The organism is Microcoleus sp. CZ3-B2, assembly GCF_036705055.1.
GTDB lineage: Bacteria > Cyanobacteriota > Cyanobacteriia > Cyanobacteriales > Microcoleaceae > Microcoleus.
In genome coordinates, this window is sequence record NZ_JAUBTN010000039.1 from 7,190 (window position 1) to 59,624 (window position 52,435).

The 52,435-nt window shown below is 46.0% G+C and carries 47 protein-coding genes and 1 pseudogene; 28 read left to right on the plus strand and 20 right to left on the minus strand.

Annotated features, from left to right (window positions below):
• The 3 genes from QUA97_RS17700 to QUA97_RS17710 form a co-directional block, all read left to right on the plus strand.
• On the plus strand, positions 1-194 hold a 194-nt coding region (locus tag QUA97_RS17700; protein ID WP_333195384.1), incomplete at its 5' end, for a hypothetical protein.
• Between the two features lie 9 nt (positions 195-203).
• Positions 204-1,025, plus strand: coding sequence for a SirB1 family protein (locus tag QUA97_RS17705; RefSeq protein WP_333195385.1), 822 nt, complete (start codon positions 204-206; stop codon positions 1,023-1,025).
• 253 nt (positions 1,026-1,278) lie between these two features.
• Entirely contained in the window at positions 1,279-1,956 is a 678-nt protein-coding gene (locus QUA97_RS17710; RefSeq protein ID WP_194067846.1) for an alpha/beta hydrolase, read from the plus strand.
• Between the two features lie 98 nt (positions 1,957-2,054).
• Here QUA97_RS17710 and QUA97_RS17715 read toward each other — a convergent pair whose 3' ends face one another.
• Positions 2,055-2,519 (minus strand): SRPBCC family protein, encoded by a 465-nt coding sequence (locus tag QUA97_RS17715; RefSeq protein WP_194067847.1) that lies wholly within the window; start codon positions 2,517-2,519, stop codon positions 2,055-2,057.
• A gap of 77 nt (positions 2,520-2,596) precedes the next feature.
• Between QUA97_RS17715 and QUA97_RS17720 the strand changes: the two genes are divergently transcribed.
• Positions 2,597-4,294, plus strand: coding sequence for a mechanosensitive ion channel (locus QUA97_RS17720; protein WP_194067848.1), 1,698 nt, complete (start codon positions 2,597-2,599; stop codon positions 4,292-4,294).
• Between the two features lie 557 nt (positions 4,295-4,851).
• On the opposite strand, the gene QUA97_RS17725 is transcribed toward QUA97_RS17720, so the two are convergent.
• From QUA97_RS17725 to QUA97_RS17740, 4 genes are all read right to left on the minus strand, one after another.
• Positions 4,852-7,461 carry a polynucleotide kinase-phosphatase gene (locus QUA97_RS17725; RefSeq protein ID WP_333195388.1) on the minus strand — a complete coding sequence of 870 codons (2,610 nt, stop codon included), beginning with the start codon at positions 7,459-7,461 and terminating at the stop codon, positions 4,852-4,854.
• A 178-nt stretch (positions 7,462-7,639) separates the two neighbouring features.
• Positions 7,640-7,897: an AbrB/MazE/SpoVT family DNA-binding domain-containing protein gene (locus tag QUA97_RS17730; protein WP_333195389.1), complete on the minus strand. Its 258-nt coding sequence runs from the start codon at positions 7,895-7,897 to the stop codon at positions 7,640-7,642.
• Between the two features lie 60 nt (positions 7,898-7,957).
• A complete protein-coding gene (locus tag QUA97_RS17735) occupies positions 7,958-9,442 on the minus strand; it encodes a 3' terminal RNA ribose 2'-O-methyltransferase Hen1 (RefSeq protein WP_333195391.1) in 1,485 nt (494 codons plus the stop codon).
• A 414-nt stretch (positions 9,443-9,856) separates the two neighbouring features.
• Positions 9,857-11,326, minus strand: a complete 1,470-nt coding sequence (locus tag QUA97_RS17740; protein ID WP_333195393.1) for a GTP-binding protein — start codon at positions 11,324-11,326, stop codon at positions 9,857-9,859.
• Positions 11,327-11,798: 472 nt separating this feature from the next.
• Between QUA97_RS17740 and QUA97_RS17745 the strand changes: the two genes are divergently transcribed.
• Together QUA97_RS17745 and QUA97_RS17750 are read left to right on the plus strand one after the other, a co-directional pair.
• On the plus strand, positions 11,799-12,611 hold the full coding sequence (locus QUA97_RS17745; RefSeq protein ID WP_333195395.1) for a CPBP family intramembrane glutamic endopeptidase: 813 nt from the start codon (positions 11,799-11,801) through the stop codon (positions 12,609-12,611).
• Positions 12,612-12,678: 67 nt separating this feature from the next.
• Positions 12,679-12,987, plus strand: coding sequence for an S-layer protein (locus QUA97_RS17750; RefSeq protein ID WP_194067855.1), 309 nt, complete (start codon positions 12,679-12,681; stop codon positions 12,985-12,987).
• 355 nt (positions 12,988-13,342) lie between these two features.
• Here QUA97_RS17750 and QUA97_RS17755 read toward each other — a convergent pair whose 3' ends face one another.
• The 4 genes from QUA97_RS17755 to psbH all read right to left on the minus strand — a co-directional run bounded on the left by QUA97_RS17755 (position 13,343) and on the right by psbH (position 14,877).
• On the minus strand, positions 13,343-13,609 hold the full coding sequence (locus tag QUA97_RS17755; protein ID WP_194010069.1) for a DUF3146 family protein: 267 nt from the start codon (positions 13,607-13,609) through the stop codon (positions 13,343-13,345).
• Positions 13,606-14,268: an aminoacyl-tRNA hydrolase gene (gene pth / locus QUA97_RS17760; protein WP_194010070.1), complete on the minus strand. Its 663-nt coding sequence runs from the start codon at positions 14,266-14,268 to the stop codon at positions 13,606-13,608. The genes QUA97_RS17755 and pth overlap by 4 nt, the downstream gene beginning before the upstream one ends.
• Positions 14,269-14,523 (minus strand): TatA/E family twin arginine-targeting protein translocase, encoded by a 255-nt coding sequence (locus tag QUA97_RS17765; protein WP_194010071.1) that lies wholly within the window; start codon positions 14,521-14,523, stop codon positions 14,269-14,271.
• 150 nt (positions 14,524-14,673) lie between these two features.
• The gene (gene psbH, locus QUA97_RS17770) at positions 14,674-14,877 is read right to left on the minus strand and encodes a photosystem II reaction center phosphoprotein PsbH (protein WP_006633692.1); all 204 of its coding nucleotides are present in this window, start codon (positions 14,875-14,877) and stop codon (positions 14,674-14,676) included.
• Between the two features lie 233 nt (positions 14,878-15,110).
• On the opposite strand from psbH, the gene psbN reads away from it, so the two are divergent.
• The 9 genes from psbN to QUA97_RS17815 all read left to right on the plus strand — a co-directional run bounded on the left by psbN (position 15,111) and on the right by QUA97_RS17815 (position 21,865).
• A complete protein-coding gene (gene psbN, locus QUA97_RS17775) occupies positions 15,111-15,242 on the plus strand; it encodes a photosystem II reaction center protein PsbN (protein WP_194067856.1) in 132 nt (43 codons plus the stop codon).
• Between the two features lie 2 nt (positions 15,243-15,244).
• On the plus strand, positions 15,245-15,484 hold the full coding sequence (locus QUA97_RS17780) for a hypothetical protein (RefSeq protein WP_333195396.1): 240 nt from the start codon (positions 15,245-15,247) through the stop codon (positions 15,482-15,484).
• 85 nt (positions 15,485-15,569) lie between these two features.
• A complete protein-coding gene (gene aroC, locus QUA97_RS17785) occupies positions 15,570-16,670 on the plus strand; it encodes a chorismate synthase (RefSeq protein ID WP_333195397.1) in 1,101 nt (366 codons plus the stop codon).
• Position 16,671: 1 nt separating this feature from the next.
• Positions 16,672-17,583 (plus strand): MBL fold metallo-hydrolase, encoded by a 912-nt coding sequence (locus QUA97_RS17790; protein WP_194010074.1) that lies wholly within the window; start codon positions 16,672-16,674, stop codon positions 17,581-17,583.
• Between the two features lie 171 nt (positions 17,584-17,754).
• On the plus strand, positions 17,755-17,988 hold the full coding sequence (locus tag QUA97_RS17795) for a hypothetical protein (RefSeq protein WP_194067859.1): 234 nt from the start codon (positions 17,755-17,757) through the stop codon (positions 17,986-17,988).
• Positions 17,989-18,356: 368 nt separating this feature from the next.
• Positions 18,357-19,352 carry a hypothetical protein gene (locus tag QUA97_RS17800; protein ID WP_194010076.1) on the plus strand — a complete coding sequence of 332 codons (996 nt, stop codon included), beginning with the start codon at positions 18,357-18,359 and terminating at the stop codon, positions 19,350-19,352.
• Positions 19,353-19,923: 571 nt separating this feature from the next.
• The gene (locus tag QUA97_RS17805) at positions 19,924-20,538 is read left to right on the plus strand and encodes a class II aldolase/adducin family protein (RefSeq protein ID WP_194067860.1); all 615 of its coding nucleotides are present in this window, start codon (positions 19,924-19,926) and stop codon (positions 20,536-20,538) included.
• Between the two features lie 135 nt (positions 20,539-20,673).
• The gene (locus QUA97_RS17810; protein WP_194010078.1) at positions 20,674-21,228 is read left to right on the plus strand and encodes an Npun_F5560 family protein; all 555 of its coding nucleotides are present in this window, start codon (positions 20,674-20,676) and stop codon (positions 21,226-21,228) included.
• Positions 21,221-21,865, plus strand: a complete 645-nt coding sequence (locus tag QUA97_RS17815) for a hypothetical protein (RefSeq protein WP_333195400.1) — start codon at positions 21,221-21,223, stop codon at positions 21,863-21,865. The genes QUA97_RS17810 and QUA97_RS17815 overlap by 8 nt, the downstream gene beginning before the upstream one ends.
• A gap of 42 nt (positions 21,866-21,907) precedes the next feature.
• Here QUA97_RS17815 and QUA97_RS17820 read toward each other — a convergent pair.
• Positions 21,908-22,344, minus strand: a pseudogene (locus tag QUA97_RS17820) (transposase); the annotation flags it as partial.
• 82 nt (positions 22,345-22,426) lie between these two features.
• On the opposite strand from QUA97_RS17820, the gene QUA97_RS17825 reads away from it, so the two are divergent.
• The 3 genes from QUA97_RS17825 (at position 22,427) to QUA97_RS17835 (ending at position 27,085) form a co-directional block, all read left to right on the plus strand.
• A complete protein-coding gene (locus tag QUA97_RS17825) occupies positions 22,427-22,594 on the plus strand; it encodes a transposase (protein WP_194067863.1) in 168 nt (55 codons plus the stop codon).
• A gap of 311 nt (positions 22,595-22,905) precedes the next feature.
• Positions 22,906-25,083, plus strand: coding sequence for a hybrid sensor histidine kinase/response regulator (locus QUA97_RS17830; RefSeq protein ID WP_333195403.1), 2,178 nt, complete (start codon positions 22,906-22,908; stop codon positions 25,081-25,083).
• A gap of 535 nt (positions 25,084-25,618) precedes the next feature.
• Entirely contained in the window at positions 25,619-27,085 is a 1,467-nt protein-coding gene (locus tag QUA97_RS17835) for a response regulator (protein WP_194010082.1), read from the plus strand.
• Positions 27,086-27,184: 99 nt separating this feature from the next.
• Here the strand turns inward: QUA97_RS17835 and hisG are convergent, their stop codons facing one another.
• Entirely contained in the window at positions 27,185-27,829 is a 645-nt protein-coding gene (gene hisG, locus QUA97_RS17840) for an ATP phosphoribosyltransferase (RefSeq protein WP_194010083.1), read from the minus strand.
• A 197-nt stretch (positions 27,830-28,026) separates the two neighbouring features.
• Between hisG and QUA97_RS17845 the strand changes: the two genes are divergently transcribed.
• From QUA97_RS17845 to rppA, 3 genes are all read left to right on the plus strand, one after another.
• Positions 28,027-28,296: a hypothetical protein gene (locus tag QUA97_RS17845; protein ID WP_194010084.1), complete on the plus strand. Its 270-nt coding sequence runs from the start codon at positions 28,027-28,029 to the stop codon at positions 28,294-28,296.
• Positions 28,297-28,403: 107 nt separating this feature from the next.
• Complete coding sequence (locus tag QUA97_RS17850; RefSeq protein WP_194010085.1) at positions 28,404-29,054, plus strand: glutathione S-transferase family protein; 651 nt, start codon at positions 28,404-28,406, stop codon at positions 29,052-29,054.
• 180 nt (positions 29,055-29,234) lie between these two features.
• Positions 29,235-29,921, plus strand: a complete 687-nt coding sequence (gene rppA / locus QUA97_RS17855; RefSeq protein WP_333195410.1) for a two-component system response regulator RppA — start codon at positions 29,235-29,237, stop codon at positions 29,919-29,921.
• A gap of 115 nt (positions 29,922-30,036) precedes the next feature.
• On the opposite strand, the gene QUA97_RS17860 is transcribed toward rppA, so the two are convergent.
• The gene (locus QUA97_RS17860; RefSeq protein WP_194010087.1) at positions 30,037-30,924 is read right to left on the minus strand and encodes a metallophosphoesterase; all 888 of its coding nucleotides are present in this window, start codon (positions 30,922-30,924) and stop codon (positions 30,037-30,039) included.
• Between the two features lie 1,018 nt (positions 30,925-31,942).
• Between QUA97_RS17860 and QUA97_RS17865 the strand changes: the two genes are divergently transcribed.
• Positions 31,943-32,173 carry a type II toxin-antitoxin system Phd/YefM family antitoxin gene (locus QUA97_RS17865; protein WP_194067868.1) on the plus strand — a complete coding sequence of 77 codons (231 nt, stop codon included), beginning with the start codon at positions 31,943-31,945 and terminating at the stop codon, positions 32,171-32,173.
• Entirely contained in the window at positions 32,158-32,562 is a 405-nt protein-coding gene (locus QUA97_RS17870) for a type II toxin-antitoxin system VapC family toxin (RefSeq protein WP_333195413.1), read from the plus strand. Before QUA97_RS17865 ends, QUA97_RS17870 begins: the two co-directional genes overlap by 16 nt.
• A 96-nt stretch (positions 32,563-32,658) precedes the next feature.
• Here QUA97_RS17870 and QUA97_RS17875 read toward each other — a convergent pair whose 3' ends face one another.
• Entirely contained in the window at positions 32,659-34,020 is a 1,362-nt protein-coding gene (locus tag QUA97_RS17875) for a serine/threonine-protein kinase (protein WP_333195415.1), read from the minus strand.
• A gap of 294 nt (positions 34,021-34,314) precedes the next feature.
• Here QUA97_RS17875 and ispG point away from each other — a divergent pair, with 294 nt between their 5' ends.
• Positions 34,315-35,538 carry a (E)-4-hydroxy-3-methylbut-2-enyl-diphosphate synthase gene (gene ispG, locus QUA97_RS17880; RefSeq protein WP_194067871.1) on the plus strand — a complete coding sequence of 408 codons (1,224 nt, stop codon included), beginning with the start codon at positions 34,315-34,317 and terminating at the stop codon, positions 35,536-35,538.
• 432 nt (positions 35,539-35,970) lie between these two features.
• A complete protein-coding gene (ctpC, locus tag QUA97_RS17885) occupies positions 35,971-37,326 on the plus strand; it encodes a carboxyl-terminal processing protease CtpC (RefSeq protein WP_333195417.1) in 1,356 nt (451 codons plus the stop codon).
• 93 nt (positions 37,327-37,419) lie between these two features.
• On the opposite strand, the gene QUA97_RS17890 is transcribed toward ctpC, so the two are convergent.
• Positions 37,420-37,626 (minus strand): DDE transposase family protein, encoded by a 207-nt coding sequence (locus QUA97_RS17890; protein WP_333195418.1) that lies wholly within the window; start codon positions 37,624-37,626, stop codon positions 37,420-37,422.
• A gap of 221 nt (positions 37,627-37,847) precedes the next feature.
• Between QUA97_RS17890 and QUA97_RS17895 the strand changes: the two genes are divergently transcribed.
• Positions 37,848-40,379, plus strand: a complete 2,532-nt coding sequence (locus tag QUA97_RS17895) for a heavy metal translocating P-type ATPase (protein WP_333195419.1) — start codon at positions 37,848-37,850, stop codon at positions 40,377-40,379.
• Positions 40,380-40,478: 99 nt separating this feature from the next.
• Here QUA97_RS17895 and QUA97_RS17900 read toward each other — a convergent pair whose 3' ends face one another.
• Positions 40,479-40,826, minus strand: coding sequence for a hypothetical protein (locus QUA97_RS17900; RefSeq protein WP_194012637.1), 348 nt, complete (start codon positions 40,824-40,826; stop codon positions 40,479-40,481).
• A gap of 105 nt (positions 40,827-40,931) precedes the next feature.
• Between QUA97_RS17900 and tmk the strand changes: the two genes are divergently transcribed.
• Together tmk and QUA97_RS17910 are read left to right on the plus strand one after the other, a co-directional pair.
• Complete coding sequence (gene tmk / locus QUA97_RS17905; RefSeq protein ID WP_333195420.1) at positions 40,932-41,600, plus strand: dTMP kinase; 669 nt, start codon at positions 40,932-40,934, stop codon at positions 41,598-41,600.
• 240 nt (positions 41,601-41,840) lie between these two features.
• Positions 41,841-42,806: a DNA polymerase III subunit delta' gene (locus QUA97_RS17910; RefSeq protein ID WP_194070959.1), complete on the plus strand. Its 966-nt coding sequence runs from the start codon at positions 41,841-41,843 to the stop codon at positions 42,804-42,806.
• A 542-nt stretch (positions 42,807-43,348) separates the two neighbouring features.
• Here QUA97_RS17910 and QUA97_RS17915 read toward each other — a convergent pair.
• From QUA97_RS17915 to treZ, 5 genes are all read right to left on the minus strand, one after another.
• Positions 43,349-43,861 (minus strand): DUF4112 domain-containing protein, encoded by a 513-nt coding sequence (locus QUA97_RS17915; protein WP_194012690.1) that lies wholly within the window; start codon positions 43,859-43,861, stop codon positions 43,349-43,351.
• A 438-nt stretch (positions 43,862-44,299) separates the two neighbouring features.
• On the minus strand, positions 44,300-46,198 hold the full coding sequence (dnaK, locus tag QUA97_RS17920; protein WP_194070961.1) for a molecular chaperone DnaK: 1,899 nt from the start codon (positions 46,196-46,198) through the stop codon (positions 44,300-44,302).
• Positions 46,199-46,532: 334 nt separating this feature from the next.
• Positions 46,533-46,775 (minus strand): hypothetical protein, encoded by a 243-nt coding sequence (locus QUA97_RS17925; protein ID WP_228050370.1) that lies wholly within the window; start codon positions 46,773-46,775, stop codon positions 46,533-46,535.
• A 342-nt stretch (positions 46,776-47,117) separates the two neighbouring features.
• A complete protein-coding gene (gene treY, locus QUA97_RS17930; protein ID WP_333195421.1) occupies positions 47,118-49,910 on the minus strand; it encodes a malto-oligosyltrehalose synthase in 2,793 nt (930 codons plus the stop codon).
• Positions 49,911-50,334: 424 nt separating this feature from the next.
• Positions 50,335-52,161, minus strand: a complete 1,827-nt coding sequence (gene treZ, locus QUA97_RS17935) for a malto-oligosyltrehalose trehalohydrolase (protein ID WP_333195422.1) — start codon at positions 52,159-52,161, stop codon at positions 50,335-50,337.
• Positions 52,162-52,435 lie beyond the last annotated feature (274 nt).

The following is a 52,435-nucleotide window of genomic DNA, read 5'->3' on the forward strand; positions in this document are numbered from 1 at the left end:
ACCGCAGAGGGCGCAGAGAACGCAGAGAGGAGGAAAAGAGAGGTTTTGTTGAGGGTTTTTTGGGTGACAGGATATGCTGTTTTTTTTTTACCGCAGAGGGCGCAGAGAACGCAGAGAGGAGGAAAAGAGAGGTTTTGTTGAGGGTTTTTTGGGTGACAGGATATGCGGATAAAATGTTAATTAATGTTGAGTAAATTATTATTATGGATTTGACGATCGCCCGACAACTTTTTTACCAAGAAATTAATCAGCCAGACAACTCGATCGACCTGGCGAAAGCTGCTTTGTATGTGGCTTTGGAGGAATACCCGAATTTAGAGCTTCAAGCGTATTTAAATGTTCTCGATTCGATCGCCGATCGAGTGCGTTTGCGCCTCCCGCCACAGAATTATCCGCTGCGGATCATTCAAACTATTAACGGCTATTTGTATGAGGATTTGGAATTTTCGGGCAATGATGCTGATTATTATGACCCCCGCAATAGCTTTTTGAATCAAGTGCTCGATCGCCGTACTGGGATTCCGATTTCTTTATCTCTGGTTTATTTGGAGGTTGCTAAGCGCATTGATTTTCCGATGGTGGGGATTGGGATGCCGGGACATTTTTTGATTAAGCCGGATTTTGAAGATGCTGGGATTTTTGTGGATGCGTTTAATGGTGGCGAGATACTATTTCCTGAAGATTGTCAAGGGAGACTTTCTCAAATTTACGGTCAACCGATGGAGTTGCAACTGGCTTTTCTCGCCCCGGTAAGTACGCGGCAGTTGTTGGGGCGAATGCTGGGAAATTTGAAGGCGATTTATTTGCAGCAGCGTGATGCTTTGAGGGTGTTGGGAGCGATCGAACGGATTTTGCTGTTGTTTCCCGATGCGCTGTTGGAAAGGCGCGATCGCGGAATTCTTTTCTATCAAATGGGGCGTTTTTCTGAGGCGCGGCACGACTTGGAACTATACCTGACAAATGCTCCGAATGCTGAGGATGCTGCTGCAATTCGCCAATTGCTCGCAAGGCTCGATCGGAACTAAGTTAAATGGGCGATCGCACAACATCGCACCCCAAGCTACACTCGATAAGTTTTACAAAGTTCGATCGAATTTTTGCAAATCTGGACATAACATATAACCGAGAAATTAACACCTATCTTTTGATAGGTTACATTTGCTCGACCTGACTGTAAAATATTATGTCATTTACGGAACTCCTGACTCCACTTTCTCGACTGATACCCGCAGAGGCGATCGATCGAAACTGTATTTTGACGTAAAGAGGCACAAACCCATGAACTTTAAGTTTCAACAAAATTATCTCAACGGAATGCAACCACAGTCAGCCCATTTTACTAAAAAAATGTCAAAGTCTTTATCATTAGGTTTGGCACTTTTAATCTCGACAAGTGCAGTATTTCTGAACAGCAGCAAAGCCTTTGCACTAGACAATGTTACAGTAAAATACGGTGCTGTTGACGTAACTTTACCGATGAGCGATTTGCAAAGCTTTGCACAAACCGGCCAAGCATCACCTCAATTGCAAAGCGTTCTGAATCTGGCGAAACAAAAACCCGAAGCGGTGCGCGAAATATTAACGCGAGAAGTGGCTTTAGATTCCCAATTAGTAATGCGGCTGGCAAATACTTATTTTGGGGAAATTGTTTTCAAAGAATTGGGCGAGGTTGCTTATACGCCGACAACTCGGCTGCAAAGCGCGCCGGCACTGCGCGATGCTTTAGTCGCAGCTTCTAAAGATGGCAAAATATCGCTGATCGAAGTGATTCAAAATTACGGGCCTACCGCTTTAGAAGTGAATGGAGATCAAGCGATGGTAATCTATCAGCGAGTCATCAAAGATTTGCAAGATATGCAGGATATCTATAAGAATTCCCCAGCTTTGCAAAATACTGCTGGTCAAGCAAGGCAAATGATTTGTCAGCCAAATTCATCGCCGGGGGCTGGGAAGTAAATAATATCTATTACGGTTGCACTCATACATAATTGTTGACAGTCAACAGTCAACAGTCAACAATCATGTATAAGTGCAACTGGAATTGGTATTACCTATTAGCTATTACTAATTTTTTGAGATAATTGCTCCGCTACTCGTTTGAGTCGGCGGAGTTGGTCTTTCATATCTTTTTTTGTCAAAGAAGCTGCAAAGCTATTGAAACCAAATTTAATTAAAGGATTGGGGATTTGAAATTCAAAGCGGTTAATCAAAAGAGTTCCTTGGATGTGGGGCTGGCATTCCCAACGATCGCACCCTTGGAAAAATCCGTCAAACCCCCAAACAATTAAACCGGGTTGTCGCTCTAACACGACGCTGTTTAAAGTGGGTTGCAAAACCGGAATTTTTATGATGAACAAGCTGCGGCTTCCCACAGCAGTATCCCACTCGCCCTCTGGTTCGCAGCGCAGCATGGGATTGAGCCACTTGTGCATCAAAGTGCGATCGACTATACAGCGCTCCACCAAGGTGGCTGCAGCGCCAATTTCAATTGATTGCTCGAAAACTTGACGAATTGACATGAAAACCTGCAAGCTAGAAGCGTATTCTGACAGTTTTTTATCTGCCTTGTCAAATGTGACGTCAACCTGAGAAAAAAATGAATCAAACTTGGCAAGAAATAACTCAACAGATATCTAGTCCAATAGCGGTTATGTCCGATGGCTTACGCCCCGCTACGCTACGCCTTTTGGCGCAAGTCCAACCCACCCCGAATCCCCTGACAGATGCTGAACGCGGATTTAACGATTTTGTGGTGAGTTCAAACCTGGAAAATCTCCTCTGGGCGATCGGTATCCTGCTAATTGGCTTGATCGTATCAGCCCTTGTCTCATCTTTAGTCGGGGGATTGCTCAAGAAGACTACCATAGACAACCGACTGGCTGGTTGGATTACTGGCCGTCCGGCAGGAGAAGGCTCCCCGCAAGTGGAAAAATGGATTTCCGCTGCGGTATTCTGGATCATTTTTATCTTTTTCCTAGTTGCCTTTTTCAACCGGCTGAATCTAACGGCTGTCTCGCAACCCCTCAATACTTTTCTCAATCAAATTGCTGGTGCTTTGCCGAAGTTAGCTAAAGCCCTAATTTTTCTGGGGATTGCTTGGGTGTTGGCGACAATTGCCAGATTGGCTCTATCGCGGGCGATGCGGACTTTTGGCGTAGACGAGCGCTTGAATCAGCAGGTGGGGAATGCACCAAGCGAGAATCCTTTGCTGCTGAGCGAGACTCTGGCGAATGCGCTGTACTGGTTCATTTTTCTGCTGTTTTTGCCGTTGGTGCTCGAATCACTGGATTTGCAGCAGGCTTTGCTACCAGTTAATAATTTGCTCAACCAAATTTTGGCGGCAATTCCGAAAATCCTGGAAGCTTTGCTGATCGGGTTTGTGGGCTGGCTGCTGGCTCAAGTGGTGCAGCGGATTGTTACGAATCTGCTGGCTGCTGCTGGGGCGGACAGTTTGGGCGCTCGGTTTGGCATTTCCCGGAGTTCGGGCGGACAATCGCTGTCGTGGATTATCGGTACGATCGTCTACGTGTTGATTTTGATTCCCACGGCGATCGCAGCTTTGAACGCTTTGGACATCCAGGCGATTTCGCTGCCGGCCATCGCGATGCTCAACACGATTCTGGGCGCGCTTCCCAACATTTTCACAGCAGCCATAATTCTGGCAGTTGCTTACATTTTGGGGCGCTGGATCGGCGATTTGGTGACTAATATTTTCACCGGAATTGGGTTTAACAATATCTTTTCTTGGTTGGGAGTGCAGCCGAAACAGCCGCTGCGACTACCGCCGAGTTCGATCGATCCTGAAGCAACGATTCTGCAAGAACCGGATCTGCCGGCCCGCACGCCTTCGCAATTTGTCGGCATTGTGGTGCAGGTAGGCATCATGCTGTTTGCTGTGGTTGCTGCTACCGACGTGCTGGGGATTCCGGCGCTGACGGCGATTGTCAGCGGTATTGTGCTGGTTGCAGGTAGGGTGCTGGCCGGTTTGGTGGTATTTGCGATCGGCTTGTATTTGGCGAACCTAGCGTTTAGTTTGATTGCTAGTTCTGGAACTCGCCAAGCGCGGTTGTTGGGCCAAACGGCTCGCATCGCGATTATTGCTTTTGTTTCGGCCTTGGCGCTGCAACAAATGGGCATTGGCAGCGATATTGTGAATTTGGCTTTCGGGCTACTGCTAGGGGCGATCGCAGTTGGAATTGCTCTAGCCTTTGGTTTGGGTGGGCGCGAGATTGCGGCCAACGAACTTCGCCAATGGTTAGCGTCGTTTAAACAAGATAAAACGCCGCGTTTGTAACTCTATAAAATGGCGTTTGTAGTTGACAAACGCCATTTTATTGTTAGTTGTTAGTTGTTAGTTTTTATTTGTTATTTGTTAGTTGTTATTTGTTAGTTGTTAGTTGTTGGTTGTTATTTGTTATTTGTTATTTGTTATTTGTTATTTGTTATTTGTTATTTGTTATTTGTTATTTGTTAGTTGTTATTTGTTAGTTGTTAGTTGTTAGTTGTTAGTTGGTAGGGGCGGTGGATGGTGCGTGCCCGCCCTCAGTTGTTAGTTGTTATACAATTATGAAAATTAGTGCGACATAAAAATTATCAGCTATCGTCTGTTGGGAAACGGCACTGCCGTGTCCGGCCAGGGGTGAGAGCGCATGAACGATAATTTATATAAGATCGATCGCGCTCAGCAAGACTTTTTAAAATTGGCATTAGTTGTTGGTTATTGATTATTACTTAAGTGCTAAAATAAAATTAGCGATAACTGAAGAGGCTTAAACTGTGACAGTTTTCACTTCTATCGAACAATCAGAAATAGAATATCCCAGCAGCGATCGCCTGCTTTCTACCTTCAGATTACAGCCTCGGATCTACAGGTTCGCTCTCCATCGCTAAAACTCCGAAAACGCACTCGTGAACTTGTCTCAAAGGAGCGCCCGCCACAAATCTCTCCAATGATTCTACACCGAGAGCAAACTCTCGCAACGCTAAAGAACGCTTCCCGGAAAGCCCGCGCGATCGCAATTTTTCCAAATGCTCCGGCAAAGAATATTCCAAGCCGTAAATAATTCGCAAATACTCTTTACCGCGACATTTGATCGCAGGCTGTACCAGTCCTTTGCTATTGTTCACAATAAATTCCATCGGTTTAACCACCATCCCTTCGCCCCCAGCATCAGTCATTTTTTCCCACCATTGAATCCCTGCCAATTGACTGTCAAGATCGGCAATTCTAACTACTTTGTATTGAGTAGCTAACAGCAATTCTAGGTCAAAATTACAGATTTCTGCTATCTGTTCCATGTGCCAGCAGTGATTTTCGTCAGTGTGAACTTTTCCCTCGGTTGCCAAGATGTGGAAAGGCGCTAACTTGAGGTCAGATATGGATTTTACGGGCCAGCAGTAGCGCTGGTAGGCATTGACATAGCGATCGGCTAAATCGGCTCGTTCCCGGTAGCTAGCCAAGACAGAATCAACTGCAACTCCCCGCTGTTTTGCCTTTTCTAGCTGCTGAATCGCCTCTGCAAACCCGTGACGGGATGCGGTTCCCACGGCAGCATATTGTTCTTGCAATAAACCTTGAGCTTTGGCAGACCAAGGCATTAATTCGCAGTCCAAACAAACCCAATCAGTTTTAAATTTATCCCAAAAATTGCTGGCAGAAAGAGCGCGATTTACCCGCGTTAAAAACTCTGTTTCTAAGGTATAATTATCGAAGAAATGCCGACCTGTACGGGTGTAACAAATGCCAATGCTGTTGTTGAGAATCCCGAAGCGCCGTTTAGCCGCCGATTCATCTTGACAAACAATGACAACTGCACGGGAACCCATGTGCTTTTCTTCGCACACAACTGTCGATACGCCCTGCTGTTGGTAGTAGTTAAAGGCTTCGGCTGGATGTTCTAAAAGTCCCGGTTCTTTGGATGTCGCAGCGGGAGACATGGTGGGCGGCAAATAAATCAGCCATTTGGGATTGGCGGCAAATCTGCTCATTACTTCCAGGGCTGCGATCGCATTTTCTTCGCGAATTGCAATGTTACGTTGCAGCCTTGTTGAAATCATGCGTTTTCCGAGCACGTCGGAAATATCCAGCACATCGTCAAACTGCTGTTGGGCGGTCAGATTTGTGGCGAGAAAACTGTTGTCTGGAGTTGCAATGGATGGAAATGCGATCGGTTTGGCTGGTTCGCAGTAAATCATCGCAGCAGGAACGCTGACAAATTCTCTTTCAGGATACCGCAAAGCTGTTAGTTTGCCGCCGAAAACGCAGCCCGTATCAATATCAACAGTATTGTTCAACCATTCTGTTTCGGGAATCGGGGTATGTCCGTAAACAACAGCAGCTTGACCTCGATATTCGGCGGCCCAATTGTAGCGGACTGGTAAGCCGAATTCATCGATTTCGCCTGTGGTTTCTCCGTACAATGCGAAATCTCGAACGCGGGCCGATGCGCGTCCCTGAAGTTCTGCTTTCATTCCGGCGTGGGCGACGACTAATTTGCCACCGTCGAGGACGTAATGCCCGATTAAACTATCGAGAAATTGCCTAATTTCGCTAACTGCTAATTCGCGCAATTCATCGGGTAAATCTGCAATTTCTGCTAAGGTTTGTTCGAGTCCGTGGTTGATTTTGACATTTTTGCCGCTGAGTTTTCGCAGTAATTTGATGTCGTGATTTCCGGGGACACACAATGCTGTTGATGCGGCTACCATGTTGCGGACGAGTTTGAGGGTGTCGAGAATGCGGGGGCCTCGATCGACCAAATCGCCCAAAAACACGGCTTTACGCCCTTCTGGATGGGCGTAGGTGGGAAAATCCCAAAAGCCGGATGCGCTGGATTGTCCGACAATTTGATAGCCCAACTGTTGCAGCAATTGTGACAATTCGCCGCAGCATCCGTGAACGTCGCCGATGATGTCAAAGGGGCCTGTGTCCTGTTTGCGGTTGTTCCACAGCGGTTGTCTCTCGATTTGGGCTGCTGCGATGTCCTCTGGGGTGCGGAGGATGTGAACGTAGCGGAAGCCTTCGCGATCGAGATTTCGGAGCGATCGTCTTAAATTCTGAACGTGGCGGCGAATGACATGATTCCCAAAATTGCGGTTTGGACGCTGTTGATTGCGATCGGCACACAATTTCTCTGGCAAATCTAGCACAATTGCTACTAAAAAGCAATGATATTTTCGGGCTAATTCCAACAAAGGTTTGCGGCTTTCCTGCTGAACGTTCGTAGCATCAATCACAGTTAATTTTCCCGCAGCCAGACGTTTAGCAGCGATTAAATGCAGCACTTCAAAAGCATCAGCGGTGGCCGCTTGATTGTTTTCATCATCGGAAACCAGGCCGCGGCAGTAATCCGATGAAATGATTTCTGTCGGTTGGAAATGCTGGCGCGCAAAGGTGGATTTGCCGGAACCGGATGCACCGATCAGCAGGACTAAAGATAGTTCGGGAATCGTAATTTTCATTGTTTAATAATTGTGATTTATCTCGTTTTTGCTTGCATCAAGATTATTTAACCGCAGAGAGCGCAGAGAACACAGAGAGAGAGAATAGAGATAAATAATTCTAATGAAGAGCTGAATTGATATTACTCGTTGGCCGGCTTGTCAAGGTTAACTACAAAAATATCAAAAGGTTTGACTACTATTGCCACTCAAGCTCCTCCCACTCTGTAGCGGTGACATCATCAAGCAGGACATCATCATGTTGCTCTGCCATTTTTGCGAACGCTTCATCCCAACCTGCTCGCGGTTTTATAGCTGCACGAATGACGATCGGATCGCCCTGAACTTCGATTTCTACTGCTCCGCTAATACCAATTTGCTCTAACCAAGATTTGGGAATGTGAATGCCCTGAGAATTGTCAATTTCAACGATCCGGGTTTGAATAGATTTACTCATAGCTGAAGCCTGCATTTTTTCAACTTTAACTATATTGTAAGCACAAACAGACTGTCGAGATTATTTTGACTGGGTGAATATTGCCATTTGCGTAGGCGAACCCACTTCTAAATCCTCGGTTCCAACGGATCGAAACTCTACCCCAAAACCAAACCGTTCAGCAACTCCATTCGCCCAAGCCTGAAACTCCCCGCGCGTCCACTCAAAACGGTGATCGCGGTGGCGAAATTTACCCGCAGGCAAGTTTTCAAACCGAACATTGTACTCAATATTGGGAGTTGTGACGATCGCAATTTTCGGCCGCACAAACTCAAACAAAACCCGTTCAAAAGCAGCCAACCGTTCTAAATCCAGATGTTCGATCACTTCAATCACCGTTGCTGCGTCAAAATCCGTCAAGCGGCTGTCCCGATAAATCAGGGAACTTTGGATCAATTGTAAGCGAGATTGCTGTGCGGGAGAAAAGCGATCGACCTGCAATCGTTCCTTGGCGATTTCCAAAGCCCGAAAAGACACATCGACTCCGGTAATTTGGGCGATCGCACTTTCTTTCAAAAGCAATCGCAGCAGTTTTCCCTCACCGCAGCCCAAATCTACCACTCGCTGAGCACCGCTGGCTTTTAAAACAGTCATCACAGCTTCTAAACGCTGTTCGTTGAGGCTAATTCGCTGTTCTAAAACTTCCTCTTCTAAAGCACGAGAAACTTCGAGTTTTTCGGGATCTGTATTATCTTCTTCTGCTAATTGTGCAACAGCAAGGCGAGTCAAACGGCGCTGGCGTTTCAAATAGCGATCGGCAATTTGTTCGCGGGCGGGATGCGCGTTCAACCAACCTTCGCCGTGACGCAATAACTTCTCGATTTCATCATCGCCCACCCAATAATGTTTATCGTCGTCTAAGACAGGAATTAGTACATAAAGATGGCTCAACAAATCCGCCAACCGCACTGTATTTTGCAATTCCACAGCAAAGTAAGGACTCGCGCCCCACTCGGGAAATTGCTCGTCAAGAATCAGCGGTTTTGCTGTGACTTGATAGCCAAGCGGCTCAAACATTTGGCGCAGGAACTTCTCGCCGCCACGACAGGGTAAAACCGACAGCTTAACTGTCAACGGAAGGGCAGTTTCTGCGAGTTCCGGGCGGTCTTTGCAGCGCCCAGATAGGGCGGTACTAAAGACCTGGGCGAGGGCGACACTGAGAAAGGATGAGGCAACGTAGGGGCGATCGTTAACGTATTGTTCGAGCGGGCGATCGCCCGATTTCGACTTTCCCCGCACCAAAGCAACCGGATCGACATCTAACAGCAAAGCCGCCGTACACTTGTCTGCATTTGCTTCAGGATAAAACACGCTGGCTTGTCCGAAAGTCATCGGGAAGCATTGAAGGCGATCGGGATGTTTGTGCAGCAAATAGCCCAAATCTGTAGCAGGGACGCGAGTTGTGGAGATAGTTAATAACATAATATTAGGAATTGGGCATCGGGCATCGGGCATCGGGCCTAAAAGCATCGGGCCTAAAAGCATCGGGCATCGGGCATCGGGCATTGGGCATTGGGCATCGGGAATTGGTGTTTGTTATTGCATAATTGCTTCTTCTGACTAATGACTAATGACTACTGACTACTGACTACTGACTACTGACTACTAACTAATGACTACTGACTAATGACTACTGACTACTGACTACTGACTACTGACTACTGACTACTGACTAATGACTACTGACTACTGACTAATGACTAATGACTACTGACTACTGACTACTGACTACTGACTACTGACTACTAACTAATGACTACTGACTACTGACTACTGACTACTGACTACTGACTACTAACTAATGACTACTGACTACTAACTAATGACTACTGACTACTGACTACTGACTACTAACTAATGACTACTGACTAATGACTACTGACTACTGACTACTGACTACTGACTACTGACTACTGACTATTAAGATTGCGGTTTTTCCCCACTCCCCAAATTCAACTTAGCCCGCAACTCATCCTTAATCCGATTTAAAATAGAATCCTCATCCAAAGAAGACAAAATCTTGCTCACAACAGCCTTCGGCCCATCATCTCCCCAAGAAGCACCATTAGCCAAATAAGCCTTAGTAACTTGACCGATTCCGTAGCAAGAAACCCCAGCAATTGCAGCTTGAGTCACAGCCACAGAAAGATAAGGCCCCAAGGCCAAACCTCCCGTCGCCGGTGTCGCCAAACCCAACAATCCTTTCAAAGAACTTAAACCCAAATTAGCCAACAATTCCCCCGCAGTAATTCCCCCCATACTAATCGCAATCTTTTGCAGCAATTCCACCGCCCCCGCTTCCGTCATCGCAATGCCGTAAACTTTAGATAAAGTTAAGATCATCACCACATCAATTACCGCACCGCTGAGAATATCAACTACAGTAACTGGATTTAGGGCGATCGCCACAGCTTTAGTCATTACCCCATTCCAGATAATCCGGTTAGCCGCGTCTTCTCTAATCTCCATTTTTCGCTGCACCAACTGCTCGTTAATATCCCCCGCACAAAGCATCGTATTCAGCGCCACCAAAGATTTTCCTTCCCGGTCTAAAATCTCCAAAATCTTTAATTTTAAATCCTCAACTTGTGGTAAAGTACGAGTCATTTGCACGCTCATACTTCCGTCGGGACGGCGCACCGCCCGCGCCGTTAAAGGTGAAGCTGCAGCCATCACAATTTCATCGGGAGATAACAATTCTCTCACGCGATCGTCCCGAATTTTGTGATAAATTGCCAGCCTATCTGCATCGGGATACTGGTCAATTTTATTGAAAACTAATAACATCGGTTTTCCGGCTTCCCGCAACTGCGAAAGTGCTTGATATTCCACTTTCGTAATGTCGCCAGCAACTACAAACAATATCAAATCGGCTTGTTTTGCGACGCGGCGGGCTAAAAGTTCGCGAGTTTCGCCGTCAACTTCATCTATTCCCGGAGTGTCGATTAATTCTACTTGCGATAAACGGTAAATAACAGGCGAAAGTCGTAGCGTAGCGGGGCCTAAGCCATCGGGTAAATCGTCATCAATACCATCTCCGACATCCCACTGGCCAATAGTTGTGGTGCGAGTCACCCCGTGAGTCGGGCCAGTTTCAAACACATTTTGACCGAGTAGCGCGTTTAAAACCGAAGATTTCCCCCTTCCCACCATCCCAAACACAGCGATTTGCACGCAAGCGCGCTCTAGCTTGTCCAGCATGGTTTCCAAGCCGCCAATTTCCGGCTCCAGTCCAGTTCGCTCTTGTGGTGTCAAGTCGAGATTTTCTACTATATCTCGCAGAGCATCTTTAGCGCGGCGCAGGTTGAGTTCTGCTTGAATGTCTGCGAAACTTAATATTGTGTCGTCTAATTCGCGATCGACATTTGAGAAATCCGATACTTCAGTCATTGTTACCTGATGTTATAGCTTTGCTTTACTTAAAGTTTTAACCGATATGATGCCATTCTAGCTTTTTCCGTCTGCTTTGTACATTAGGGTACGGCAATGGCGTGTTTATAATCCGGGTAGGGAGACAGAAATGCTGTGTCCTAATCATGGTAAGGACACAGCATTTCTGTCTCCCTACAGAGGTTATGTCAAATCTATGTATATCTGGTAGAAAAACGGCATTGCCGTGTCCCTAATTTTGGTAAAAAAACGGCATTCTCCTGTCCCTAATCTTGGTAAAAAAATGGCATCGCCTTGTCCCTAATCCTGGGAAAAAAACGGCATTGCCCTGTCCCTAATCCTGGGAAAAAAATTGCATTGCCCTGTCCCTAATCCTGGTAGGGAAACGGCAATGCCGTTTCCTGACGCGGATTAGGACACAGCAATGCTGTGTCCCTACAGATATCATGTAAAACCTGTTTAATTTACAACAATGATTAACCTCATCAAAATAGCCAGTTATCCATTTCCTTTACGTGTGATAATTTTCCTATTAATCTTGCTAGCAATTTGGCTGCCCGTCGCAGCACCAATTTATCTCTTAGTTAAAGATAGTAACCTAGCAACTATTCTGACAATGGGATTGTTGTTTGTCGAATTTTTGTTCCTAGTGTGGCGCTGGGGAAAACAGGTTTACGGACAAACGCAATTGCTCAAAAGTTACGGTTTAGTCAATACGCGACAAAACGGTTTTGAGCTTTTGACTGGATTGGCGATCGGCATTTCGATAACTTTCACCCTATTTTTAGCGCAAGGACTGCTTGGCTTTGTCGCATGGCAAAATTCTGATAATTTGCCGAGAATCATCGCAGAAGGGCTGTTAAGCGCCCTTGGAGTCGGTTTTGCCGAGGAGTTGGTATTCCGGGGTTGGTTGCTGGACGAATTGCAGCGGGATTACAGTTATCAAATTTCTGTGCGGGCGAATAGCCTGGTATTTGCCCTATCTCATTTTATCAAATCTGTGGAGGGAATGCTGCGGACTTGGCCTCAGTTTCCGGGGTTGTTGCTGCTGGGTTTGATTCTGGTTTTGGCAAAGCGAAGCCGTCAAAATCGATTGGGTTTGTCGATCGGGCTTCATGCAGGTTTAGTCTGGGGATACTATATAATTAACGTCGCAGAGTTAGTGCGATATTCTGGCTCTGTTCCCGATTGGGTGACAGGAATTAACGGCAATCCGTTGGCTGGGGCAGTGGGGCTTTTGTTTTTGAGCGTATTGGCTGTGGGAATGCGAAAAATTAGTCAGTAGTCAGTTGGCAGTTGTTGGTTGTCGGTTGACTGTTGTCATTTTATCAATTCCCAATGACCAATTACCTATGAAACTCACGATTTTTGCCGCAGCTATACTGCTAATTAGTGCCAACTTTTCTGCTTCTGTAAAAGCACAAACTACCGCACAAGTCAAGCTAAATAATTCTTTAGTTCAAGTGCAGCCAACCCGCGAACAAATCCTCAATGCTTGCGTGCTCAATCAGGCTGAAACTCTGCCCAATCCTTTTACCGATGTGCCTTCCAATCACTGGGCTTACAAAGCGGTTTTGACGATGTATTATTGCGGCGCTTACCGAGAAGCAACCCCGCCTGCTTTAATTCAAGAATTGCTGCAATCACCACAAATCAACTGATGATCCCGCATTTCATCAGAGGCCAGAAACCGGGTTTTTTACGAAAATACTTGTTGAAAACCATAAATCTCGGAAAAACCCGGTTTCTTAGTTCGTAGCGTCAAGGCCAAAGAAACCGGGTTTTTGAGAGTTTTAGGGTGTGGTAACGAAGTATTTCTTAAAAAGTTTGGTTTCTGACTCAAGGTGTTTCCAGGCCAAAGAAACCGGGTTTTTGAGAGTTTTAGGGTGTGGTAACGAAGTATTTCTTAAAAAATTTGGTTTCTGACTCAAGGTGTTTCCAGGCCAAAGAAACTGGGTTTTTGAGAGGTTTAGGGTGTGGTAACGAAGTATTTCGTAAAAACCCGGTTTCTGAGTATTAAAACTGAGCCCTAACAGTAAACGAATAATCGCCGCCCGGTTCAAGCTGATAATCCCATTTTTCCAGAAAACGGTGCAGCGGTTCTTGAATCAATGCCCTACCCCGAGATGGTTCCAGTATCAGTGTTTTTTCTGCGGTGAAACGCCACTGAAACTGCCACTCAAAATTGCCGGCACTTACTTCACCCTCAATGGTGCCTTTTAGCCAAGATTGGCCAGTCACTCGGACATATGCAGTTGTTTCGGGCAAACGTCTCGAACTCACCTTTTTGTTTCCGCGTTTGTTTCTGCAATGGTACGATTGTTGTAAAGACTCATGGCTTTTTCTACTCCCTGGTGGAGGCTAAGCTCCACAGCTTCTACAACTAATTTAAGCACTTTCTCTACTAATTGACTTTCCTCTGAGGAAAATTTTCCTAATACGAAGGAAATCGTATCTTTGTCATTTTTAGCAGGATCGTTTTGAGGTTTGCCGATGCCAATCCGCAAGCGGGGAAATTTGTCTGTGCCCAAATGAGAAATTGTCGATTTCATGCCGTTGTGGCCGCCGGCTGAACCTGCTAGCCGCATTCTGAGTTTGCCGATCGGCAAATCCATATCGTCATATACTACTAATACGGACTCTGGAGGTATTTTGTACCAATCTGTGGCCGCCCGAATCGATTGGCCGGACAGGTTCATGTACGTCAACGGTTTCAGCAAGCGGATTTTCTGTCCCCGCGGCCGATTTCCCTCGCCAAATATGCCTTGAAATTTGCGGTTTTCTGACAGGGAAATTTGCCAAGATTTAGCCAAGGTATCCACTGCATTAAAGCCGATATTGTGTCGCGTGCGATCGTACTTTGGTTCTGGATTTCCCAAGCCAACTATTAGCTGGGGAATTATTAACTCCGCTGGTGTTTCCGACTTCTGAGTGTTATTCATCTAACTGTTTGCGGTATCTTCCTTGGCTGCCGCGATTTTTTCGGGTTCGGGCTTTTTGGTAGTTGCGACTGCTTCTTCTAACTGCTTGGCTTCCCGCGTAAACTCCGACTCAAAATCCCGCGAAGCGTCTTGAAATCCCCGCAGTGCTTTTCCGAAACTCCGACCGATTTCAGGTAATTTTTTCGGACCGAATACCAACAGGGCGATGGTAAAAATTACGGCCATTTCCGGCAAGCCAATTCCAAAAATATTCATGTTTTTTCTCCGGTATTTTGTTTAATTAATTAGCATTAAATTACGAGCCACTAACGGGAAAGGGCAAGGGGAAATGGGAAAATTTAGCTTTCACCCTTTCTCCTCTACCCTCAGCTTTTACTGTTAGCCTGACTGTTTCGCGCTCAAATTTTAGCGGCCGAGACTCGACCAATCGACATCCACATTCTCCAGAATCAGTGAAGAGTTGTAGATTTGCAAAATAATCAACAAGAACACGAAAAACAGTCCGATGAAAACGCTCATCAACAGGGTGGTTCCCCAACCAGGGGCTACCTTGCCGTATTCTGAGTTAAGGGGTTTGAGTATATCTCCTAACCAAGTCCGCTGTGCCATAAGTCACCTACAATGAATCTCTACAGAAAAGTTTGACATACTTCCACCGCTAATTGCGATCGCAATTTTTTAGACCCCCACTCCCCGACTCTGCCGCAGTCTCCGACTCTCCCCGTCTCCCCGTCTCCCCCGGATGCTGCCATACCCTACCCAGCCTAAAATCACTAGACTTTGAGACGGATTGTTATTTTTTGTAATATTATAGAGTGGATAACTCATAATTGCTCCCCAATATGGAACCAGCAGCATTTCTAGGTATTTCTCTCGGTATGTGTCTGGTGGCAATCACCGGCTTCACGATTTACACGGCTTTCGGCCCTCCCGCCAAGCAATTGAGAGATCCTTTTGAAGAACACGAAGATTAGAGATGAAGGAAGAAGGAAGAAGGAAGAGGGAAGAAGGAAGAAGGAAGTTCGGCAACGGATTATGTAACGGATGTAACGGATGTAACGGATGTAAGTCCGTCGGAAGAAGGAAGAAGGAAGAAGGAAGGTTTGCCCAATTTTCCCCCTCTCGCCCTCTCGCCCTCTCTCCCTCTCCCCTTCTCCGAAGCGATCGAACTTCTGCTTTGGCCCGATCGACCTTTCGCCTCCCCAGTCAATGCTAGATTCTGCAAAAATACAGTAAATCTCTATTGGAAAAATATATCTTCCAGTTAAAGTAAAAATTATCAGGTTTTAGGCGAAAGCACTATGGGCAACAGCTTCGGGCATTTATTTCGGATATCGACATTTGGGGAATCTCACGGCGGCGGTGTGGGAGTAGTAATAGACGGTTGTCCGCCCCTGGTGTCGCTAGACGCATCGGAAATTCAAGCGGAACTCGATCGCCGCCGCCCGGGCCAAAGCAAAATTACGACGCCCCGCAAAGAAGCAGATACCTGCGAAATTCTGTCGGGGGTGTTTGAAGGCAAAACTCTGGGAACTCCGATCGCAATTTTAGTCCGCAATCAAGACACTCGTCCTCAAGATTACGGCGAAATGGCGACAACTTACCGCCCTTCCCACGCCGACGCTACCTACGATGCTAAGTACGGAATTCGGAACTGGCAAGGCGGAGGTCGAAGTTCGGCGAGGGAAACTATTGGTAGAGTAGCAGCAGGGGCGATCGCCAAAAAAATTCTCTCTCAATCCGCTGGAGTCGAAATCGTCGGCTACGTCAAACGCATCAAACACTTAGAATGCGTCGCCGACCCGGACACTGTTACCTTAGAACAAGTAGAAAGCAACATCGTCCGCTGTCCCGATGCCGACTGCGCCGAAAGAATGATTGAACTAATCGAAAAAGTTCGCGACAACGGAGATTCGATCGGCGGTGTAGTCGAATGCGTCGCCCGCAACGTACCCAAAGGTCTGGGAATGCCCGTATTCGACAAACTCGAAGCCGACTTGGCCAAAGCGATCGTGTCCTTGCCCGCCTGCAAAGGCTTTGAAATTGGTTCTGGCTTTGCCGGGACTATGCTTTTGGGCAGCGAACACAATGATGAATACTATACTGATGAACAAGGGGCAATTCGTACAGTGACGAATCGTTCCGGCGGAATTCAGGGTGGCATTGCTAACGGTGAAAATATCATTCTGCGGGCGGCCTTCAAACCAACTGCGACAATTCGCCAGCAGCAGCGCACAGTTACCCGAGAGGGTGAAGCAACGCTGCTAGCGGCCAAAGGACGGCACGACCCTTGCGTTTTGCCAAGAGCTGTGCCAATGGTGGAAGCAATGGTAGCTTTAGTGTTGTGCGACCATCTGCTGCGCCATCACGGACAATGTGGAACCTTAAAGTCTGAATTTTAAAATGGAAATCAGCTTGTCCTCTGTAGCGGCAACTCCCGTTGATTGCCCTCAACCCTCGGAATCAATAAAAGGTATGGATGATTTTGTCGTACAGTTCTGGGGCGTGCGGGGCAGTGTTCCGACACCAGGATCGGAAACTGTTCGCTACGGCGGAAATACTTCTTGTTTGGAAATGCGAGTAGCTGGCAAACGCTTGATTTTTGACGGCGGAACAGGCTTGCGGATGCTGGGAGACCAGTTGATGCAAGAAATGCCGGTGCAAGCTTATATGTTTTTTACTCACTATCACTGGGATCACATTCAAGGTTTCCCGCTGTTCGCCCCAGCTTTTATCCGCGGCAATAGGTTTGATATTTATGGGGCGATTCCGCCGGATGGAGATTGTCTCAAAAGGCATTTTGTGGAACGGATTCTGCACTCGAATTCGCCGGTGCCGCTGATGGGTTTGCCTGCAGATTTGAATTTCTACGAACTCAATCACAACCAGACGATGATGCTGGACGATATTGAGATTAGGACTGGTTCTCTGAATCACCCGAATACTGCTATGGGATATCGGGTGAGTTGGCAGGGACGTTCGGTGGTTTACTGTTCTGATACGGAGCATTTTCCCGATCGACTAGATGAGAATGTCTACAATTTGGCCCTCGACGCTGATGTGCTGATCTACGATGCGATGTACACCGACGAGGAATATCACAATCCCAAGTCTCCGAAGGTGGGTTGGGGACACTCGACTTGGCAGGAAGCGGTGAGAATGGCTAAGGAAGCAAGGGTGAAACGAGTGGTGATTTTTCACCACGATCCGGCTCATACTGACGATTTTCTCGATCGCATCGCCGAAGATGTGCAAATCGCTTTCCCCAAGGCTGTCATGGCCCGCGAGGGTCTTATTTTGCCGATCGGCTTCTGAACTTTCGTCGGTACGGTCGATCGCTCATAACTTTATCCTACGATCGTTTTTTGATGTGGAGCAGGTCTTGTGGCCCGCTCCACAACTTTTTTATTTTTAGCAAATACTGTTAGTGCGTGGTATAATTCTGGGCTAGTAACTTTTTAGGAAGAATATTTAAGTTTTTTTTGATTGTTTTACTCGCTCTTATTTGAGAAGCTCGGCAAAATTAGCAGTTTGTTAATCGCGATCGCGCGGGTGGATCGTAATTGCGATCGCTGTGAATGTGCCGTGACAAGAAGTATCGAGTTTGAGGGCATCTCAGATGAGAACGAAGTGCCGTACAACCTGCGGGCGATCGCAGGATCGAGCCACAACCCACCCGCGCGATCGCTTCCGCAAAACGCACACCAAGAAGTAAAATAATTGGAGGATTGCAGCAGGCGAAAAAGTGAAAGTTTTAAGTGTCAACAAACACGGCGAGGCTCCGCAAGATTTCACTCTCGCACGAGGCTCCCCAATTGGCAACAAACTTGACTTTATCATCGTCATACCTGCAATTTTTTGAGTAATTCCTAAACAAAAAAGCTGAGGTTATAGTTAGGAAAAAACACAGGTACGTTGCTTTTTTGGAAACATGAATATTTGCAACTCTGAAAAGCCGATCTGAGAGCTTTTCGCTACAATCTGAGTGATTTTTCCGCAGTCAATTTCATTCAAAAGAAAGAGACGATCGCTCTTTGGTTTGGGACTAGCTGCAACAGCAAAGTGAATGTTATGACTTGACTATCAAAATGGGAAATTTACGTTTTAGATCTTCAGCAAATCAGTACAGATGGATTGCCCTAGGCAGTTTTGCTGTAATTATGGGTATTTCAGGGGCATTAGCCTACCGCCTAGCTCCGCTGCCGGGATTCCTGGCTCAAGGCACTCTGGCTTCTAATAATCCGCCAGTCAAATTTTCGAGCACGGGCGCGACAATTCTCAAGCAGGGAGAGCAACTGACTCCCGATGTTCTGCTGGCAGATAATGTTGTCAAAGCAGTCGCAGATGCAGTTAAGCTGTCGCCTCAGCAAGTTCGACAAAATGCTAGCGTCAAGATTTCTAAGCCGGAAGAACCTCTACAGATTGCTGTTGGGTATCGCTCGCTCGATCGGGATCAAGCAGTGCAAACGGCGGATATGTTGATGAAAGGCATGGTTGAAAAAAGCCGCCTGATTAACAGATATCGGTGGCAATCAGTCAATCAGTCGCTCAACCAACGCTTGGCAAAAGTCACTCAAGACCTCAAACAAGCTCAACAACAACTCGACCAATACGAAAGAGAGCGCGCTCGCCTGTTGCAGCAAATGAAGCTTCAGCAAGACTTTTACAACAAAACTCAGCTCGCGATGGCGGATACGCAAGCGTCGGAAAAAGAAATGGTGAGCAGTTTGGCTGCCGCGACAGCGCCGCAAATTGTGGCCACACCCACGAGCGATCCGACTGTGCCTCTGATTTTGGGAGTTGGGCTGCTGTTGGCGATTTTGGTAAGTCGCGGTTTGATTCCTTCGGTGGCAGATTGGCAGCACAAAACAGCTTTTCAGCGAGAAGAGAGCGAAAGGCTCCAAAGTGCTTTGTACCGACTGATCAAAGAAAACCGCGGCGAAATCACTTTGGTGCGGTTTGCGATGGAGACGCGGCTGTCGCCGGATGTCGCCCAGCGTTTTTTGAACGAACAAGCTGAAATCTTTAATGCCAATTGCGAAATTAAAGACGACGGCAGTATCTTGTATCACTTCCACATTTAAAAGGTGGCAGGCGCGCTCGCTCCACAGAAAACCCAGAGCCGATCGGGCATTCACTGCTCGATCGGTTTGCCTTTTGGGTAATTAGTTAAAAAATCTTTAAGATATGTAATTTGGTTGTTCCGTTTGCTTCCCTGTATGTATAATGAAAAAAAATACGTAAATATACGGTTGCTTTTTACTTGAGTTACCTATAAAGGCATAGTTTCTCGTTAAATGTTTCTTAGGGAGTAACTCAGCTCAGTATAAATGCTGTAGTCTAAAGCTATAAGTTGTTCGGGGTGTTACATAGTTTCACAGAAGAAATTAGCTCTGGCCAGAGCCTGCAATCAAGCTCCCAGCCTGAAAACGTACTTTTTACATTTAACTTTTGCAATCACCAGTTGAGGCTAAACCTATGATATTTGGAATAATTGGCTCTTCTTTCGTAGCTTACTTTTTGTTGATGTCGATCGCCAACTACGGCGACACTGGAATGTAGACTAGACCCAGCCGGCAAAAAAGCAGTTTGACAAATTCGGTAAAGTATTTGAGCCAGCCGTGTCTGTCGTGTCCGCAATTTGCAGGAAAATCAATGGATGAAGGAGTCGTTAAGTACCGCTGTGACTGGAAAGAGGCAGACCCTGTAGCTGCCGGGGACATAGCAGATTTGATGGACTGGCGCGATCGACTCCACTCTTGGGGACTAATTGCCGTCTACGAAAATGGCATCGGGTTTGGGAACGTCAGCGTCAGGATTGGCAATTCTTGCCAGTTCGTGATTTCCGGCACCCAGACAGCACACTTGCCGCAGCTAGGGCCAGAATCCTACTGTACTGTTTCCGAATTTAACTTAGAACAAAATTTCCTCTGCTGCCGGGGCCCAGTACCAGCTTCGTCGGAGTCCCTGACTCACGCAGCACTTTACCTTCACGCTAGCGATGTGGGGGCGATTATTCACATCCACAATCCTCAACTCTGGCAACAACTGCTGTTTAAAATTCCTACTACTAGAAAAGAAATACCTTACGGCACTCCTCAAATGGCCTTAGAAATGTTTAGACTTTTTGAGGAGGAGAATCTCGCCGATCGCAAAATTCTGGCGATGGCCGGTCACGAGGACGGAATTATCTGTTTTGGCAGCACTTTGGACGAAGCTGGGAAAGTGCTCTCGACTGCGATCGGTGAGACCAGATCTGCGTTAAACTGAGCTTGATCCTTGGCTGATGCTCGATCGCTCCAACGCGCCGACACAGCTTAAAAACTTTGACCGTGCGTCTTGCCTGTTCGGTAAGGGAAAGATATTTTAAAGAAACACATTTTATAGCAAAAGCTGAGAGTCATCGTGAATCTAACTAAACTTGTAAGCTCAAAAGAACTGCAATCCGAGGTATCTCGTCTCACCGAAGAGCTGCAAATGCGCGACCAATTGGTGCAGCAGTTGTCTCAAGAACTTTTCAGACTGGTGAAGGGAAATACGAGTTTTGTTCCTGCGCCGGAAGTTTCCGATCGCCACCAAGCTCAAATGCAGGCGATGCGCGAACAACTGCAAGCTGTTGAAGAACAGGTGGGTTTTTATCAAGAACAAATCGCCGATCGGGATGCTGAGGTTTACCAACTGCGGCAGTCAGTGCAAGAATTGACCGATCGCTCTCGGATGCTCGAACAAGTTGTTCAGGAATTGCCAGGGGTTTACCGCCAGAAGTTTGCCGAACGGATCGAGCCGATTAAGGAAAAGCTGGATCAACTGCAAAAGGAAAACCGCCAATTGCATACAGAGTTGCAAAGCGTGACTTACCGTCTGGCGGTTCGCAATCGCAAGGCTAAGGGCTTGGATCTGCCTAGTGTCGATCCTGATGACGATCGCGGGATTCAAATGCCGAGCTTTGGCAATGTCTGAGGTTTTGATTGTGACGGGTGACGGGCAAAAAGTAGCAGCAAGTCTCCTTGAGGCGATCGCTCGATCTCATCCTTTAACCGAAGTCAATATCTGTGGAATTTCTGCACTCAATTCTGGAGCGATCGCCTCCGCTGGGGCGATCGTTTGTCCTATGACGCTGGATGTGCCGTCCGATCTGGTTTTTCCGGGTCAAGATGTGTTTAAATTTTGCCGCAATGTTGCGGTGGCGCGCGATCGAGTGGCTGAGGAACTGCTTTTTCCCGTCGGCGAGGGCAGTTTTTGGCTCCCTGTGGTGCACACAGCAAAGGGGCCGCTTTATGCTGAGGCGATCGCAGCAGAATCCGATAAATTGTCGGGCGAGTTGAGTTACCGTCAACCGCTGCATTTGTCGGATGTTTGGCGGCAGCAGTTGTACCAGTTAGCTTACCGCTTGTTGGTGGATATTTTAAATGCGCCTCCGGCGACTTATTTGATGCAGTTTGGGTTTGTAGGGGAGAGGATTTTGTTCGATCGACTTTGGCCTTTTCCGGCTGCACCTGCGATCGCCTCTGTGGGCCTTCAAGTGCCAGATTTATTTATCTGCCACTGGAATTGCTTGACAAATCAACCGATTTATGATATAAAAATTACTTCTTGATGTTCCTAATGAGGACTTTAGTCCAATTGCACTGCTCAAGTCTTAATTAGGGATTGCTGAAAAAGTCAGAAAACAGCATATACTAAAATATAGTTTTTTCCTAATTATCCGAGACCGAAAACCGGAAAAAAGGTTTGTGTTGTGAAATAGACATAAACAAAGCCAAAAAGCCGGCCGTACCCAGGCGGAAATATTCATCACCAGAAAAATTATGGCGATGGTTGTTTCAGAAGTATTAGAAAATTTAGCCATGACTCTACCAAGGCTAAATCTTCTTTTACCTGCTCCAAATTTTTCCTCAATCAAATTACGAATTATTTCGTCAGACTTAGCTTGCTTCTTCTTTGACTTGCTGATATTTTTAGGTAGTCTTCTAGAGGAACGCCACTCATCCTAATCCCGATTTCTTTGCACCAAGCTCGATTTGACTGCGTTCGATATATGCAATATACATGAATTGATTCGGGATAGTAAGCTGTTGCTCATATAGATTGTCTATAGCGATTGAGGGGGGAGAGAGGGAGAGGATTTGACTATTTTTAATAGTCATCAAAATATACAATGCTTCGCAATCATATCGATGAAATTTGTAACTATTTCTTGAACCGAACAACGAGTGGTTGTAGGTCAGAAATCAACAATCGTCTCAAAGTGATTAAGCGTCAAGCCTATGGATTTGTTAATTTTGACAATTTTCGAGTTCGACTATTAGCTGGCTTTTCTAATTAGTTTTTATGAGCACCGCAAACCCCGAAGACCCCAAAAATTAATTTTTATTCACAATAATCAGGGATTTAAAAGCGATTTTTGCTGAATATAATGATTTAATTGTACGGTCGATCGCACTTTTAGACACTCCAAGTCGATCGCGCGATCGCCCTCCACAACCAGCAAGTGCCTCAGATCTCAAAGCCCGCAGATCGCCCTCACCCCCAACAAACGTAAAATTATGTCAAATTAAGTAAAGAGTTATAAAATAACTATTGGCAGACCAGCAGACAGTTATGACCGCAAAACTAAGAGCTACAGACACAAAAAAAATGGACACAGACTTGCAGCAGTTGAGCGCAGACCAAGAACTGATTCTCAACCAAGTAGACAATGCCATCGCTCTGTTCGACTCGTCTGAGTGCTTAGTTTTGTTTAACAAAAAATTGGCAGACACTTGGGAACTGTCCCCAGAATGGCTGGCCACAAAGCCCAAGTGCGAGTTGCTATTTGCCGAAATTGTCGATCGCGGTTACTTGTCGCTTCAGCAGTGGGAACAGTTTCAGGAAGCACTGAAAACATCTCAGGAACAAAATTTATCATTTTATTTCGAGCAATCCAACGGCATTTGTTTGGAAGTCTTCGCCACAATTACCAACAGCGGCGGGAGACTGTTTACCTTTCGAGACGTTACTGTATACCGAACATCCCAAGCTAGCTTGAACGCAGAAGTCAGAAGGCTGAGCTTTCTTTTAGGTTTAACAGAACGCCTGCAAAACTCTCACAGTTTGCAAGAAATAGGTAGGTTTGCCCTTAGCTATTTGGTAGAGGCGACGAATGCTGCTTTCGGAGACGTGAAAGTAATTAGCGGTTCGGGAAAAGACAGACAAGCGGCGGCAATTTCCAACCAAGTTTCTGGTCAATTTTTGGCTAGTTACGGGGAACCAGTCGCCGCCGGAATGCAAGAATTGCTAGACAAAGGTATTCCCTACGGCATCGGTTTGCTGTGGAAAGTGGTGGAAACCGGTCAACCTTTGTTTGTCGATGACTATGCCCAACATCCCAATGCTGTGCCACAATTTCGACATCCGGGAATCGGACAATTGGGCATTTTTCCGATCGCCTCTACCGACGGCACCATCATCGGAGTGTTGACGCTGGAGTCCCGCAACGTCAAAAAATTGCAAGCCTCCCTCCACCAAGAAGTGCTCACAGCGGCTTGTCGGACGCTGGGTACGGCGATCGAGCGGGCTCAGACACAAGAAAACCTCCGCCAAGTTAACGAACAATTAGAGTATTCTTCTCAATTGAAATCTGAGTTTTTAGCTTCGATGTCCCACGAATTGCGGACGCCTCTCAACAGCATTCTCGGATTTTCTGACTTGCTGCTGCGCCAAACAGCCGGACAGTTGAGCACTCGACAAATCAACTATGTAGAACTGATCGAAAAAAGCGGCCAGCACTTGTTGCAACTAATTAACGATATTCTCGATCTTTCTAAAATTGAAGCGGGGAAAGTAGAACTAAATTTGCTGCCAGTGCGCGTTCACGAACTCGCTACAGATTGTCTTAAAATGATTCAGCCGAGGGCAGAAAAAAAGCGGATTGCTTTGTCTTCAGAACTAGATTACCGCATTAATAAAGTTTTGATAGACGAACGGCGAGTGCGACAAATTGTGATTAATTTACTTTCCAATGCCATCAAATTTACACCGGAACAAGGACAAGTTAAACTCAGCGGGCGTTTGGCCTACGGCAGCGAAATCCAAGGCGATTATCGACCGGATTGTTCTCCTGTAAATGACAGCACTCCTTATTTTTGTTTGGAAGTGAAAGACTCCGGCATCGGCATTCCTCAAGACCGTTGGAACTTGCTATTTCGACCTTTTCAACAGGTAGATTCTTCCCTGACTAGGCGGCACGAAGGCACCGGTTTGGGTTTGGCCTTGACTAAGCGTTTGGCCGAACTGCACGGGGGGACTGTTTCTTTTCAATCTGTTTGCGATGTCGGCAGTGTGTTCCGCGTTTGGCTGCCTTTGACGGAGATGCGTCAAGAGTCGGGAAGCTTTGCTGCTTGTGCCTTGGATTCTAAGTTAATCCCTGCTTCTACGATCGCTTTGCCAATTGGTAGCAAGCGGATTTTGGTTGTGGAAGACCAGCCTTTTAACCAAATGTTAATTTCGGAGGTGATGGAATTGGAGGGCTACGGGGTAGAGATTATCGCGGATGGGAAGGCGATGGTCGATCGAATTTTGGCCGCTTCTACTGCGCCGGAGTTGCTGCCGGATTTGATTTTGATGGACATTCAATTGCCGGATGTTGACGGCTTTGAGTTGATGCGGCGAGTTAAGGCAGATCCTGTATGGGAGTCGGTACCGATGATTGCGGTGACGGCGATGGCGATGGCTGGCGATCGCGATCGATGTTTGGAAGCTGGCGCTTCTGGTTATTTGAGCAAGCCGCTGGATCTGAATTTGGCGATGGCTACTATCCGTTCTTTTCTCTCTTAAACAGTATTGACGCACCGGTGGTCAGAAACCGGTTTTTTTGCGAAAATACGCGCGTTGTAGCGCACAAATCGGGTAAAAAACCCGGTTTCTTTGGCAGAGTGCATAATACCAAGTTCGGCGTTTTTTTGTCATTTCGAGCGCAGCAAGGCAATCGAAGTATCTGTTTTTCACAGTGTTTTGCCTTGGATTCACTGCCACCAAGGTGTAATTTATTACATTTCATCATGGGAAAGGCTAAACTCAATAGTAGAGAAATTTTAAATTGAATGTAAAATCAATTTATCTTAACCGAACTCAAATATTTCGGCGATCGAGCGGGGGCATCTCTTTTCAGGAGAGGAAAAGGTCAAGAATACAACACAATCTGTTCTGGACGCTATTAAACTAAAAAAATCGGGTTTTTGACCCGATTAAAAATCTGGACGCAGTATTATCGGAAAAAATCCGATTTCTAGGCGATCGTCCGTCAATCCTTGCTAAATACCTCAATTTTTCGTCCTTGCCGGTCGGTGACAAACTTTACCTATCAGATTCCATGTCAAACAAGTCGCCCTGCATCATGTTGGTTGATGACGAGCCAGATAATCTGACTTTACTCCAAGAGTTATTGCAAGTCGAAGGATACACCACAGTATCAGCGCTATCTGGCGATGAAGCGCTCTCCCTCGCGCGCACATTTCGACCAGATTTAATTTTACTTGATATTATGATGCCGGATATGGACGGTTTTGATGTCTGCGAGATCCTGCGTAAGGATACGGCTTTACAAACTGTACCGGTGATTTTTTTGACTGCCCTCAGTGACGACACCTCTCGCCTCAAAGGGTTAGAAAGGATGGCAGATGATTATTTAACAAAGCCTTTTAACAGTTGCTTGCTGCTGGCAAAAATTAAAAATATTTTGCAGTTGAGCCAAATGCGATCGCAAGTTGTAACTTCCCAATTCAACCAGCAAGTCACAGAAAAAAGCCAGCGCCAAATCGCCGCAGCTTGGGAGGCTAGCGAATATATTGCCGAAAAATTTCAGCTATTTGTACCGGAGCAGATTCTCACACGAATTGCCCCAAAAGGCATAGAATCGATTCAATTGGGAAATGTCACAGAAGAAGAGCTGACTATTCTATTTTGCGACATTCGCGGGTTTACGACGATCGCAGAATCTCAACCAGCCCACGAAACCTTTGAATGGTTGAACGCTTTTTTTACTAAAATGAACGATTGCATCACGTCCCACGGCGGGTTTATTGACAAATACCTAGGCGATGCCATCATGGCAGTATTCGATCTGCCGACTTCTCACGCTATAAATGCGATCGAAGCCGCAGTAGCCATGCAAGAAAGTTTGCAGGAATTTAATGCCGATCGCCATAAATACAATTTAGAATATCCCGTCAACATCGGTACAGGAATTAACACCGGGATCGGCATGATCGGCACCTTGGGTTCCGATCGCCGGATGGACTCTACAGTCATCGGCGATGTAGTAAATACAGCTTCTCGCTTAGAAAATTTAACTAAAATATATGGCTGCCAAATTATTGTTAGCGAAAATGCGATCGTTCACGCCAGAGAATTTCTAAATAACATAAGTCCGAATTCAAACTCAAAAGAAAGTCTATTATTAAAGTGCGACTTGGAAGCAAAAACAGCAGAAAGCATGATTGCAAATTCTCACGCGAAAGCAGCCTGCAGCCATTCAGCCAGCAATAATTATTACTATCGCTGGATCGATAGAGTAACCCCGCGCGGCAAGCAGCAAGCTATTGAAATCTACGAAATCTGGCCCGCATCCAGTCCAGACTCCCAGGCTAAGCAGCTTACCCAGGCTTTATTTGACAAAGGAATTCAAGGATGGCAAGCCCAAAAATTTGTCGCCGCCCTAGGATACTTTCAGCAACTAATCGAACAAAACCCTGCAGATACAGTCGTCAGTTTTTATATAGATAAATGCCGGGAAAAACTAGGTCTTATACCTGCCAATAGCAGCTCGGAAATAAGCTAAATAAAACCGTTGCTAGTAAGGACTTCAGTCATCATATTTAACAATAATGACTAAGTTCCTTACTCCGAACCGATAAAAATATTCTAACTTAAACCCACATCAAACCGTCGTCAAAACTTGCTCCCTCAACTTCCCAATCAACTCATTAACTCCCCCAGAATTCAAACGGTAACTCAAAGGATGACCGATCAAATAAGCCGAACTTTCAAACAAAATATCAATCTCCACCAAACCATTTTCCCGCAAAGTTTTCCCAGTCGAAACCAAATCCACAATAGCCTCCGACATACCCGTAATCGGCCCCAACTCCACAGAACCGTAAAGCGGCACAATTTCCACCGGCAAGTTCAAATTGTGAAAATATTCCCTCGCACAGTTGACGAACTTAGAAGCAACTCTACCGTGAGGTGGCAAATCCACACTTCGCCGATAGGAACTAGATTCCTTCACCGCCACCGACAGCCGGCACTTGCCAAATTGTAAATCAATTAAATTAGCAACTTTCGGTTTTTTTTCCCGCAAAACATCATAACCGGCAATCCCCAAATCAGCTTGACCGTATTCCACATAAACAGGCACGTCGTGCGTCCTGACTAGCAAAGCTTTTGCTGTTCCGGTGGGGTCATAAATTTGAAGTTGTCGGTTAGAGGAATCTAGAAAAGCGCTGAAGTCTAATCCAACCGATTTAAACAGCCGAATGCTATCTCCTAACAATCCGCCTTTGGGAAGTGCAACAGTAATCATGTCAATTTTTAAAGTGTAAATTGCTCAATTTGGGAAGGGGCGATCGCGGCACAAGCATAAACAGCTTTTGCCAAACTCAGAATAACACATATAGTTCACAGTTAAAAATAAATTTACGCTATTGCTGGATCCTTTGTTTTGGTATATATTATATTTAGTAAGTTTTTATAGAGTCACTTTTTTAAAGGGCGGTCAGTATGGAAAAAAATCAAGAATTTGACAGTCAAGAATTTGACGAAGAATTTCACAGTGTAGACCCGGATTCCCTGAAAGTTACAGTAGATGAAATTCTCTCAGGCGGCGGTCTAGAGGCAGAGGAAATGGATTATACAGTAGCCGTACCTACCGCTAACCACCCCAGAATCCCCAGGCTCAGAGGTTTCTCATCTCAGTTGAAATTAAGCGTGTTCGATGACACCACCCGATCGCAGTTTGCCGAAAAACGCGGAACGCTGGGAGGTTGTTAATGTAAGATGCTTGCAGAGGCTGTTGCACAGAACTGGACTATCCTTTGTGTATTCAACTCTAAAACTGAAAATTGAACGGGCGATCGCAAATAACTCACAGCTAAACTATGACCGAATTGACTCTTGTTATTGGCAACAAAAATTATTCCTCTTGGTCGCTGCGTGCTTGGCTGGTGATGAAACAAGCTGGACTAGAATTTACGGAAGTGAGAATCCCCCTAGACGGGCCGACAAGCCACGCGGAAATTCGGCGCTATTCTCCCTCGGGAAAAGTGCCTGTTTTAATCGACGGCGACTTGAAAGTGTGGGAATCTTTAGCAATTTGCGAGTATGTTGCCGATCGCTACGCGCATCATTTGTGGCCTGCAGATATCGCCCAAAGGGCGATCGCCCGTTCCATCTGCGCTGAAATGCACGCGGGGTTTCAAAATCTGCGCCAAAATATGCCGATGGACTGCCGCAACCGCTATCCCGGAGAAGGAATGACTGCCAGTGTCGAAGCAGAGATCTACCGCATCTTTACCCTGTGGCACGAATGCCGTCAAAACTTCGGAACAGGTGGCCCTATGTTGTTCGGAAAATTCACAATTGTTGACGCTATGTTTGCTCCCATCGTCCTGCGTTTTGTCACCTACGGAGTCAAATTCAATGCAGAGGGAAAAGCTTATGCTGATGCGATTTTAGCAATTCCTGCAATCCAGGAATGGCTAGCAGCAGCTTACAGCGAATCAGAAAATATTCCACATTTTAAAATATAGCAAAAATCAGTTTGCTTAACCTAAGCATTCCTAAACTTAACCTCACGGCAGACAAAGCAACCGCAGGGGGAAAATCCCTACAAAACCTACTTGTCTGCAAGCTTCCTGTAATTCATGCTTAAATCTGACATCTAAAACTTGTTTTGAGCGAAGTCGAAAAAACTAAAATGTAAAATCAAGATGCGGATTCTCTTAGTTGATGATGAAGTTGAGTTGACTGACCCTTTGAGTCGAGTTTTAAGCCGCGAAGGTTATACAGTTGATGTGGCAATTGACGGCGCGACAGGCAGCAATTTAGCAATGCAGAAATCTTACGATTTGCTAATCTTAGATTGGATGCTTCCCAGACAAACCGGACTGGCAATTTGTCAGCAATTGCGATCGCAAGGACGGAATACACCAGTGCTATTTCTCACCGCCAAAGATACCCTAGACGATCGCGTCAAAGGACTCGATGCCGGCGCAGACGACTATATAGTTAAACCCTTTGAACTGCGAGAACTGCTAGCCAGAGTCCGCGCCTTGCTGCGACGCCCCCCTACTTTTGATGCCGAGGTGGCTGTCGGGCGGCTGCAAGTTGCAGACTTACAGCTAGACTACGACAATCAAATTGCTTATCGGGGCGATCGGACAATTGACCTATCAGAAAAAGAATGTCAGTTATTAGAATACTTAATGCGCCATCCCGGTCAATTGCTAACACACGAACAAATCCACCAATACTTGTGGAGTGAAACAGATAAACCCAGCAGCAACGTATTAGCCGCTCAAATTCGCCTGCTGCGACGTAAAATAGAAGCCCCAGGCGAATCCACCCTAATTAACACAGTCTACGGTAGAGGCTATCGCTTTGGAGAAGGCAGTTAATAATAATTGCCCAAAAAATCTCGTAGATGCAGGCGGCGGTTGAAACTCCGCAAGAATCAAACTATCCTCCGCCTCCGCAGACACAAGAAAACAACCTAAATTTAACCGTCAGTCTTCAACCCGTTCCCGTCGGGTGCAAGTCTCGCGTAGAAGCCGTTTCAACCGCCCCCTGTTCTTGACAAATCAAAGTAATTACTGACACCTCCGGCCGACAAAATAGCCTCCCTGGCGCATAAGTTCCCAAACCGCGATTCACGTACAGCAAATTACTCCCAACCCGATGCAAACCGCTAGCCCATTCCCAGTGACTAACTACTCTATCGCAAGCCGACAGAAGAGGAATCCACTTTCGGATTGGTTGAGGAATCAAATAGCCAATTTTTCTCACCCAAGCATACAAAGGCCCGATACCGGGAATCACAATTTGACCGCCGTGAGTGTGCCCGGAAAACTGCAAATCAATCCGCCACTTTTGCAGCTTTTCAGCAGTATCAGGATTGTGAGACAATACAATCCGAGAAATCCCCGGATTTATTGATGTCATTACAGGTTCAGGCTTAAAATCGCCCGACCAAAAATCTGCCAACCCAACTAAAGCCAACTCAGCCCCCAAAGGATAAATGGCTTCGTTGTATAACACCCGAATACCTGCGTTATTCAAAGCATTAGCAACCTCAATTTTTGCCCCCGGCCAATAGTGGTCGTGATTCCCCAAAACCGCATAAATCCCCATCCGACTTTGCAACTTTTTCAATCGCTGCACTAAGTCGTGAATAGGTGCCGGATCGAAGGTAATAAAATCCCCCGTTAAAAAAATTAAATCTGGTTCGGCTTCATTAGCCGCCGCAATTGCCTCTTCTAGCAACCATTCCGACAGCCGCACCCCGTCATAGTGAAAGTCAGTAAGCTGTACAATTTTAGTACCCGATAGATTTGCTGGAAAATTTGCGATCGGTATTGTTAAACAGTCTACCTGCAGTTTCCCAGTGAATAACCTGTGCATAAATCTAACGTTTATTGACAGAGCGCAACCTCTAGTTTAGCAAATAAACAGGCAAGACTGCAAAAGTAGATATTATTCCTTCTTTCTTTTGCCATCTGACTAATAACTACTAAGTGCTGAATACTAGCTAATGATATCAATTCCGGTTGCCCTCATACCGGAATTGTTGACTGTTGACTGTTGACTGTTGACTGTTGACTGTTGATTCGGGTCTAAAAACTGAATGGTTGACTGTTGACTGTTGACTCAATTTCATTATTCCAATGCCACCGGAAACGATATGACTGAGCGGCAAGGTGCAACCTAAGCACGATATTAATAACTAAAGTCCTCACTACAAACATTTTTTATTGCGATTAATTGACCGGACATCATTTTAGGCGATCGGCTGCGCGGGAGAAAAAAAACTATATAATGGCGGTTAAGCTGTTGTGGCATTTAAATTGAATGTCAAAAAAATATAACTTTTGTGGGGGTGTCCCGCCCGCCCTGAATATGCAATGTTTATTTGCGCGATAGCTTACTGGTGTGGCGGGTGGGTTGGGCGATCGTCCATTTGGCTGCAATTACGCTCATGGCGATGTTTTTTGATTGCTTTTTAATTTTTTATTGTAGCTGATTTTTGATTTTAGGCGATCGGCGATTGAAATTGTTTCTTGTCAAACGAAGTTTTAGCAGAGGGGGACTGAAGAATCAACCCGATATTAAAGCAGGATTTGCTATGATATCGAATGTGGCTTAAATGCCTCTTTGTATCCAATTAATCCATCGATTCGCATCTGGCAGATAAATCGCCTCTAAAGCTTTCACCATAGATTAAGTATAGCTTTTCTCATAAAGATGAGGTACGATTGGGTAAAAGTTAATCAGGAAAAAAAGAATTGCTCGCCTCGCACCTCCTTTAACTCAAAAGCTTCATAGTCCCTGCGATTGCTTTCTTGAATCGCAATGACATCCTTTGCTCAGTGAACCGTATTGAGATATAATATAGTTTGAACACAACACCAATCATTGTCCTATGAAAACCATAGACAAAAGTCAATTAACAGCTCAATTACTAGAATTTTTGCGACTTGTCGAGCTTGAAGGCGAAGAAATTTTAGTGATGGATGGCAATAAACCAGTTGTGAGAATTTCTCAGTATGAAAAGTCTGTTTCAACTGAAGAATTATTTAAGGATATGCGGGGAAAAGTAAAATATTTTGAAGATTTAACTGCGCCAACAACTGAAGAATGGCAGGAAGTATGACAGTTGTCCTTGATACCTGCGCTCTCATCTGGTGGAGTTTAGATCCAGAGAAACTTTCTCAATCGGCAAAAGATGCTTGTCAGCAGATGGAACAAGAAAAAAATGGTTTAGTTCCATCAACGGCCATCTGGGAAATAGCTATCAAGATCAAAAATCATAAGTTAGATTTAGGAGTAAGTATTGATGACTATATCGCTACTTTAAAAAAGTCTAATGTTATTCGGATCGTTCCAATTGATGAGGACATTTGGCTAGAAAGTGTCAAATTAGAATGGGAACACCGAGATCCAGCAGATAGAGTGGTTGTAGCAGTTGCCAAAAGAAGTCAAGCTGCTATTATTACAGCCGATCAAAAAATAGCTAATTTCTACTCTTTAGTAATTTGGTAAATCGAATGTGCCAGGTATAGGAAACGTAGAACAGGCGCGGTTTCGTGGTTCAAGCGTTGGTTATAAATCTTCACGAAACCCTGTAACGCTTAGATGTTAAATATTACAAGTATCAAAGCGATAGAATAGATACCCTCTCCTACCATTCAACCAACCAATCCTACCTCGCGGGAGTTGTCCTGGTGTTTTGGTGTCAAATTTTAAATCTTCATACAACAACCAGTTATTCTGTACACCCCAAAACCAGTTATTCTGTACACGCCAACCTACCCGATCGCCAAAAGCTGCCCAAATTTTCCGATCGTATTCTCTGCTTCCCCCCAGACTTTCATAGATGCGTTTCTGCACCGAAAAGCCGAAACGTCCGTTACTGTATTTTACCCAAAGTTGGTCAATAGTTCGTAAGTCTTCACAGGGAAATCGATCGATATCTTCACCCCTCAGCCAGCCATCCTTTGTTCTCCCCGCTACTTCCAGCATCTTATTCACCGTTTCCTCGTCCGCCTCTTGCCACTTTCCGCTAGCCAACAGCCGATCGAGTTGACGATAATCAACTCCTTTTGCTGAAATCAAATTTACAGGTTGTGACGCGGGCTGCGGGCTAGGAATCGTTGGTGAAACACCCCCTCTTTGCCCCCGATTGCCGGGGGATTGGGGAAGCATAGCCAACCATTTTTGAACCGACTGAGGGCGCTTTGTCTCATCCATTTCCATCCCTTTCATAATTGCTCGATTCACCCCATCGCTAATATTAGGATTAATCTGAAACGGCGGCTTTAAAGGATCATTGAAAGCCCTCATAAATGCAGCAGTTGGTGGTGTTTTCGTTAGCAAATAGTATAGCGTTGCTGCCAGAGCATAAACATCTGTGTACTCAGCAAATCTGCCCATTTCCCCGTACTGTTCGGGAGGCGCAAAACCATGTGTTAATCCCAAAGTCATTTGTTGAGTGCGATCGGGAATAAAACCCCGTGCCAAACCAAAGTCAATCAAAACTGCATCAAAATTGTCGCGTACCATAATATTTTGTGGCTTGATATCCCGGTGTAGCAAACCTTTTTCGTGAACAACTATTACGGCTTCTCCTGCTTTGCGGATGTAGTTTAAAGCTTCGGTTTCCCACAGGATACCGCGCTTTTCTACCAATTTCCACAAATCTTCCCCTGCCACATATTCCATCGCAATACAGGGCAAATCACCATCAATGAAATAGTTGTCTATTTGCACAATATTGGGATGTTTGCACAAAGATAGCAGTAGCGCCTCATCCCGGAATTTGTCCCGAAACCAGGCAAAATTTCGATCGCTCAATAATTCATCTTTCAGCGTTTTGATGACAACCCGCTGCCTGTTTTGCGCCTTCTGCGCTAGGTACGTGACCCCAAAGCCGCCCTCACCTAACTTGCCTTCAATGATATACCGATCGCCATTTAAGCGCTGCCCCGGTGTCCAAATCATTCCCCTCACCGCCAACCAATATTAATTTTTATCTCGGCCTAGCCTGTATTTTAACTGTATTTTCTAAGTGCGGTTTAGTTCCACGGGCCCAACTTCAGTTCGCCTTCCCGGTGATGGTTGGCTTTTAGTTCGATCGCCCTTTTCCGACATAATTCGATCGACAAATTCGCAGCAATCTCATTAAGAATCCTAAATCCCAAAACCTGTTTACCCAAACAGACCCTTTCTATGGCAACCTAAAAAACAGCAGACACAATTTTATAGACCTTCGTAACAAAACTCTACCAATCAACTATGCAAACTCTGCCGAATCCAACCAAAACCCCCAACCCTCAGCCGATTTTCGACACCAGCATCAAACGCCGCAAAACCCGTCCCGTCAAAGTCGGCAGCATCACCATCGGCGGAGGCAACCCAGTCGTCGTACAATCGATGATTAACGAAGACACCCTCGACATCGACGGTTCAGTCGCAGGAATTCGGCGATTGCACGAGATTGGCTGCGAAATCGTCCGCGTTACCGTGCCCAGCATGGCCCACGCCAAAGCTTTAGCCGAAATCAAGCAAAAATTGCAAGCAACCTACCAAGCCGTGCCCCTGGTTGCCGATGTCCACCACAACGGCATGAAAATTGCCCTGGAAGTAGCCAAACACGTAGACAAAGTGAGAATCAATCCCGGACTTTACGTGTTCGAGAAGCCGAAAGCCGACAGAACCGAATACACTGACGCGGAATTCGCGGAAATTGGCGAAAAAATCCGCGAAACCCTGGAACCTCTGGTGATTTCCCTGCGCGATCAAGGTAAAGCTTTGCGAATCGGTGTCAATCACGGTTCCCTCGCCGAACGGATGCTGTTTACCTACGGCGACACCCCCGAAGGCATGGTAGAATCCGCCCTAGAATTTATCAGAATTTGCGAATCCCTCGACTTCCGCAACATCGTGATTTCGCTGAAAGCCTCCCGCGCGCCGGTGATGGTGGCTGCTTACCGCTTGATGGCGCACCGGATGGACGAACTGGGCATGGATTACCCGCTGCATTTGGGCGTTACGGAAGCTGGCGATGGCGAATACGGCCGCATTAAATCCACGGCTGGCATCGCCCCGCTGTTGGCTGACGGCATCGGCGACACTATCCGCGTCTCGCTGACAGAGGCCCCAGAAAAGGAAATTCCTGTCTGCTACAGCATTCTGCAAGCCTTGGGATTGCGGAAAACGATGGTTGAGTATGTCGCTTGTCCTTCCTGTGGCCGCACATTGTTTAATTTAGAGGAAGTCTTGCACAAAGTGAGAGAGGCGACGAAGCATCTCACTGGTTTGGATATAGCAGTAATGGGCTGTATTGTCAATGGGCCTGGAGAAATGGCTGATGCTGACTACGGCTATGTCGGGAAGCAACCGGGTTATATTTCTCTGTACCGCGGCCGGGATGAAATTAAGAAGGTTCCTGAGTCTCAGGGTGTGGCAGAATTGATTGATTTGATTAAGTCGGACGATCGCTGGGTTGAACCTGAGTAGGTTTGGGGCGGGCACGATGGGATTGGTGTCAACACAGAGACTGCAACTTTTGAAAAATCTCGCTTCTATCTGAGGCCAGATCCCCCCTTAGCTTGCCCCCTACTCCCCCGGATAGTCGGGGGGGACAAGAGCGATCGAAGTCCCCCTAGCCCCCTTTAAGAAGAGGGGGGGGACAAGAAAGTCTTCTCAAAGTCCCCCGACTATCCGGGGGATTTAGGGGGATCGAGACTTGTGCAGCAGATATACAAAGGATTCTAGGCATTGGCAAATCAACTTCCTACACCCGCGTCCGCATTCAGGCGCGGCGGCCTCGGCTTCGGGAATACAACTCGGCAAAGTTGAATAAATATGTATCCAAAATCCGACCAAGCCTTGCCTGTGTTAGATTGGGCGTGATTATTCTGAAATCTTTTGCTCCGGCGCGTCAGACAAATGGTTATAACAAAACGAGGGCTTATTCTAAGTGCTGCAGCAGTTGCACTCACTGCTGTAACTCTTGTGAACACTGGTTGCAGTTCTAAATCTCTGGCTTCTTTTCGGGGAAGTCCTAAAGAATTGGTTGATGAAGTTTGGCAGATTATTGACAAAAGTTATGTTGATGGCACTTTTAACCAGGTTGACTGGAAAGCGGTGCGAAATGATTATTTGAACCGCACTTATACCAGCGACGATGAAGCTTACAAAGCAATTCGGGAAATGCTGAAGAAGCTGGACGATCCTTATACGCGGTTTATGGATCCTGAAGAGTTCAAAAATATGCAGGTGGAAACTTCTGGGGAATTGACAGGAGTTGGGATTCAGTTGACTCAAGATGAGAAAACTAAAAAATTGGTGGTGATTTCGCCGATCGAGGATACCCCTGCTTTTACTGCTGGTATTCTGGCAAAAGATATCATTACTAAGATTGACGGCAAAACCACTGAAGGTATGGATACGAATCAAGCGGTAACTTTGATTCGCGGCCCGGTAAATAGTAATGTGACTCTGACTATCTTGCGGGACAAAAAGGAAATTGATTTTAAGCTCAAGCGCGCTAAAATTGAAATTCATCCGGTGCGACATTCGGTGCAGAAAAGCCCGATCGGCGAAATCGGCTACATTCGCTTAAATCAGTTTAGTGCGAATGCTGCATCGGAAATGCGATCGGCAATGAAGGATTTGGAACAGAAAAAGGTGACAGGCTATATCCTAGACTTGCGTTCCAATCCGGGCGGGTTGCTGTACGGAAGTATTGAAATTGCTCGGATGTGGCTCAAGGAAGGTACGATCGTCTCGACGGTCGATCGAGTCGGGGAGGCCGACAGACAAACTGCAAACAAGGGAGAGATTACTGACAAACCCTTGGTTGTACTCGTAGACGGAGGTTCAGCCAGTGCTAGCGAGATTCTATCCGGTGCTTTGCAAGACAACAAACGCGCGGTTTTGGTTGGTACAAAGACTTTTGGTAAGGGTTTGGTGCAGTCGGTACGCGGCGTGGGAAATGGTTCGGGTTTGGCGGTGACAATTGCCAAATATTTTACTCCCAACGGCACTGATATCAATCACATGGGAATTAAACCGGATTTTGTGATTGAACTCACCGACGCTCAAAAACAGGAGTTGAGGCGCGATCGCGATAAAATTGCTACGGCGGCAGATCCGCAATACGCGAAGGCTTTAGAAGTTTTGACAAAAGAAGTTACTGGCAAAACAGGGAACGACAAAGCTCAGTTGAAACCCAATTCTGCATCGCCCAAACCGACTACCGCGCAGGCAAAACCGAGTGCAGCACCTTCTAAATCCAAGTAGTTTTTAGTCACCAACAAAAACTCCATCAAAGAAGGACTAAAGTCCTCACTACAAACCTGGTTCGTAGTGAGGACTTTAGTCCTTCAAGTTTATTTATTGCGGTTGACATTTTCCCGCGCGAATTAAACCGATGCGTCGGGCGATCGCATCTTCTGCAGAATCGTAAGGGCCCCACTTGTCTATAATAGTAGGGTCTTGTTCTTCGATTTGGGCGATCTTTTGTGAGGGCTCCGCCAACGGCAAAATCTCGCAATTACCGGCCAGACGTTTGACAATATAATATTTTGGTGTTGGTGTCATAGCTAAATTCGTCAGACAAAAGCTGGATACTAACGAAGCAATTCACTGATTGTATCAAATAGAGATCCGCTTTCAACCGGGCAATTAATAAGAATTAAAAAAAACTAACACTTTCGGGAGATGCCGCCAAATTTATCTACTATCAAAATACAAGCATTTGTCTGAACAGTACATCCAAATATTTCCGAAATACAAAAACCTACTCATCTATACAAAAAAAAATGCAATTTGTCCCCAAAACAATCTCCGAAAATCAACCAGAAATCATCCCAATTAAAGAATCCCCGCCGCCAGAACTTGTGACTTTCGATGTCAGCGGGATGAAATGTGCCGGCTGCGCCAAAGCAGTTGAACGCCAACTCATGCAGCATTCAGGTGTAATTTCAGCTTGCGTTAACTTAGCAGTAGAAGTTGCAACGGTTGAATGCCAACCGGGGGCTGTCGATGCAGAAGCTTTAGCAAAAAAGTTGACTGATAATGGATTTCCCTCTGTGTCTCGGTTAGGTGGAAATCAGCAAGAAGCCGAAGCGGCAACAGTTGAACGGCGGCGGCAAGAAATTCGACAGCAAATCAATCAATTGTCGATCGCCCTTATCCTAATTATTCTATCCGGTTTAGGTCACATACTCGGCACCAAAGCCCCAATTCTCAGCAACATCTGGTTTCACTGGGGACTCGCCACCCTCGCATTGCTGCTACCTGGCCGCCCGATTATCGTTGACGGCTGCCGCAGTTTGTGGCGAAACGCACCCAACATGAATACTTTAGTAGCTTTAGGCGCTGTCACAGCTTACACCGCTAGCAACGCGGCGCTGCTGTTTCCGCAGATGGGATGGGAGTGCTTTTTTGACGAACCAGTGATGCTGCTGGGCTTTATTTTGTTGGGTAAAACTCTCGAACAGCAAGCCAGACGGCGCGCTGCATCAGCTTTGCAAGCTTTAATCGCATTGCAGCCGGCAACAGCCCGCTTAGTTGATTTTAAACTGCCGATTTTAAATTTAGACTCGGAAGAATTGCCCCCAAACTCGACATCTCAACTCTACAATCCACAATACATTGAAATTCCAGCCGATCGCGTCCGAGTCGGAGAATGGCTGCAAGTTTTACCAGGGGAAAAAATTCCCGTAGACGGCGAAGTCTGCGAAGGTAAAACAACTGTAGATGAATCGATGTTGACTGGCGAATCGATGCCTGTTTTGAAACAACCAGGAGATACAGTCGCAGCGGGAACTATCAATAAATCCGGCGCAATTGTGATGCGCGCAACTCGCACCGGTCAAGAAACAACTGTAGCTCAAATGGTGGCTTTGGTGCAAGCAGCCCAAACTCGCAAAGCGCCGATTCAAAATTTAGCTGATACTGTCGCCGGATATTTTGTATATGGGGTTATGGCGATATCGGCTTTAACTTTCCTATTTTGGTATTTTGCCGGAACTCATATTTGGCCTTCTGTGCTTTTAGAACACGATATGGGGCATGGGGCATCGGGCATGGGGCATGGGGCATGGGGCATGGTAAACCAATTACCAATTACCAATTACCAATTGCCTATTATCCATTATCAATCTTCTGTGTTGTTAAGTTTGAAATTGGCGATCGCAGTTTTAGTTGTCGCTTGTCCTTGCGCCTTGGGACTTGCTACCCCAACTGCAATTTTAGTCGGTTCTGGTATCGGCGCGGAGCGCGGACTTTTAATTCGCGGTGGCGATGTTTTAGAACGAGTGCATCAATTAGATACGGTGGTTTTTGACAAGACGGGCACTCTCACAACCGGCAATCTTACACTCACTGATTATTTGCCGATTTTCCAGAATTCGGATTGGGATTTGAACTCGGATATTAATGTGGGAAACAGCCAAGATGTTGCTTCCACAATTGCCACAATTGACTCAAAACTGCTGCAAATTGCCGCAGCGGTGGAAAGGGGCGCTTGTCATCCCATCGCCGCAGCGATTTTGCTGGAAGCGCAACAGCAAGGTTTGCCGCTGCTGGCTGCTGAGGATTTCTACACGGAACCGGGATTAGGGGTTTCTGCTTTGGTTGAGGGGCGGCGGGTGTTCGCGGGGAATGCCGCGTGGATGAGGGAGCAGGGCGTGGCTGTGGCTGCAGAACTTTTGGAGTCTTGCCAAGGCAAAACGGCGGTTTTCGTTGCTTCTGGGGGCGTTTTGCTGGGGGTAATCGGGCTAAAAGATACTCTGAGGCCGGATGCGAAGGCGGCGGTGGAACGTTTGCGGGAGATGGGATTGCGGGTGATGATGCTGACGGGGGATACGGAGGAGGCGGCGGCGGTGGCGCAGCAGCAGCTAGGTTTGGCGGCGGCTGATGTTTTGGCCCAAGTGCGGCCGGATGGGAAGGCGAGGGCGATCGCCAGTTTGCAAGCTCAAGGCTGTAAAGTGGCTGTGGTGGGGGATGGCATCAATGATGCGCCTGCTTTGGCTCAAGCTGATGTCGGTATCGGTTTGCACTGCGGCACTGATGTGGCTGTGGAGACGGCTCAAATTGTGCTGATGCGAAATGCTTTGATGGATGTTGTTGAGTCGATCGACCTCGGTCGCGCTACTTTTAATAAGATTCGCCAAAATTTATTCTGGGCTTTTGTTTACAATACTCTGGGAATTCCAGTTGCAGCCGGTATCTTGCTACCTGCAACCGGAATTCTACTCACTCCTGCGGCGGCCGGTGCATTTATGGCCTTTAGTTCTGTTAGCGTTGTGACAAATTCTTTGTTGCTGCGCCGGGGATTTCGAGCTTAAATGTAGGGCTGGCAGATAAAAGTCATCAGTCATTGGTCATTAGCCACAAACTAATGACTGATGACTGATGACTGATGACTCATGACTAATGACTGATGGCTACAGTGCCATACTTTCCAAGAGCCGCCAATTATTGTTTTTCATAATTGAATGACTGACTAGCTCGAACATTTGACGGCAGTGGTTATTGGTTTGCAGTGGTAGTTCCTCGTTTTTAATCACGAAGTTCATGCGAACCTCTGAGTCGCTGGCCGTGTTTTTTTCGATTAGGACTTCTGCTGTGACAAGTTTCGGAATCGAAACTTGACCGGGAATTTCGCGAGCCATGAGGGAATCTCCTGTATTGTAGATAATATCAAGATTGCATGACTCTAAAATTTCAATCAGAGACTGACGGAGACGGTCGATCGGAACGGCAACGATAAAAAAACCAGTATAGCGAGCCATAGAAAACTCCAGCCGTGAGGCATTTAGACTTTCTTATCATACCGAACCTAGAAGAGATCGACAGTACAATATGGATTTATTTTATTTAGATGGAAAGTTAGGCTCATGAAGGGTAAATTTATTGTGTTTGAGGGCGGCGAAGGTGCGGGTAAAACTACTCAAATGCAGCGGTTGATACATTGGCTGCAATCAAGTTGCTATTTGAAAGTCGGGTTGGTGGCTACTCGCGAACCGGGGGGGACTGAGCTCGGAAAGCAACTGCGACATTTATTGCTTAAACAAGATTCTGGAGAATTGGTATCGGAGATGGCAGAATTACTGATGTATGCGGCCGATCGCGCTCAGCACGTCGAAACTTTTCTGAAACCAGAGTTATCTAAGGGAACGATTGTCTTGTGCGATCGCTTTACTGACTCTACGATTGCTTATCAGGGCTACGGCCGCGGTCTTAAGTTAAATTTAATTAAGCAGTTGAATGAAATTGCCACGGGCGGCTTGCAAAGCGATCTGACTTTGTGGCTGGATATTGACGTGGAAGCGGGTTTGGCGAGGGTAAGGGCTCGGGGAGAGCGCGATCGGATGGAGCAAGCTGATTTGAACTTTCACCGCCTCGTGCAGCAAGGTTTTGGGGAGTTAGCCGAGGAACATAAATCTCGCATTGTTCGCATAAATGGCGATCGGTCTGAAGATGAAGTCGCCCAGGAAATCCAAACCATTGTAACTCGCAGGCTAGAAGATTGGGGATATTCAAATAACCCCAATTCCGAAAAGTAAGGAATGAAAATTTAATAACTTAAGCGATTGCTCGTTACTTTCGCTCTGCCTGGTAATGCAGATAGGCGAGGAAGAGCCTCCTTATTATCTCGCAACTTATATCAAATCCGTTAACATCGGAATGATTTAACCTTACTAGAACACAGAGAGATTAGAGAGATTAGAGAGAAATGAATAATTCCGTAACGGAATTGATATCAGGGGGCTGTCAACTGTCAACTATCAACTGTCAACTATCACATGGATTATTTCTCATCATTAATCGGACAAAATGGAGCCGTAGAATTACTAACCCAAGCAGTCGATCGCAACCGAATTGCTCCCGGTTATTTATTTGTAGGTTCTAACGGCATCGGCAAAAGTTTAGCCGTTCAGTGTTTCATCGAGCTTTTATTCTCAGTCAATCTTCCCGAAAAACAATCGATCAGCTCCCTGCAAAATCGCGTGCGGCAGCGAAACCATCCAGACTTGCTCTGGGTAGAACCAACTTACATGAACCAAGGCAAACGGCTTTCGGTAAAGGAAGCAGAAGAAGCAGGTTTAAAGCGGAAAGCACCGCCCCAAATCCGCTTAGAACAAATTCGAGAAATCAGTGAGTTTTTGAGCAGACCGCCTCTAGAAGCTGGGCGTTCAGTTGTAGTTTTGCAGCAAGCAGAAACAATGGGCGAGGGAGCGGCTAACGGCTTGTTAAAAACCTTGGAAGAACCGGGAAAAGCAGCCTTAATTTTAATTGCTCCCACTGTGGACGTTTTGCTGCCAACTTTGATTTCTCGCTGTCAAAAAATCCAGTTTTCGCGGCTCAATTCCGAAGCAATGGCACAAGTTTTGCAGCAAGCCGGATTCGCGGAGATTTTATCCCATCCCGAGGTAATGGGGATGGCTCAGGGAAGCCCTGGCGAGGCAATTGCTATTTGGCAGCAACTGCAGTCAATCCCCGATGATTTCCTGCAAAAGGTGAAACAGTTGCCTCAAAATTTGCGGTGTGCTTTGGAATTAGCCAAGGAAATTGATAAAACTTTGGATACTGAATCTCAGTTGTGGTTGATCGATTATTTACAGCATTGTTATTGGCAGCAGTTTTTGACCGGGGGAATTGGTCGATCGCCCTTAGAACCCTTAGAAAAAGCGCGACAATATTTGCTAAACTACGTACAGCCGCGATTAGTTTGGGAATGCACGCTTATGGGAATTTGTCAATCCCTTTGAAATTTGAGATTTGAGATTTTCTCCACAGATTAATCTAGGACTTAGACCTTGACAAAATGACTTTGAGAGGAAATTGATAAATATGACCGATCGGCGTTGCTAGATCGGGATACGATCTCAAATCCTCTCTTCATCGGAATAGTAAATTGACTGTTGACTGTTGACTGTTGACTGTTGACATCATGTATGAGTGCAACCGGAATTGATATGAAACAAATAATATCCTTTCCGTTCAATTAACCAGATTAAGGTTCGTAGTGCGGACTCGCATTCCGCACTGCGAACCTTACTACTAACCTTTTTGGGCACAGGGTTTCCAGGCTATTGTTGGGAGCCAGTTATTTAAATTGATTTAGGATTGCTATAGTAAATTGTTGGTGGCGATCGCCCATTCATCATTCTTACCCTAAAATCTCATATAGCCTTTCTCAAAAAAGTGAGGTATGCCCTATGCCCTATGCCCACGGAGGCCTATGCCCTATGCCCACGGAGGCCTATGCCCTATTCCCGACAGTATCTCATCTTTCGCTTGAAAGGCTATATTACCGTCCAGTAAATACTTGAAATAGCCACCCAAAAAGCATGACACTCAAGAAAATCATGCCTCCCATAATTAAGATCAAACCTAACAGTAAAGCCGCCACAAATAACCAATCGGCTTTTTTACTGGGTTCTGGGGAACCTAAATGAGCGTCCAGCAATTCTATATTTTTGACATTAGCTTTCCAAGCAACATCAAGCAAGTCTCCAGCCACAGGTACTGTACCGGCAACTGTATCAAATACAATGTTAGCTGCCATTTTTATTAAAGTTTCTTGCGGCACTCCCATTTGAGCGGATTTGAAGACAATATAGCCTGCAAAAATCGAACCAACTAAATCGCCACCGCCCGGTATCAGTCCCAATATCGGATCGAGTCCGATGCGGTAACGGGTGCCGGGAATGGGAATTGCATTATCTAGTAAGTGGCTGATTTGGCGGAGTCGTCGCAAGGATGCAGTCTGGGATTTATTTGGGCTATTTGCGGCAGAGTTTTGTAGGGGAGGACGAGACATTTAATTTACTCCTGGTTGCGATCTGATAGCTAGTTTATGATATTTATTCAACCAGTCTGAAGTTTATTGTCGGGAACATCTGATATCTTGCAGCAATGTCAATCAAGGGTTATCTGCTGGGGTGGGGCGGGTTTATTTCAGCTATCTGCAGGTTTAATTCCCTTAGCTAACCGGCCCCTAGGGCTGATTGAAAATGGTGCAAGATGTCAGGATCGTCTCAGCCTCAGAAACCCGGTTTTTGTGGGAAAACCGGATTTGTGGGTAATTCATCACCCAAAAAACCCGGTTTTTCTTCAAAACCGGGTTTCTGGCTTTTAGCTGTCTGTTCTCAGTTTAATCGGGAAAGTCCGATCGCACTTGTTCTGCATTAGACGAATCCTCACCAGCCTGTAAATAGCAGACTCTTCCAGCCTGCTACACAGGAATTATGGGAAATGTCTATTTGTTGCCTTCAGTGAAGTCGGCATCAATCACGTCGTCACCGCCGTCAGTCGGGCCGCCAGTCGGGCCGCCAGTCGGGCCGCCAGTGGAACCGTCAGCTTGCTGGTACAGGTTGCTGCTGACAGCGTAGAACGCTTGCTGCAACTCGGTTGTCAGTGTGTTGATGGCTGTGTCGTCTTCTTTGGCGATCGCCTCCCGCAAGTCTTTAATCAACCCTTCAACTTTAGTCTTGTCAGCATCTGGGACTTTATCGCCCAATTCTGCCAACTGTTTCTCAATTTGATAGGCTAAAGAGTCGCCTTGGTTTTTGCGATCGATCTTTTCGCGACGTTCCTTATCAGCAGTCGCATTTGCTTCGGCTTCCTTCACCATCTTCTCGACTTCATTGCTGGGCAATGTAGAAGCACCGGTAATGCTAATCGATTGTTCCTTGCCAGTACCTTTATCCTTGGCAGCTACATTCAAAATACCGTTAGCGTCGATATCGAAAGTAACTTCAATTTGCGGTACGCCACGGGGAGCCGGCGGAACTCCATCTAAGCGGAAAGTTCCCAAACCTTTGTTGTCAACCGACATTTCGCGTTCGCCTTGCAAAACGTGAATTTCCACGTTTGTTTGGCCATCTACAGCAGTCGAGAAAGTTTCCGACTTCTTAGTAGGAATTGTGGTGTTGCGAGGAATAATTTTGGTCATCACGCCGCCCAAGGTTTCGACACCCAGAGACAGCGGGGTAACGTCAAGCAACAAGATGTCTTTGACTTCACCGGAGAGCACGCCGGCTTGAATTGCTGCACCTACAGAAACCACTTCGTCCGGGTTTACTGTTTGGTTGGGGTCTTTGCCGAGGATTTTTTTGACCAGTTCTTGCACCGCAGGAATCCGCGTAGAACCGCCGACCAAGACAACTTCATTAATTGCAGATTTGTCTAATTTCGCGTCGCGGATTGCGTTTTCTACGGGAATGCGAGAGCGATCGATCAAATCGGAACAGAGTTCTTCAAACTTGGCCCGCGTCAAAGTCGTGTCCAAGTGTTTTGGCCCGTCTTGAGTCGCAGTAATAAACGGCAAGTTGATTTCTGCTTGAGTAACACTCGACAGTTCAATCTTGGCTTTTTCTGCAGCTTCCGTCAGCCGTTGCAGTGCTTGCTTGTCTTTGCGGAGGTCAATTCCTTCGGCTTTTTGGAAGTCATTAGCAATGAAATCGACGATTTTTTTGTCGAAGTCGTCACCGCCGAGGTGAGTGTCTCCACTCGTTGCGAGCACTTCAAATACGCCATCGCCGACTTCGAGAATCGATACGTCGAAAGTACCGCCGCCCAAGTCAAATACCAGGATGGTTTCGTTGCTTTTTTTATCTAATCCGTAAGCTAAAGCTGCGGCTGTAGGTTCGTTAATAATCCGCAGAACTTCTATCCCGGCAATTTTGCCAGCGTCTTTAGTAGCTTGGCGCTGGGAATCGTTGAAGTAGGCGGGCACTGTAATTACCGCTTGGGTAACAGTTTCGCCGAGGTATTTGCTGGCGTCTTCTACGAGTTTCCGCAAAACTTGCGCGGAAATTTCTTCGGGAGCAAATTGTTTGCCGCGGGCGGGACAGTCGAGTTTGACGTTACCGCCGACGTTGAGCACTTGGTACGAAACTTCGGTGGTTTCGTTGGCTACTTCCTCATTTCTGCGTCCGATAAACCGTTTTACTGAGTAAAAGGTGTTTTCGGGGTTCATCACGGCTTGGCGCTTGGCGATTTGTCCGACAAGCTGGTCGCCGTTTTTAGCGTATGCTACTACCGAAGGTGTGGTACGACCCCCTTCGGCGTTGGCTATGACGGTGGGTTTGCCGCCTTCCATAACTGCGACGCAGGAGTTTGTGGTACCTAAGTCAATTCCAACTACTTTTCCCATAGGGGTGTTCCGGCTCCAATCTCTACAAAATTTTGGTTTTCTATCTTTGCGATAGTCTGGTTATTCAGGACTGCGATATTACCTCGCGGTTTACGGGTAGTGAGTCCTGCTTTAATACAGTCTTCGATAGGGTGCTGATCTCTATACTGCGGGCGGTAGACCTTGCGATGAAGGGGTATTTACCGAACCTGTTGAGGGACGGTTGCATCCGTGAGGCTTGCACCGCTACAGTTGCTGACTGCTTTTGTTTACTCTTCCTAATGTACGGCGTGCGATCGCTAGTGGCATTGTGGCAAACCGTATATGTTGTGTTGTATTTGCCGTCTTATGTATTTTACAACTCCCCAGCTATCACGCACGGGCATTCTTCCTTAAAAGAAAAACACCTGGCAAAAACAGTGCCTTTACTTGGTCTGACTTTTTCTCCAGAAGCGGTAGCGAGATGCCCTCCTGCCAAAAGTTGTAAACCTTCATCTCTGATATTGCTCGCCGCCGCATTAATATCCCTGTCATGTATCATTTTGCCACTACAAAAAACCAGTTCGTCTTCGCTTACTGATATCGTTTCCGATAGCATCGAAATTATATATTTTAATCATTGATAGTGCGAGCTTCCCCGAAGAGCGATCGACTTCGCGAGCAGAGAAACTCGCACTATATAATTCCCATGCTACCGCATTTGATATGCTACCACGTCCAGTCGATTGCCCTAACAAAAACGGTTCGTAGTACGGACTAAAGTCCGTACTACGAAACAATTTGATCGTTATCAATCGATCGCACACGATATGACTACTGACTAACCTTCGACTTGCTTCGGCTTCGCCAGCGGACAAGTCGCGATCGGGCAAAATGACTACTGACCACTGACTACTGACCACTGACTACTGACCACTGACTACTGACCACTGACTACTAACTACTGACTAATCAGCAAAGCGGCGGGAAAATAACCAAGAGCATCACCAATTGCCAGCGTACCGTTACTTTCTACTGGCTGGTTGGTAATCGCATCCTTCCAAACCGACGGCATTTGCTCGGACAATACCAGATTAGTATCTTTCCAGACTTGTTTGCCGATCGGCATTTCTGCCGGTTTGACAACTCCCGTCAAAAACCGAGGAGCAACGACAATAACTGTAGTATCTCCAAAGCTTCGCGCAAAGGCGATCGCATTATCCTTAAACGTGCCAACTACTTCCAATGATTGATAGTCGCCTGACTTAAACACTTCCAAGTATTCTTTTCTCGCTTCTAGCAATCTTGCCGTCAAAAACAGCTTGATTCTAGCATCTTCCCGCGTCGCCATCAAATCTTCTACCAATTGCAAAATATCTGTCTTAGCTTGCTGTTTAATTTCCTGCAAAACTTGAATTCTGCGGTCAAAATCAACCGGACGGCGGTTGTCCGGATCGACGTGGCTTAAATCCCAGAATTCCGTTCCTTGATAAATGTCGGGAACCCCAGGGGCGGTGATTTTTAGCAGCGTTTGAGATAAAGAATTGAAAATTCCGTAATCAGCTACTTTTTTCCAGAAAGGCAGAAAATTCTTCAAAAATTGATTGTTTTCTGAATTTCCGAGAACGCTCTCGATAAATGTCATAAAACCAGTTTCGTAGTCGTTGTCGGCTCTCAGCCAAGCCGTATAAACTTTAGCTTCGCGGACGGCTTTGATTGCATAATCTTTGAGGCGATCGACATAATCGGTGTTTTCAATTCCTTCAAAGGGAAAACTGCCGAGAATAGTTTGGTACAAGAAGTATTCGTCGTTAGTATCGGGAACCATTCGATTCACAAAGTTGATTTTTTTAGAAGAATTTAGCTCTCTCCACGACCTGACTTGCTGTTCCCATTCTTCGGGAATTTCTGACAAAACGTTAATTCTGGCTCGCACATCTTCGCCCCGTTTGGTATCGTGGGTAGCTGTAGCATTCATTTTGTGCGGCCAAGCTATTTGCTGCTGTTTGTTGAAGTCATGAAAATCTGCCAGCGAAACACCGAACTGACTGGGATTTCCTCCTACTTCGTTGAGAGATAAAAGCCGGTAGTAAACGTATAAAAGCGTGTCTTCAACTCCTTTCGCCATCAAAGGGCCTGTCAATTGCTGGAGTTTCATGACAAAGTGGCGTCGCTCCTCTTTTTGTTCGACTGTGAGAGTTTCTTCTTCTTCCAGCAACAGCAGCGTTTCGATAAATTTAAGTTCTTTGAGGAGTCGCGGTACCAGTTCTTTCGCATGGGCGATCGCATATTTTACGTAAGTGCGATCGGACTCTCGCAAACCCTCTTGATTTATGTAAGTTCGGTACACCGGAAAAACTGTTAAAACTGCTGACAGTGCTTTTTCCAAACCGGAACGAGTAAAGTCATTTCCCTGTCTGGAGTGACCGGAAATATTTTTCAAAAGTTGAGCCAGATTGTCAACATCTCCTGCCAGATTTTTCTCAACTATGAGTCCTTTTTTCTCTAAAAACAACTGTTCGTAGGGAACGGTCAGTCGAGTAAATCTGTGATAGATTTCGCTAAATTGCTCTTCGCGATCGCACCGACAAAAAACGCCGTTTACATAATTCAAGAAATCGTAGCCGCTCGTCCCCTCGATCGGCCAATATGGCGGCAAATCTTCTTCGTGTTCCAGAATTTTTTCGACAGTAGTGTAAGTATCTCCGACTCTTTCCCGCAGCCGTTTCAAATATTCGGTTGGATCGTAGAGTCCGTCGATGTGGTCGATTCTTAATCCGGTAAACTTTCCCTCTTCAACCATGTCGAATATCAGAGCATGGTTTTTGTGGAAAACTTTAATTTCTTCAACTTTTACCGACATCAGTTCGTTGACTGTAAAAAACCTGCGGTAGTTAATTTCTTCAGCTCCCACTTTCCAGAAAGATAGGCGGTAAAACTGATCGGAAAGCAAATCGTCCAGCAAATTAAAGCTTTCAGCATTACCCTTTTCTCCATTAAAAACATTGATGTTTTCATCGATAAATTCATGCACGACGGGATTTTGATTGTAGAGTTCCCACAGCAATCCTTTGACAAAAGCTATCTGATCGTATCGGGCCTTACCTTTAACTTCTGAAGATGTATTTTTGATTAGGTAAATAATTCCTAAAAGTTTAATGAAATCTGGATGTCGCCTGCCTAATTCCCTGCCTAAATGTCCCAGATTATGAGTAATAAACTTACCGTAAGAGTCAATTTTGACGGGCAGTTTCAAATCGTAGTAATTGATAGTAAGCCCTTTTTCCCTGTATTGAAGTTGAATCTCGCCATTTTCCAGACACTCTCCATAAAAATTGCCCAGCAGCGGAGCCAAAACTCGACCCCTGAGATTTTCGTAAGCGTGATTCCATTCAATATCAAAGTAATCGAAATAGTCGGAATCTGGCCCGTTTTCTAATACGTCTGACAGCAACAAGTTTTGAGTGTCGTAGGCCATGTGGTTCGGGACAATATCTTGCAGCCATCCCATTTTTCGCTGCTTGATTTCGTAGGTAAGCGATTCAAAATCTTCTGAGTTTCCCAATTCGGGATTGAGCAGATTTGAGTCAACGACATCGTAGCCGTGAGTGCTGCCTTTTCTGGCTTTAAATATCGGTGATGCGTAAAGGTCGGTAATGCCTAATTCTTCCAAATAACTCACAATTTGTTTGGCGGCTTCAAATTTAAAACCTCCATGAAATTGAATCCGATAAGTTGCTGTGGGAATTCTCATTATGTTAATTTGAGTCCTATTTAATTAGTTTGTCGGGTTTTTTGTTTAAAATTAGAAATAGTAGGTTGGGTTGAGCGGTAGCGCATTCGGCTCGACAATCGCCTAACAACTGTTTGTCATTACCCATATCTGGTGAAATCCTCAATCCGCTGCGGGCCCGCCAGGGAATTAATTCCTTGACTAATGCGTGTAAGTCGGTTAAAACTAACCCAGTTTCTGGTTTTTTTTTAGTTTGTTTTAACCGAAGGCTGGCTAGTGGGTAAACGAAAAATCAAAAATGTGGATAATGACAAGTAGGGGCGGTGGATGGTGCGTGCCTGCCTTAATTACGGGGCGATCGCGAAAACTAAGACATCAAATAGTAAACTGATACTAAGTTTGATTTGGTTTTTGACACCAATGAGCGATCGCCCAAACCAACCTACTATTTCACTAATTCGTAGAGTGCGAAACTCTGCGGTTTAACAATCAATTCTTGCTCAGATTCGATCTTGTCAGGCAAGCTAGAACCCGAACCCATCCATTTTACATCAGTAGAGTCTAAAATTTTGTCACCTTTGCCTGCGGGAAGTGCAGCAGTAAAAGCGACCTCTTGCTTGTTGAAGTTTAAAATGCAGTAGATATCGCTGTCATCTGTCCAGCGACGTAGAAACAATATTTTATCGGCTTCAATGCTGGACACTTCTAGATTGTTTTTGTCGAGTTTTTTAAGTGCCGGTATTGTCCGCCGCAGTTGAATCAAGTGTTGGTGCCATTCCCAGAGGATTTTGTGCTTTCCTTCTGTTTGTTTTTCCCAGTTTAATTTGCACTTTTGGAAACTCTCAGGACTCTGGGGGTCTTGAAACTCGCCTCGACCTTCAAAAATCTTAAATTCTTGTTGTTTGTCTTTGCGAATAGCTTCAATTAAGTCAGGGTCTGAGTGAGAAACAAAGTACAAAAACGGCGCTGTTTCTGCGTATTCTTCTCCCATAAATAAGAAGGGAATGTAGGGAGAAATAAAAACCGTACCTGCTGCGAGTTTCAGTGCTTCAAAGTTAACTGTTTGGGAGAGTCTGTCTCCCAAAATACGGTTGCCGATTTGGTCGTGGGTTTGGGCAAATACTACAAATTTATTGCCCGGTTCATCTTTAACAGAACTGCCGTGTTTGCGCTTTCTGTGGGGGGCGTACTGGCCTGAGTAAACAAAGCTTTCTTTGAAGGATTTTTCTAAATGTTCGCACTTACCGAAGTCTTGGTAATATCGGTCATTTTCTCCCGTGAGCAAGGCGTGGAGTGCGTGGTGGAAATCGTCGCACCACTGGGCATCTAATCCCATGCCACCTAGTTCTTTGGGGCGTGTAGTGCGGACATCGTTTAAGTCACTTTCTGCGCTTAAATAAATTTTCCTTCCTACCTCTTCGGAAAAATCCGCTGTGGCATCGGATAGTTGTTGCAAAAACGGTCTGGCACCCACTTCAAATATTGCTTGAATTGCGTCTAGCCTCAAAGCGTCAATGTGATAGTCTCGAAACCAGTAGAGGGCGTTTTCAACAAAGTAGTTGCGGACTCCATCACTGTAAGCGTCGTCGAAGTTGAGGGCTTCTCCCCAAATTGGTCGGTATTTTGATGTGAAGTAGGGGCCAAATTCATGGAGGTAGTTTCCTTCGGGGCCTAGGTGGTTGTAAACGACATCGAGAATTACTGATATGCCGTGTTCGTGGCAGGCGTTGATGAGTTTTTTGAATTCTTCTGGCCCGCCGTAGGAGTTTTGGACGGCGTAGGGATATACGCCGTCGTATCCCCAGTTTCTGTCGCCGGGGAATTGGGCGACTGGCATGATTTCGATGGCGTTGATTCCGAGTTCTTGAAGTTGTTTGAGTTGGGGAATTATTGCTGCGAAGGTTCCGGCTTGGGTGAATGTGCCTACGTGCAGTTCGTAGATAATCATTTCGGCTATTGGCACGCCTTGCCAATTTTTGTCTGTCCAAGTAAAGGAGTTTTCATCTATGACTTGGGATGGGGCGTGGACTCCTTGGGGTTGATATTTTGAGGCTGGGTCTGGTAGGTCGGTTTTTTCTTCGAGTTTGTAAGTGTAAAGGGTTCCTGGTTGGATGTCTGTAGCTGTGGTTTGCCAGTAACCTTCTGCGGATTGCTGCATGGGGATTTGGCGTTTGTTTGGGGAAATGATTTGGAGGGATATTTGTTTGATTGTGGGGGCCCAAACTGTAAATTCACATTGGTTGTTGCCGAGGTAATTGGCTCCTATCTTCACTTTTAGTTGTTCTCCTTATAAAATAGGTTGGTGGTGCGATATCCCTAGGGGCGATCTCAAATGCTTTGTCGTGACTGTTGGATGTATATTTAGAGGGTAATATGGCTTAAAATAAGAAACAACTAACCTTAGACAGAGCGATTAAAGGCTAGAGTCGCGACTGGGAAAAAGTAAAAGTAGCGGTTGGTTATGTTTAAATTAAAGCATGAATCTGCTAAGCTGTTGTGCATCCCAATTGTCTGTGGTGATTGATGGGGAGAGGGGGAGATTGGGA

Excerpts from the sequence above, each read along its gene's own strand:
- QUA97_RS17745 (WP_333195395.1), top strand. The coding sequence starts at position 11,799 with ATGATTAACCTCATCAAAATAGCCAGTTATCCATTTCCTTTACGTGTG.
- QUA97_RS17725 (WP_333195388.1), bottom strand. The coding sequence starts at position 7,461 with ATGAAAATTACGATTCCCGAACTATCTTTAGTCCTGCTGATCGGTGCA.
- ctpC (WP_333195417.1), top strand. The coding sequence starts at position 35,971 with ATGGTTATAACAAAACGAGGGCTTATTCTAAGTGCTGCAGCAGTTGCA.
- QUA97_RS17735 (WP_333195391.1), bottom strand. The coding sequence starts at position 9,442 with ATGCCCGATGCCCGATGCCCGATGCTTTTAGGCCCGATGCTTTTAGGC.
- psbH (WP_006633692.1), bottom strand. The coding sequence starts at position 14,877 with ATGGCACAGCGGACTTGGTTAGGAGATATACTCAAACCCCTTAACTCA.
- QUA97_RS17865 (WP_194067868.1), top strand. The coding sequence starts at position 31,943 with ATGAAAACCATAGACAAAAGTCAATTAACAGCTCAATTACTAGAATTT.
- QUA97_RS17815 (WP_333195400.1), top strand. The coding sequence starts at position 21,221 with ATGTCTGAGGTTTTGATTGTGACGGGTGACGGGCAAAAAGTAGCAGCA.
- QUA97_RS17915 (WP_194012690.1), bottom strand. The coding sequence starts at position 43,861 with ATGTCTCGTCCTCCCCTACAAAACTCTGCCGCAAATAGCCCAAATAAA.
- QUA97_RS17750 (WP_194067855.1), top strand. The coding sequence starts at position 12,679 with ATGAAACTCACGATTTTTGCCGCAGCTATACTGCTAATTAGTGCCAAC.
- QUA97_RS17890 (WP_333195418.1), bottom strand. The coding sequence starts at position 37,626 with ATGACACCAACACCAAAATATTATATTGTCAAACGTCTGGCCGGTAAT.
- QUA97_RS17710 (WP_194067846.1), top strand. The coding sequence starts at position 1,279 with ATGAACTTTAAGTTTCAACAAAATTATCTCAACGGAATGCAACCACAG.
- QUA97_RS17900 (WP_194012637.1), bottom strand. The coding sequence starts at position 40,826 with ATGGCTCGCTATACTGGTTTTTTTATCGTTGCCGTTCCGATCGACCGT.
- QUA97_RS17720 (WP_194067848.1), top strand. The coding sequence starts at position 2,597 with ATGAATCAAACTTGGCAAGAAATAACTCAACAGATATCTAGTCCAATA.
- QUA97_RS17800 (WP_194010076.1), top strand. The coding sequence starts at position 18,357 with ATGGGAAATTTACGTTTTAGATCTTCAGCAAATCAGTACAGATGGATT.
- QUA97_RS17765 (WP_194010071.1), bottom strand. The coding sequence starts at position 14,523 with ATGAATATTTTTGGAATTGGCTTGCCGGAAATGGCCGTAATTTTTACC.
- QUA97_RS17805 (WP_194067860.1), top strand. The coding sequence starts at position 19,924 with ATGGATGAAGGAGTCGTTAAGTACCGCTGTGACTGGAAAGAGGCAGAC.
- QUA97_RS17895 (WP_333195419.1), top strand. The coding sequence starts at position 37,848 with ATGCAATTTGTCCCCAAAACAATCTCCGAAAATCAACCAGAAATCATC.
- QUA97_RS17825 (WP_194067863.1), top strand. The coding sequence starts at position 22,427 with ATGCTTCGCAATCATATCGATGAAATTTGTAACTATTTCTTGAACCGA.
- QUA97_RS17870 (WP_333195413.1), top strand. The coding sequence starts at position 32,158 with ATGGCAGGAAGTATGACAGTTGTCCTTGATACCTGCGCTCTCATCTGG.
- aroC (WP_333195397.1), top strand. The coding sequence starts at position 15,570 with ATGGGCAACAGCTTCGGGCATTTATTTCGGATATCGACATTTGGGGAA.
- ispG (WP_194067871.1), top strand. The coding sequence starts at position 34,315 with ATGCAAACTCTGCCGAATCCAACCAAAACCCCCAACCCTCAGCCGATT.
- QUA97_RS17850 (WP_194010085.1), top strand. The coding sequence starts at position 28,404 with ATGACCGAATTGACTCTTGTTATTGGCAACAAAAATTATTCCTCTTGG.
- QUA97_RS17705 (WP_333195385.1), top strand. The coding sequence starts at position 204 with ATGGATTTGACGATCGCCCGACAACTTTTTTACCAAGAAATTAATCAG.
- QUA97_RS17845 (WP_194010084.1), top strand. The coding sequence starts at position 28,027 with ATGGAAAAAAATCAAGAATTTGACAGTCAAGAATTTGACGAAGAATTT.
- QUA97_RS17910 (WP_194070959.1), top strand. The coding sequence starts at position 41,841 with ATGGATTATTTCTCATCATTAATCGGACAAAATGGAGCCGTAGAATTA.
- treY (WP_333195421.1), bottom strand. The coding sequence starts at position 49,910 with ATGAGAATTCCCACAGCAACTTATCGGATTCAATTTCATGGAGGTTTT.
- dnaK (WP_194070961.1), bottom strand. The coding sequence starts at position 46,198 with ATGGGAAAAGTAGTTGGAATTGACTTAGGTACCACAAACTCCTGCGTC.
- pth (WP_194010070.1), bottom strand. The coding sequence starts at position 14,268 with ATGAATAACACTCAGAAGTCGGAAACACCAGCGGAGTTAATAATTCCC.
- QUA97_RS17925 (WP_228050370.1), bottom strand. The coding sequence starts at position 46,775 with ATGCTATCGGAAACGATATCAGTAAGCGAAGACGAACTGGTTTTTTGT.
- tmk (WP_333195420.1), top strand. The coding sequence starts at position 40,932 with ATGAAGGGTAAATTTATTGTGTTTGAGGGCGGCGAAGGTGCGGGTAAA.
- QUA97_RS17830 (WP_333195403.1), top strand. The coding sequence starts at position 22,906 with ATGGACACAGACTTGCAGCAGTTGAGCGCAGACCAAGAACTGATTCTC.
- QUA97_RS17730 (WP_333195389.1), bottom strand. The coding sequence starts at position 7,897 with ATGAGTAAATCTATTCAAACCCGGATCGTTGAAATTGACAATTCTCAG.
- QUA97_RS17875 (WP_333195415.1), bottom strand. The coding sequence starts at position 34,020 with ATGATTTGGACACCGGGGCAGCGCTTAAATGGCGATCGGTATATCATT.
- QUA97_RS17835 (WP_194010082.1), top strand. The coding sequence starts at position 25,619 with ATGTCAAACAAGTCGCCCTGCATCATGTTGGTTGATGACGAGCCAGAT.
- psbN (WP_194067856.1), top strand. The coding sequence starts at position 15,111 with ATGGAACCAGCAGCATTTCTAGGTATTTCTCTCGGTATGTGTCTGGTG.
- QUA97_RS17780 (WP_333195396.1), top strand. The coding sequence starts at position 15,245 with ATGAAGGAAGAAGGAAGAAGGAAGAGGGAAGAAGGAAGAAGGAAGTTC.
- QUA97_RS17860 (WP_194010087.1), bottom strand. The coding sequence starts at position 30,924 with ATGCACAGGTTATTCACTGGGAAACTGCAGGTAGACTGTTTAACAATA.
- QUA97_RS17715 (WP_194067847.1), bottom strand. The coding sequence starts at position 2,519 with ATGTCAATTCGTCAAGTTTTCGAGCAATCAATTGAAATTGGCGCTGCA.
- QUA97_RS17740 (WP_333195393.1), bottom strand. The coding sequence starts at position 11,326 with ATGACTGAAGTATCGGATTTCTCAAATGTCGATCGCGAATTAGACGAC.
- rppA (WP_333195410.1), top strand. The coding sequence starts at position 29,235 with ATGCGGATTCTCTTAGTTGATGATGAAGTTGAGTTGACTGACCCTTTG.
- hisG (WP_194010083.1), bottom strand. The coding sequence starts at position 27,829 with ATGATTACTGTTGCACTTCCCAAAGGCGGATTGTTAGGAGATAGCATT.
- QUA97_RS17790 (WP_194010074.1), top strand. The coding sequence starts at position 16,672 with ATGGAAATCAGCTTGTCCTCTGTAGCGGCAACTCCCGTTGATTGCCCT.